The organism is Entomohabitans teleogrylli, from assembly GCF_001484765.1.
In the GTDB taxonomy this organism is placed as follows: domain Bacteria; phylum Pseudomonadota; class Gammaproteobacteria; order Enterobacterales; family Enterobacteriaceae; genus Entomohabitans; species Entomohabitans teleogrylli.
Genome location: NZ_LLXO01000025.1, coordinates 1 through 57,671 on the forward strand (window position 1 = coordinate 1; position 57,671 = coordinate 57,671).

A 57,671-nucleotide genomic window follows, 5' to 3' on the forward strand; every position below is an offset into this window, starting at 1 on the left:
CAACCTTTCAAGGTCATATGTCAGATCAAGTCGCGACTAATACAGCTAAAGATGTAGGCGCTCATGTGCTCTCAATGCCTTCAATAAAGCCGCTATGCGCGAACCGGCACATCTGGTAGACTGTTCTCAGTGAGTCAAGCAAACTGCCTACTTTTCTAACTTTTAATCATGAATAACCAGCGCCTTGAGTATAGCTGGTTCGAATATACTCGTTGATTCACATCAGATAATGAGTGTATAATTCGGTAGATAGCTTGGGTTCGGGAACAGTGAATGCCTTAAGTTTCAAAAGGTTAGATTAACCTCTTGACTGTGGCCCCCGCAACCAATCTCAGAGTCATCTCTTTTTTCCCCTGAAAACTTCTGTGTCTTAATTCCCTGTATTTTTATTTTCCCCACTATACTCGTTCTACCCTCTACTGACCCTCAACATCTCTCTATGCTTCGTTCTGCTGCCCTGCTGACGCTGGCATTGACTGCCGCGCACTCTGCCGTCGCCTTTGATGACACCACCCCGTTACTGTGGAACCAGCCTGCCAGCCAGGCCGCTTGTCCCGTCGGGGATGAGGCCCTGTGGGTCACCTGGTCCGGCGGCGAAGCCTGTATTCGCTATTTCTCCGCCGGGAAAATTTCCCAGGCAGACCCGGTGCTGCTGGTATTCCGCGGCGATCGCGCCTACCGCAAGGATCGCGATCCGCAGACCATTCCGGGCAATACCGTCAGCGAGCAGCGCGACTACGCCAGCAAAATTGCCCGCATTGCCGGGATACCGGTAATTGTTGTCGCGCGCCCCGGTACCTGGGGATCCAGCGGTAATCACCTGCAGCGCCGACAGCAGGCGGAGTTTATGGCGCTGAATGCCGCCGCCGACGGGCTGAAAGTGCGCTACGGGATTCACCACTTTATCCTCAGCGGCACCAGCGGCGGAGCGACGGCGGGCGCCGCGCTGTTGGCGCTGGGCAGAAAAGATATCTCCTGCGCAATACTGGCCTCCGGAGCCTATGGCCTGGTGGAAAGAGCGCAAATGCTGCGCGCCGCCCACGGCTGGCCATCGCGTCCGGGCCGGGATACAACCGGATTACTCAATCCCTGGGATCCGCTGGACCACGTCGACGGTGTCGCCGCCGATCCTCAGCGACTGATCATTATTGTTGGTAATGAAAAAGACCAGGTGACCCCCTTCATCCTGCAGAAAAAATTCGCCATGGCGCTGAAAGCCCGGGGGCACCGGGTACAACTGGAAACCGCATCAGCCGACCCGTCTGCCTATCACTCGCTAAAAAATAATATCAGCTACCGGCTGGTCGCCGACTGCCCCTCATCCGGTTAAATCCAAATATATCAACGATATATCCTGAACCTCGGATATTATTGATCTACCGGAATAATTATCAGGCGTCGGACACCATCAGGTGTATTTCAGCACCGGCGACGCGTCGGAGGCGTTATGGCAAATTACCCGCAAACAACCGTCGGAGAGGCTATCTGGCATGCCGAAGAACTGGCCGGCGTCACCGGAGGACAATGGAGACAACCGCCGCCCGCCGGCTGGTCCGCCACCGGGCTGTCTATCTGGGCGCCGGCGATGCAGCCAGGCAATATTGTGGTGGTGCGCACCCAGGATGACAATTCCGGTATCCCGCCCACTTCGATTCCGCGTCTGAAATCGCCACCTGCGGCAATAATAGCCACCGCCGGGCGGCTGGAGCCTATCGCCGGTATCCCCCTGCTGGAGGTGCAAAGCAGCGAAGAGGCGATTCTCGCCCTCGGACGCTATGCCCGGGATCGTATGACGGGCAACATCATCGGTATTACCGGCAGCGCCGGAAAAACCACCTGCGTCGCCATGCTGGCCGCCGCCCTTGCGCCGTGGGGCCCGGTATGTAAAAGCGCCCACAATGCCAACCTGCCGCGGGGTGTGGCGTGGAATCTGGCGTCAATGCCCTGGAATACGCCGCAAATCGTTCTTGAAATGGCCATCGGCCGCATGAAAACCAGTACGCTGATGGCGCGGCCGCAAATCGCCATTTTTACCAATATTCAACCCGCCCATCTTGGGGAACGCAGCACGCTGAATGATATCGCGCGCGCCAAGAGCCTGATTTTCGTGGGGATGACGCCGGGCAGTACCGCCATTCTCAACCGCGATATGCAGGAGTGGCAAACCGTCCACGATGCCGCCCGGCAGCGCCAGTTGAACATCGTCCACTATGGCGCCAGCCCGGAATGCGATATCCGCCTCATCGACTACGACCCCGGCGAACGGCAGGTGACAGCCCGTATCGGCGATCGGGAAATTCGCTATCGCTGCGGCGCTGACGGCAGACATATGGCCCTTAACAGCCTTGCGGTACTGGCGACGGTGCTGACGCTGGGCTATCCGCTGGAGCCAGCGATTGAACAACTGGCCCGTTTTTCAGCCCTGTCCGGGCGTGGAGAAGAGCTGGAGCTAACCCTCAATGGGCAGCAACTCACCATTATTGATGACGCCTATAACGCCAATCCGGGCTCCATGAAGGCGGCGCTGGAAAAGCTCAGCGATAAGCGCACCCATCAGCGGCGTATCGCCGTACTGGGTGAAATGGCGGATCTCGGCCCCGGCGCCCTGAGCTACCACACCGATCTCGCGGAACTGATTAACCACAGCGCTATCGATCGGGTTTATCTGGCGGGAGAACTTTATGAGCAGTGCTGGCAGTCGCTGGCCGACGATCGGCGGGGAGATTTTGTCGCGACCCCCGGTCAATTACGGGCGGTACTCGAAAACCAGTTGCAACAGGGGGATGTGGTGCTGTTTAAAGGTTCCAACAGTACCCGGGTTTATGAACTGGTGAGCTGGGTTAAATCCCACGGCGGCACAGGCTAAGCGCGCCGCGCCAGGGTGCTACTGTCGGCAAAGTAGGCTTTGATGCCGGCCAGAATCGACTCCGCCACCTGCTGCTGGAATGCCGCGGTTTTCAGTTTACGCTCCTCTTCAACGTTACTGATAAACGCGGTTTCCACCAGAATGGACGGAATTTCCGGCGCTTTCAATACCGCAAAGCCGGCCTGATCGACGCGGTTTTTATGCAGTTTGTTGATATTCCCGAGGCGATTAAGCACCTCTTTGCCGAATTTCAGGCTGTCGTTGATGGTCAGGGACTGCACCATGTCCAGCATCGTATGGTCGAGATAGCGATCGCCGCTCTTGCTGACCCCGCCGATCAAGTCCGCGGCGTTCTGGGTTTCCGCGAGATATTTCGCCGCGGCGCTGGTCGCGCCTTTGGTCGACAGCGCAAACACCGAAGAGCCGCGCGCCGAGCGATTGGTAAACGCATCAGCATGAATCGATACGAACAGATCGGCGCGCTGTTTCTGAGCCTTCGCCACCCGCACCTTCAGCGGTATGAAGATATCTTCATTGCGCGTCATGTACACCTTCATATTCGGCTCTTTCTGAATCAGCGTTCTCAGGCGACGGGCAATTTGCAGCACCACGTCTTTCTCACGAGTTTTATATTTACCGATGGCGCCAGGATCTTCGCCGCCATGACCGGGATCCAACATGATAACGATCGGCCGATCGCGTCCGGCTTTACCCGGCTGCGGCCCGGCCGGCGGCACTTTTTTATCCAGCTGGCCGTTATTGTAATCCTCCAGTAACGCCAGCAGCGGATCCTGTTCGCTGTTGGTGTTGGCCGGGTACAGATCCATCACCGTACGCTCTTTAAATTCCGCTACCGGCGCCAGAGCAAACAGATGCGGCGTGACATTCTGCTTCAGTTCAAACACCAGACGCACCGTCTTTGGATCGAACTGCCCCACCCGGGCCGATTTAATAAACGGATCGTCACCGCGGATCTGACCGGACAGCCCTTTAAGAATCGAATTCAGCTGTACCCCTTCCAGGTCCACCACTACACGTTCCGGATTGCTCAGCGCAAACTGGCGGTACTTCAGCATGCGGTTGGATTCCAGAGTCACGCGCGTATAGGTAGAGGACGGCCAGACGCGCACGGCGATAACCTGGCTTGCGCCCGCGGCCAACCCGACCTGACTGACGCTCAGTAACCACATGGCGCCCGCGCCCTGTAACAAACGGCGGCGGCTGATAGCAGAACTGGATCCTGACATGCTTCTCCCGGACAAATTACGCGTACTCCGGCGTGACAATATAAAAATGTGGACCAAAAACTTTAGCGAAACATGCCGTTACTGTCATCTATAAAAGGGTAAACATTCGCATAGAGACGTCATTTTGCCGCTTATCTCCCGTTTAGTTTGCCGGCAAGAGCATCATCCATGAAACAAACCTTTGTCATACTGCCTGATACCTTATGAATAATTCTGGGTGCGGATCGGCGAAAAGTAAAAATGCCCACGATAAAAATTGCGCTTGCGCCGCCGTCGATAAAAGAATAAAAATACAATAATTTCGAATAATCATGCATTGAGAGGTAGTGCCGTGGTGAAGGAACGTAAGACTGAACTGGTTCAGGGATTCCGCCATTCTGTTCCTTATATTAATGCCCACCGGGGCAAAACCTTCGTCATCATGCTGGGTGGAGAAGCAATTGAAGATGAAAATTTCTCCAGTATTGTCAATGATATAGGACTACTACACAGTCTGGGTATTCGCCTGGTGGTGGTCTATGGCGCTCGCCCGCAGATTGACGCTAACCTTGCCTTACACCACTGCGAGCCGGTTTATCACAAACACACCCGGGTCACTGACGCCCGCGCCCTGGAACTGGTTAAACAGGCGGCCGGGCTGCTGCAACTGGATATTACCGCACGGCTTTCCATGAGCCTGAATAATACTCCTCTGCAGGGCGCCCATATCAATGTCGTGAGCGGTAATTTCATTATCGCCCAGCCGCTGGGGGTAGACGATGGCGTGGACTACTGCCACAGCGGGCGCATCCGCCGTATCGATGAAGAGGCGATCCACCGCCAGCTCGACAGCGGGGCTATCGTGCTGTTGGGCCCGGTTGCGGTGTCGGTCACCGGCGAAAGCTTTAACCTGACCTCTGAAGAGCTGGCTACCCAACTGGCGGTCAAGCTGAAGGCAGAGAAAATGATTGGCTTCTGCTCTTCCCAGGGGGTCACCGACGCTGAAGGAAATATTGTTTCCGAGCTGTTCCCCAACGAAGCGCAGGCCAGAGTGGAAGCCCTGGAGGAAACCGGCGATTACCACTCCGGCACCGTGCGCTTTCTGCGCGGGGCGGTCAAAGCCTGCCGCAGCGGGGTTCGCCGCTGCCACCTGATCAGCTACCGGGAAGACGGTACGCTGCTGCAGGAGCTGTTCTCGCGCGATGGCATCGGTACCCAGATAGTGATGGAAAGCGCCGAGCAGATCCGCCGGGCGACCATTAATGACATTGGCGGGATCCTGGAGCTCATCCGCCCGCTCGAACAGCAGGGCATCCTGGTGCGCCGTTCCCGCGAACAACTGGAAATGGAGATCGACAAGTTCACCATCGTCGAGCGGGATAATCTGACCATCGCCTGCGCGGCGCTTTATCCGTTCCCGGAAGAGAAAATCGGTGAAATGGCCTGTGTCGCGGTCCACCCCGACTACCGCAGCTCTTCGCGCGGCGAAATACTGTTGCAGCGCATCGCCGCCCAGGCCCGGCAAATAGGGCTTGAGAAGCTGTTCGTGCTGACCACTCGCAGCATCCACTGGTTCCAGGAGCGCGGCTTTACCCCAGTGGATATTGAACAACTGCCGGAAAGCAAAAAGCAGATGTATAACTACCAGCGGCGCTCCAAAGTCCTGATGGCCGATCTCGGCTAATCACAGGCGTTCCGGCATAAGCCGCAACGCTTTATTGACTGAACAGCGCCAGTAATCCGCTGCGCCGCTCGGTACGCGCGCCAATCGCTTTCGCCAGAACCCGCTCATCCGCATACAGCGACAGCCGCTGGCGGGCGCGGGTAATGGCGGTATAGACCAGTTCACGGGTCACCACCGGCGTTATCTGATCCGGCAATACCAGCGCGGCATGATCAAATTCCGACCCCTGAGATTTGTGTACCGTCATCGCCCAGGCCGTTTCATGGGCCGGCAGACGACCCGGAATCACCGATTTCACCGTTCCATCCGGCATCGAAAACCACACCCGCAGCCCGTGGCCAAAATCCAGCGCCACGCCAATATCCCCATTAAACAACCCCAGCGCGCTGTCGTTACGCGCAATCATCACCGGTCGGCCATGATACCAGCGCAGCGATTGCGATACCGGCCGCCGAATTCGCCGCTGACGCGCCAGCGCCTGTTCAATGCGCTCATTCAGACCGCGTACGCCGAAAGGCCCTTCACGCAGCGCGCACAGCAACTGAAACTCGCTGAATGCGGTAAGGATCGATTCCGGCGTCCCTCCCGCCAGTAGCTCCAGATAGCGCCGGTACCCCTGCACACACTGGTCAATCATCATCTGGTAATCCGCCGCCTGGCTCAGCGGATAGCTGACGATATCCTCATAACCGGCCGCCAGCGTGGCCCGGACCGCGCGAATATCGCTGGCGTTAACCGCCAGCGCCAGTTGACCGATCCCGGATTCGCGGCCAAAGCGATAGCTTTTCTGCAGCAGACACAGGCAATCGCGCAACGCCTGCGCCGTATCCCCCTCCCCGGCGGGAAGCGCGTAACCGGTAATCACGCTCAGTTCCTGCGCCCGTTCGGCGCTATAGCCGCGGTTTACAAAGTGACAGATATCCCCCAGTACCGCCCCCGCTTCCACCGAAGCCAGTTGGTCGCGATCCCCGAGGAAAATAACCCGGGCATTAGCCGGCAGCGCGGCGATCAATCGCGCCATCATCGGTAAATCCACCATTGAGGCTTCATCCACCACCAGCACGTCGAGATGTAGCGGGTTACCGGCATGATATTTCAGCCGCTGACTGTTGGGCTGAGCCCCCAGCAAGCGGTGCAGGGTGCAGGCTTCATCGGGCAACATCGCTTTTTGCTGCGCGCTGAGCGGCAAACACTGTAGCGCGGCGCCCAGGGATTCGGTGAGACGGGCCGCCGCCTTACCGGTTGGCGCCGCCAGTTGAATGCGCTGAGCGCCGGGAGACATCTGCACCAGCGCCGCCAGAAGCTTCGCCACCGTTGTTGTTTTGCCGGTGCCCGGCCCCCCGGAAATCACCGCGATACGCCGGGTCAGCGCGACGGCCGCCGCGACTTTCTGCCAGTCCGTCTCCTGCGTCGGGCTAAACAATTCGCCCAGCACCTCGCGCAGACGCGCGCTGTCCAGCGGCATTGGATGGTTTCCTTCCAGGAAGAAATGCGCCACATCCTGCTCGTAACACCACATGCGATTAAGATACAGACTGTCGTTATCCAGTTTCAGAGGCGTCGCCGCGTTCTCACTACTGACGGCAGGCGACGCCTGCAAATGCCGGCGCCAGGCCTCAGGTTCCCCCACCCGGGCAAACAGCGCGTCCACCAGCGCATTCTGGCGATGGGCAAAACAGCGCTGCGGATCGAGATTTTCCAGCGGCAGACAGACGTGGCCTTCTCCGGCATCCCGGCTGACCAGCGCCGCCGCCAGCATCACGATCGGCTCATCGTTAGCGGCCACCATCAGGGCGAACTGAACGTCCAGGGCGCGAAATAGCTTCTGCTCAACGGCCTGTAGCAGCAGCGTTTCCATCTTCGTCATGCGACATCGTCCTCCTGCCAGATTCCGGCAAACAGCGCATCCATGGCGTCAATCAGCGCCGGCTCTGGACAGGTGGAGAAAATCCCCTGACGGGAACCTCCCTCCTCGACGCCGCGCAGAAATAAATAGATAACCCCGCCGAAATGTTGCCGGTAGTCATAGCCGGCGATCCGCTGTCGCAGATAGCGGTGCAGCGCCAGAGTATATAACTGATACTGGAGGTCGTAACGATGCTCGCGCATCGCCTGCGCCATCGCCTCCTGGGTGTAGGCGTCGCTGCTATCCCCCAGCCAGTTGGATTTATAATCCAGCAGGTAATAACGCCCCTGCCAGCGGAACACCAGATCGATAAAACCTTTCAGCATTCCGCGTAGCTGGCGAAAATCGAGCGGCGGACAGTCGGCAGACAGCGGGTCGTAGCGGCGGATTAATGCATCCAGTTGCGTCGCCTGTAGCGGCCCGGCCACGGGCAGATAAAATTCCAGTTCGCTCTGGCGATCCCTGGCCGACAGTTGATGCAGCGACACCGCGCTGTCATTAAGCGGCGCCGCCAGGATTGACGCCAGCCAGCCGCTAACCACCGGCTGCCACTGCGCATCATACCCGGCCTGCGCCAGTTGCTCCGCCACCCACGCCTGATCCACCGGCTGGGTGAAATCCAGCGTTTCCAGCAGGCTATGTAAAAACGTCCCGGGCGACGCGCCGCGCGGGAACTGATGCGGCGTCAACGCCGATTGCGACGCCTCCTGCGCCTCGCCGGCAGCGTCGACGTCAAGACGCGGCACCCACTCCGGCGCCGCGCTGCTGCCATGCTGTTGTAGCCCGGAATAGCTGGTGACGCGCCAGTCATCGCCGACATCGCGTGTCAGATAACGCGCCTGCAACGCCGGCGCCGCTGGCGCCAGCGGCTGCCACGGCGCTTCATCCGGCGCCTGGACGGTTTCCAGGGCAATCGCCTCGCCACACAGGGACGCCAGCGCCTGTTGCAACTCTGCGGCCTCCAGCGCTTCTCCCTTCTGGATCAAAAAACCGATAGCGCTGAGGTGAAAATCGGAGACCCCTTTTTTCGCCCGGTTGCCGCGAAACAGCGGCGCGATCCCCAGACTGGCGTGCCATACCGAACGGGTAACAGCCACATACAGCAGGCGCAGATCTTCCGCCAGTCGCTCCTCCTCCGCCAGACCGAGGCTTTCCGCATCATTGCCGAGATCGAGAAAGGTTTCAAAGGTTTGCCGGTCATGGTACAGCGCCTGAGACTGGGCGCGATAGCTGGCGATAAACGGCAGCCAGACCAGCGGATACTCCAGCCCCTTCGATTTGTGGATAGTCACCACCTGCACCAGGTGTTTATCGCTCTCCAGCCGCAGTTGCTGGCTGGCGGCATTGCTGTCCGGTTCGGCGATGTTCTGCGCCAGCCAGCGCACCAGCGCATGCTCGCTGTCAATCTGGCCCGCCGCCTCCTGCAATAGCTCGCTGAGGTGCAAAATATCCGTCAGACGCCGCTCCCCCCCCGGCGTGGCGAGAATATTCTCCGCCACCTGACGACGCGCCATCAGGGCGCTGAACATCGGCATTACCCCGCGCCGCACCCACAATTCCCGATAACCGTCAAACTCTTCCACCAGGCTATCCCAGGCGGATTCTTGCTGGCTCAGGGCATCCAGCGCCGCAGCGTCCAGCCCGATAATCCCGGTAGCCATTGCGCTGCGCAGGGTGCTCTCCTTTTCCGGCGCCAGCACGGCCTGTAGCAGCCAGAGCATCTCCCGGGCTTCCAGGGTAGCAAAAACGCTGTCGCGGTTGGAAAGGTATACCGACTGAATATTCAGCGCTCCAAGCGCATCGCGCACGATCGCCGCTTCATTGCGGCTGCGTACCAGCACAGTGATATCCGATGCCTGGACGGCGCGAGACTGTTCTCCACGCCACAGCAGCGCTTCGCCGCGCTGGCCGGCGGCCAGCCAGTCGCAGATTTGCGCCGCGCACTGGCGCGCCATCACCTGTTGGTAATCGCTTACACCGACACCTTCCCCCGGCATGTTCCACAGCGTCATCGCCGCCTGGGCCTTCCCCTGCAGGGTGAAACACAGGCCGCTATTGCTGGCCGCCGACTTCACCACTAAAAAGGGGATCTGGCGGAACAGGAAAGCATTTTCCTGCTGGCTGAACAGCCGATTAACACAGTGAATCATCTCCGGTGAAGAGCGCCAGTTGGTATCGAGGGTGTAGTGAGCGCTCACCTCGCGACGCGCTTTCATGTAAGTAAAAATATCCGCGCCGCGAAAAGCATAAATAGCCTGCTTGGGATCGCCGATCAGCAGCAGCGCGGTTTGCGGCTGATTGAGCCACACGCGGCGAAAAATACGGTACTGCTGTGGGTCAGTATCCTGAAACTCATCAATCATCGCCGCCGGAAAACGCCGCCGGATCGCCGCCGCCAGCGCTTCGCCGCCGGGCTGGCGCAGCGCGGCGTCGAGGCGGCTGAGCATATCATCAAACCCCATTTCGCCGCGGCGGCGCTTTTCCGTCTCCACCGTATAGCGGATTTCAGAAATCGCCCGCGCCAACACCAGATCGCGCAGGGTCAGCGGCTCGCTAAGTAAGGCGTCAATGGCGCTGAACAAGGGATGGCGAGGCGGCGGCCCTTTTTTGGTCTTTTCATCAAGGAATGACTGGGCAAACTTGCCCAACGGATCGGGCAACTGATAGCTGGTAGTAGGCTGCCCCGCCCACTCACCGATTTTGTCCAGCCATGTGGGCAGGTTGCGGCTGCTGAAGCTACGCTTGTCAACCCCGGAATCGCTGATAAGCGCGGCAAGCTCTCCCGCCGCCGCCCGCCACTGCGTTTTTACCTCATCAATGGCGGCAACAATCTTTTCATGGCGGCTCAGCAGTGTCTCTTCCTGCGGCGGCTGGCGTTTGAGAAGCGGCTGCTCCCCCTGCAGGTAACTGTATATATCGCGCAGTAACGCCTCCGGGCCAGTCCAGATTTCACTGACCGCCTGCGCCACCGGCTTCGGCAGAGGATAACAGTGGCGTCGCCAGAAATCAGCGCAGGCCTGGCGGCGCAGATGGGTTTCATCTTCCAGCAGTTGCTGTTCAAACAGCATGCCCGACTCAAAGGCATTCAGGTTCAGCATGCGCTGGCAAAAGCCGTGAATGGTAAAGATTGCCGCCTCATCCATCTGCCGCTCGGCCAGCAGCAGAACCTGCGCAGCCCGGGCCAGGTCGTCAATCTCTTCCAGCAGGCGCTGAAACAGCGGATTGTCAGTCTGACCGCGCACGCAGGCGATGCGCAGCGCGTGGATGTTGGAACGAATACGACCTCGTAATTCTTCGGTCGCCGCTTCAGTGAAGGTCACCACCAGTAGCTCTTCCACCCCCAGCGGACGTGGGAACGCGGCGGCGCCGCCCAGACCAAGCAGTAGCCGCAGGTAGAGCGCCGCAATAGTGAAGGTTTTTCCGGTACCGGCAGAGGCCTCTATCAGCCTCGCCCCCTGAAGCGGTAAAGTTAACGAATCAAGGGGCTGCGCGGTCTCGTCAGTCATGGTTTTTCACTCATCAGGGGTAAAGATTGCTGTAGCTCGCTGGCATTATCCCAGACCTTCCAGCCCTGCGGATGCGCATATTCCGCTTTACCGCTGTGGCTGCCGGAAATTTGCGACAGAATCGCCATTCCCTGTCGCTCAATCACTGCCTGGCGGAAGAAATCCGCCAGCTTCGCCGGGGTCAGTTGCCTGATTTCGGCAATCACCTTAGCGCGCGAATCGAAGCGCATATTTGCGCGATCGAAATCTTTACTGAACCGGGACGCCTCTTCACCCAGCGTCTGAGGGGCCTGCTGCATCTGGTTAATCACCGCCTGCTGGATCTGGGCGAAGGTCTGCGGGTCCAGCTTACGCAGCCGCGCTTCCGTTGGCGGGAAAAACGCCTGATAGCGCTGCCACAAAAACGCCGGTTGCTTGTCGCTGCTCTGCAGCAGAAAACCGATACCCCACTGGCGGCCTACCGCCATCGGGAAGGCAAATACCGCGTAGCCCAGTTGCTCATTGGTACGCAACTGGTTATAGAACCACGGCTGGATGATTTGCCCGAGCAGCGCCCCATAAGCGGCGCTCTGCGCCTCGCTATATCCCGGCGGGACAAAAAGCGCCGCCAGCGCCGAATCGGTGCTGCTGCCGGCTTTTTCCATCACCGCGAGATGCTGTTTATCCACCAGCACGTCGCGATTGCGGCACCATTCGGTACCCTGAGCCGCCAGATCCTGCTGAACTTTGCGCGCCAGATCGATGGACTGCTGCGGCGTCAGATTGCCGACAATCAAAAATTCCGGCTTCGCATTGCGCCGCAAATTGTCGCGGTAGGCAACCAGATCGTTCACCGTCAGAGAAGGCAGCAGCGCGCGCCGCACATCGCGAGTAAAGTACGGCACCTGAGAAATCATCTGTACCGGCATAATAGCCTGGTCGTACGCTTTGCCCTTCTCAGCGGAATCAAGCATCTGCTGATACCAGGACTTCGCCTGTTCCAGTTGCGCCTGAGTCGGCGTAAAGCTGAAATACCCTTCCAGCAGCGCGCTGAACAGCGCCGGCAGATGCTGAGTGTAACCATTGGCGCTGACCATCAGACCACTGTTGGCGTTGGATGAGAAGCTGATACCGCCTACCGCCGCCTGGTTGCTGAGTTCATCCAGCGCCAGCCCGGCCATATAATCGTTGAGGGCAAACAACACCTGATTTCTGGCGCTATCCATCGCCCGGGGATTACGCAGCACTACCGTCACATCCGCCTTTGGCTCGCTGGCGAAGGCTTTACTCGGCATATACAGCACCCTCAGCCCCGGCTCCTGTACAAGAAGCTCAGGATGGGACAGGCTCTTTTCAGGCTTGATCAGCGTGAAATCATCAGGAATGTAAGGATTAAGCTGCGGCAAACTGAGGTTAATCGCGCGGCCTTCCCGTTGCCATGTTTCCAGCGTCTGGGGAGTGATTTTATTGACCTGATAGGGCGCCTCCACGAAGTAGGCGACTTTGTTGTGCGGCTCCTTCGGGCTGATATACCAGATACGCGCATTTTGCGGCGTCATCATGGCCAGACGCGCCTCGACCGCCTGGGGATCGTAACGGTCGGCAATGTTTACCGCATCCAGAGTGTGGGCGACCGGTACCCGCAGCATGGTGTCAGCCAGCCACTCCACATAGTCCATATTGCGGTTAATGGACGGATAGCGAAAATCCAGATCCAGCACATGGGCCAGCTCATCAAAATAGCGTTTATCTATCCCGTCCTGACGCAACAGGTTGATATAACTGAAAATCGCCGCCACGACCCGATCGCGTTCCGCCAGCCCTTTATCGGTCAGGGATACCGAGATGGCAAACACCCCGCCATTACCGGTGACCACCGGATCGGAGTTGGCGCGGATACTGTCAGCCAGCCCCTGTTTTTGCAGCAAGTCGGACAGGGTATTACTGCTGCGGTTGCCAATCATGTAGCCGATCAGTTCATCGGTCTTACTGCGAAACTTATCGCTGTTATTTTCAATCCGGAATTCAACGCGCAGCACCTTGCGAGGCTGGGCGGGGACATAGTGAATGATGATGCCCTTCCCGGCATCGGTCACCACCGGTACGGTTATCTGCGGCTCGGTGATATTTTTATTTTTAATACGCCCGTAGGTTTGAGTGGCGATACGCGCCAGCTCCGGCAACGATTGATTACTGTAGATAACCGCCTTCATCAGGTTGGCGGAATAATATTTATCCCGGAACGCCACCAGCGCGTCATGCAGCTTACTGCCGGGCTTATCGCGCAGGGTTTCAAGGTTGCCGCCGGAAAAACGCGCCCCCGGATGGGCGGGGTTAAGGGTTTCGGCGCTGACCTGGGCCATCCGCATACCGTCGCGGGAACGGGCCATAGTCAGTTCCGCATTTACCGCATTGCGCTCCCGTTCAGCGTATTCAGGGGAAAGGTTCGGTTGCGCGATGGCGTCCGCCAGCCGGTCCACCGCCGGCTCAAGGGCGTCGTTTTCCACTTCCAGATAATAAGCGGTACGGTAGGGCGCGGTGCTGGCGTTATGACTGCCGCCGTGCAGTTTCAGGAATTCGGCAAGACTGTCCGGCTCGGGATACTTTTTCGATCCCATCAGGATCATATGTTCCAGGTAGTGAGCCAGCCCCAGATGATCGTCGGGATCTTCCAGCGACCCCACCGGCAGCACCAGCGCCGAAAGCGATTTGACCGCCTGAAGGTCGCTGACCAGTAACACAACCATACCGTTATCGAGGCGCACGGCCTGATACTGACGGTTATCTTTGTCACTCTTACGAATTGTTTCCTGAACAGGTTGCCACCCTGTATCAGCCTGACTTACCGGTGTCCAGAGGGCAGCAAGTAAAACAAGCAACTTCAACCAGATGCTGCATTTAGGCATCGCAAACCTCATTATTTCGCCCTCGCCGGGCCTCATCATTAACGTTGTGATACTGCGCCGCTGAAGCGGCTTTTGTTATTTTCATCACCCGCGATATCCGCGGGCGGCAGGCGAAAGAATCCGTTCAGATTGCCGTTACGGCTGGTTATACCTGAATAATGGCAGCAGAAAGCGCTGCGCTTCGCGGATGATGGCGTCGTAATATTCACGATCCAGAGTCCGCCACAGGCGCTGGAGCCAGATATCCGCTCCCTCGCCCTCTACCATCTGATTACCTTCCCAACTTTGCAATAGTTTTACACGCGCTTTTTGCTGCGTCTCATCATCCCACAGAATGCTCTGACTCTCAGGAGAGTAGCAGGCGCTCAGCCAGGCGCCGCCGCTACGCGGCAACAGAATCAGCGGCTGCGACATGCCGCTGAGATAGCCTTCCAGCCATTGTTCGAGATAAGCTTCGGCCTCCTGAACCGGTAGCGCCGGGAAACGCCACACTGACGCATTGCGCCCCATCAAGCGACTGCTGCCGTTACCGCCACAGGCACAGTAGACAAGGTGCTCCAGCCAAAGTTGCATTCCGTGGCCAACATTAAGCACAGAGGGGCGCCATCTGAGAAGGCCGTCACTTTGTACATCGTGCAGCCAACCGGTTACCCGAACGCCGGCGATGTTCAGATCCACTTCGCGGCTTTCACCCGGCAGCTTTTCCGCCACCACGCTATCCGCCAGTTGCTGCATTTCATTTAACTGCGACTCCCAGGCGATTTCCCCCCAGGGCCCATAGGGCAGCGCCCCCGATGCCCGATAGCGGCGAAACAACAAACTGGCGTCGTCTCCTTCCACCAGCGCATTGAGCAAATGCTGGTTTATCTGATAACGCTCCAGACTGTCGAGATAAAAAGGTTCCTCATCCGGGAGATCGGTCTCTTCAGTGCGAAAGTTCACCCCAAGACGCATCTGGAAAAACGCCCGCACCGGATGCCGCCAGAAACGCTGCAGTTGTTCCAGCGTCACCTCCTCTGCGCTGTACGGCGTCAGGGACTGCATAAACGCCGGCTGCGCCTGACCGGCTTCGCTGGCGGCCGGCAGCCACTCGCGGGCATAGCTCTGCCGCTCATCGCCGGGGAGAAAATTACGGGCATCGAACGGCGTACGGGTATGTTGATGCACCAGATGCTCCCGCACCCGGCGGGCGCTCTCATCGCAGGTTAGATGCTCATCGCCGGGCAGATAGTGACTCTGGGCGAGATATTCGAGCAGTTCCTGCACCAGCACCGACGGATAACGTTCGCTGTTATCGACAATCGAGCGGCCGATATAGCTGATATACAGGCACTGCTGGGCGGAGATCAGCGCCTCCAGGAACAGATAACGATCGTCATCGCGTCGGCTGCGATCGCCGCGTTCCGGCTTCTGACTCATCAGATCAAATCCCAGCGGCGCCAGAGTGCGTGGATAGACGCCATCGTTCATCCCCAGCAGGCAAACTACTTTGAAAGGAATCGAGCGCATCGGCATCAGGGTACAGAAGTTGACCGGGCCAGCGAGAAAACGCTGGCTGATACGTTCGTGATCCAGCCGCCGGGTCAGCTCATCGCGCAGTATCGTCAGCGGCACCTCTTCGCCATAGCGGGACTCAATGCCCTGGGCGATAGCCGACTGCCACTGCTGTTCAATTAACGCCAGCGCGCTTTCGGTTTCCGGCTCCGGCAGGAAGAAATCGTTGAGGAGATCGCGGCACACCGGCAACCAGCCATCGAGGGTGCGGGGTTGTACCAGCGCTCTGCGCCAGCGGTTTAGCTGCATCAGCAGTTCCGCCAGTTGCCCCGCCAGCCCGGCGATCAGCCCGCTGGACTCATCATAAGGCAGCACATCGCGCCATTCGCCGCGCTGGCTTTCCATGGCATAGCCGAGCAGCATGCGCGTCAGGCCAAAACGCCAGGTATGCCGCCCCCCGGTCGGTAGCCCAAACTCCTCGACATTATCGTCATCCATCCCCCAGCGAATGCCAGATTCGCCAACCCACTGGCGCAGGTAGCCCAACCCTTCTTCATCGATAGCGAACTTACTGGCCAGCGCGGGAACCTCGAGCAGCGCCAGCACATCCTCCGCGGTAAAGCGGCTCTCCGCCAGGCTCAGCAGGGTAATGAATGCCTGCAACGCCGGATGCGCCTGGCGCGCGCGACGGTCCGAAATAGCAAACGGTAGACGGCGTTCCGCCGGCGCGCTGCCGAACACCGCCTGGATATACGGACTGTAGCTGTCGATATCCGCCACCATCACAATGATGTCCCGGGGCGTTAGCGACGGATCCGCTTCCATCATCTGTAACAGCCGATCCTGCAACACTTCCACTTCCCGCTGGGGGCTGTGGCAGGCGTGTAACGTCAGGCTGCGATCCTCCGGCCGGAGCGGCTGTTTTTCGCCGCTGTGGCGGTATTGCTCCTCGGTCAGCCCAAGGATCTGGCTATCGCGCAGTTCCAGCAGATCGTGCTGAACCCGATGCAGTAAATTATCCGGCTGCAGATCGACGAACACGTCCAGCTCTTCAAAACGCGCCAGCCCGGAAAGCAGAAAAGTGTAGTCCCTGCCGAGCTTCCCCCAGGAAGCCAGCAGAGGGTTGCCGATATTCTGTTGGCCGTCATCGTTAAACAGCGTCGATGCCTGTTGCGGATCGCGGAATAACGCCAGTTCCTGCGGCTGATTATGTTTGCGGCGGCGGCGACTTATCAGTCGCGCCAGGAACGCCGGGTCCTGAATATCCCCCCAATACCAGCGGCACGGGTTGGTGAACAGCAGGTGCACATCAATATGCTTGCCCAATGCCTGAAGCGCCTGCAGATAGACCGGCGGCAGCGCGGAGATGCCGCAGATAAAAACCCGGGAAGGCAGGCCTGGCGGGCAACTGTCGCTGTTTTCCAGGGTGCTGATAAATCGCTGATAAAGATTAGCGCGATGCCACTCCGGCTGCGCCAGGCGGCGGGTATGTTCCACCAGCGCCTTCCATAACGGAGCCTGCCAGCTTTGCGCCTCGTCCAGCCCCTCTACCTGCTGATCCTGCTCCCAACTGGTTAGCCAGCGGGGGCGGTACACCAGATACTGGTCAAATAAATCGGCAATCCGCGCGCATAGCTGGAACAGTTTACGCCGGTCGTCATCGTTCTCCAGATAGTGACGCAGCATGGTGAATTCCGGGCGTTCAAGCATCTCCGGCAGCAACGCCATCAGTTTCCAGCTCATGCTGGTTTTACTGAAAGCGCTCTCCTGCGGCACGCCGGGAAGCACCCGCACAAACATGTCCCAGATAAAACTGGCGGGCAGCGGGAAATCAATATTGGCGGCAATGCCGAATTTTTGCGCCAGCGTCATCTGCAGCCACTGGGCCATACCGGTACTTTGCACCAGCACCACTTCTGGCTCGAAGGGATCGTCCAGCGGCTGGCGCTCGACAATGAACTCCATGATCTCTTCCAGCACGTCCAGACGATTGGAGTGGTAAACCCGCAGCATAAAAACTCCTGACTATGGTGTATCCGCACAGTGTAACCGATATGCCTGGCCCTGCCTGCCATCCGGCGCAATAACCTGCACGCTGACAGCGCGGCAGTCCCCCTGCGCGCTCTGGATCCGGCTGACCGACCAGCCCTCCGGCAGCGGCGGCGGCGAAAGCGCCGTTTGCTGGCTGACATAACGCCAGAGCAATTGCGCCTGCCGCTGGCTGGCCGCGCCGCGTTGTAACCCGCTGAGATAGCCCGCCAGCGCGCTGGCGACCAGCACCAGCAGTACCAGCGAAACCAACGCCTCCGGCAGGCTGAACCCGCGCTGGCGCTTCACGGCAACCGGCACCGCTCGTCGCTGAGCGGGCAAAAATCCGCCCAGCCGCGGGGAGTAAATATCACTTTAGCGCCGCGCAGTTCCCCAAGGCGCCAGAAAATCAGCGGCGCTTCAGTGCCGGAGGCATCATGGGCCGCCAGCAGCAACCGGTTATTATCCAACAGACGCAGACAGGCGCGCCAGTGGTGGACCGGCTGTTCCCGGCAACGCCACTGCGCCTCTGGCGCCCATGGCAGACGCGTCCCCCACGCCAGCGCAGACAGCCCGCGCAGTTCGCCGCGCAATGCCGACTGTTCCCCGACCAATGTGTAACGCCGCGCCGCCATCTGACTATCAACGCCTTTCAGCATCAGGGTACCGATCATCAGCAGCAAAACCGGCATCATTATCCCGATAGCCCCCCGTTCCCGGCACCGAATCATAAATTAAACCCGGTGATCAGATGGGTGACGGCAACCGGCGCCACGCCCGCCCGTGATGCCCGACCAGCGAGACGCACCGCCACCAGCGGCGGTCCGAATGGCTGCTCGTGGCGGGTAACGGAAAATGCCTCGATGCTCAGCATCGCCGGGTCGTTCATTTTCTCCCACCCTTTACCGCTACAGTGCGCCACGCCGCGGCGGGTCTCCAGGCTCCCGGCATTCAGCCGCCAGGCGGTCTGTTCAGTGGCGGGTTCCCGGATGCCGTTGCTGTTTTCATCCCACTGCACGATAACGCAGCCAGGCGCCAGCTTCAGCCCCGCCGTATCACCGGCGCATTCCCCCGCGCAGTAGCCGGCGCGACGCAGTTGTTTCGCCAGCGTAAACGTCAGTTGCCACAACTCCTCTTCGAGCATTTGCCGGGCGCTGGTTTTCAGCGTTTCCTGCTGAATGACCGCCAGCAGGCGCATAGCTCCCATCGCCACCAGACTGCCGATGGCCATTGCGATTAACGTTTCCAGCAGCGTGAACCCTTTAGCGGTTACCGACACAGGTTCTCCTCCTCACGACACAGGCGCACGCGCCCCCATACGGAAATCACCACCCGCCATGCGCCGCCGGCGCTGCGCAGCGTGATATGCCCGGGCCAGGCGGTATTGCGTAATCCGAAAAAGCCGATACCGTCAGTCAGCTCACTACAGGTAATCCCCTGATAAGGAGGGTGAAACTGCCAGCGATTAGCGACAGAGCAGCTTTCCGCCCCGCTCCCCCGGGGCGCCAGGCACCAACCCTGTGGGCCGGAAATCAGTTGCACCACCCAATCGCGGTTATAACCGTTGGCGTCGGTTCGCAGACGATGCAGATAATCGCGCAGCAACAGCGCGCTGTGGCGCAATTGTTGTTTTTGCTGCCAGCTGCGCCAGCCGCTAATTCCCGCGGCGCTCAGCATGACAACAATACTCAGTACGATCATGATTTCAGGCAGGCTGAAACCGTGTTGTTTTCTGTTCATAGCGCAGCAGTGTGCCAGCAGAAAACGCACATTCCAGCGTCAGTTACGCTCTTTACGTGATACCTTGCAGTGAAAAGGCGGCTGTTGCTTATTGTTGGCAGGGAAATGGAAGGGGTGTCGAGAAATTGTTGGCAATCGACAAAGAGATCATCATCAGGATACTCCTGCCGCATCCCGCCACGCGCAGCCTTCCCGGCGTCTGGCCGATGGTTTATCAGGAGCGTACTTTATGAATTCACATCCCCTGCGACAGATTATTGAAGCCTGCGACAGAGCCATTTCGGCGCGCGACTTTGATGCGCTGATGGCGTATTACGCCCCGGACGCCGCGCTGGTGGTAAGACCCGACCTGGTGGTCACCGGCCAGGCGGCAATCCGCAAAGCCTTTACGGCGATTTCTGACTATTTTCAGGACCAACTGGTGGTGGAACAGGGGGAGTTGCAGGTGATAGAAGGCGCGGATAATGCGCTGGTAATCATGGAAACCGTACTTCACTACCCGGACGACGCCGGGGGCACCGTGACCGCCACCCGCCGGGCGACCTATGTGTTTCAGCGCCAGAGCGACGGGCGCTGGCTATGCGCGATCGACAACTCATACGGCACTGCGCTTCTGGATGGCTGATCGCTGGCGACCACGCCGCGCCAGCGATCAGCGTTCCCGAATCAGTAGCGGAATCACGCGCAGATAAATAAGCTCGCTCACTAGTTCTACCAGCGTTTGCGTCACGATAATCGCCGGCAGTAGCGGGGCCGTGCCGGGGATCGCCAGGGCAAGAGGCAGTACCACCAGTGAATTACGAGTACTGGCGCTGAATGCCAGCGCCCTGGCGGCGCCGGTCTCAAGGCGGAATAAGCGGGCCGCGCTCCAGCCCACCAGCGGCGCCGCAACGGCAAAGATCAGGTAACAGGGAATCACCCACAGCGCCATACCCGGCGCTGCGCCCAGTTGCGGCACCATCGCCATTACCACAATGAACAGCACCAGCGCGGTCGCCGGAACCGGCAGCAGACCAAACACCGCCGCCACGCGGGCGCCGCTGCGATGCCTGCTGGCCCATAACTGCACCAGCGCCGCCAGTAAAAAGGGCGTCGCGATCAACCACAGAAAAGCGTCGATGAAGGGGCCGGGGTGAATCAGATGCGCCGCCGTATCGCCGATAAACACCCTTAAATAAACCGGTAACAGCGCCATCTGCGCCACCAGCAGAAGCGGGGTCGCCGCCAGCATTAACCTGGCATCGCCGCAACCCAGATGAGTAAAGGTCACCACATAGTCGATGCAGGGCATCAACAGCACCAGCAGAACCCCGAATCGCAGCAGAGGATCCAGCGGGATTACCGAGACCAGCGCCGCCGCCAGCAGCGGGATAGCAATAAAATTGGTCGCCAGTAGCGCAAACAGAAAGCGCATCCGGGTCAGCGCCTGGCGAACTTCCGTCACCGGCACCTGCAGGAAAGTCACAAACAGCATCAGCGCCAGCGCCGGATTGACGGCCCATTCCAGCCCGCTGGCGTCGCGGATTATCCCCGCCACCAGCGCCGCGCTTACCACGCAGGCGAAATAAATCACTACCTGGTGCAGTTCCAGCGCTGCGCGTAATTTATTCAATGCGGGTCCTTTTGGCGGGTGATTCGACCACAGGGAGGACGGGATGATCGACAGACCGGCACCCTGGTGGTATGCCGGTGGTATGTCAGGCTATCAGATAGCGACCGGCGCTTTGATTGCCGGGTGCGGATCGTAGCCTTCAATTTCAAAGTCTTCAAAGCGATAGTCGAACAGCGAGTCCGGCTTGCGCTTGATCACCAGCTTCGGCAGCGGGCGCGGTTCACGGCTCAGTTGCAGGCGCGTCTGTTCCAGATGGTTGCTGTACAGATGTGTATCGCCGCCGGTCCAGACAAAATCACCGACTTCCAGGCCACACTGCTGAGCCATCATATGCACCAGCAGGGCGTAGCTGGCGATATTAAACGGTAGCCCAAGGAAAATATCGCAGGAGCGCTGGTACAGTTGGCAGGAAAGTTTGCCGTCGGCGACATAGAACTGGAAAAAGGCATGGCACGGGGCCAGCGCCATCTTGTCCAGTTCCCCGACGTTCCACGCCGACACAATAATACGCCGCGAATCCGGATCGCTTTTCAGTTGCTTAAGCACCGTCGAGATCTGATCAATATGGCGGCCATCCGGGGTCGCCCACGAACGCCACTGCTTGCCGTAAACCGGGCCGAGATCGCCGTTCTCATCCGCCCATTCGTCCCAGATAGTGACGTTGTTGTCGCGCAGATAAGCGATATTGGTGTCCCCTTTCAGGAACCACAGCAGCTCATGAATAATGGAGCGCAAATGGCAGCGTTTGGTGGTCACCAGCGGAAAACCGTCCTGCAGGTTAAAACGCATCTGGTGGCCAAAAATCGACAGCGTTCCGGTGCCGGTGCGGTCGTCTTTCGGCGTCCCTTCTTCCAGCACTTTTTTCATTAAATCCAGGTATTGTTTCATGTCCCCTCACGACGCCGGCTGTGAACGATGACGGTAAGCCCATACCATCATCAGCGCGCCGGCAATAATCATTGGAATCGAAAGAATTTGTCCCATGCTGATGTACTGTACCCAGGTGCCGGTAAACTGCGCGTCAGGCTGGCGGAAAAACTCGACGATAATACGGAAAGCGCCATAGCCAATCAGGAACAGCCCGGAGACGGCGCCCATCGGGCGCGGCTTGCGGATGTACAGGTTGAGGATGATAAACAGCACTATCCCTTCCAGCACCATCTCATACAGTTGCGAAGGATGGCGCGGCAGCACGCCGTACGTATCAAACAGCGACTGCCATTCGGGATGGCTGGCCAGCAGGCCGATATCTTCGCTGCGCGAGCCGGGAAACAACATCGCAAACGGGAAGCCGGGATCGACGCGGCCCCACAATTCGCCATTGATAAAGTTCCCCAGCCGCCCGGCCCCGAGACCAAACGGAATCAGCGGCGCGATAAAATCGGATACCTGGAAAAAGGTGCGTTTCGTGCGCCGGGCGAAAATGATCATCACGACGATCACGCCGATCAGACCGCCGTGGAAAGACATACCGCCGTCCCACACCCGGAACAGGTACAGCGGGTTTTCCAGAAACAGCGGCAGGTTATAAAACAGGACGTAACCAATACGCCCGCCGAGGAAGACCCCGAGGAACCCGGCATAGAGCAGATTTTCCACTTCATTTTTCGTCCAGCCGCTGCCCGGACGATTAGCGCGCCGGATGGCCAGCCACATCGCAAAGACGAAACCGACCAGGTACATCATGCCGTACCAGTGCAGTGAGAGGGGCCCGATGGAAAAAATTACCGGATCAATATCGGGAAAATGCAGATAGCCACTGTTCATCTTTCACCATAAGACATTGTTATTTCGAAATAAATCGCGATATAAATCGCTACGGAACACACATTCTGTCTGCCCCCGGGGCTGCGGATCATAGCACAAGGGCTGGCGTGATGCCGGGGGGAAGATGTAAAAGATATGTATACACGGGCGCGGGTTCAGCACAGACCCACGGCCCGGCTCCGATCGCCACGCCACAGGGCGCTGGCTACAGGCCGCCGCGGATAAGCCCGCCCATACCGCGCCGCTCCATAAACGCCGCGACCTGATGACGGATTTCAGTCGCCATCTGCGCTTCCAGGCTACGGCGCGCCAGATTTTCAGCCTCTTCGAGGCTGATATGGCGCAGCAAATATTTCACTCTGGCGACCGAACGGCCGTTCATCGACAAATGGCGATAGCCCATCCCCACCAACAGCGCGACACACATCGGATCGCCAGCCATTTCACCGCACAGGCAGAGATCGATATTCTGGCGCGCCGATTCCCGGGCTATCATATCCAGCGCCTGTAGCAGCGCCGGATGCAGACTGTCGTACAGGCTGGCGACCCGGGTATTGTTGCGATCCACCGCCAGCAGGTACTGGGTCAGATCGTTGGTGCCGACAGAAATAAAATCGATCCTTCCGGCCAGATGCGACAACATAAACATCATTGAAGGCACTTCCACCATGATGCCTATCCGCGGCTTCGGCAGCGGGTAACCGAGCATCTCTTCCACTTCGCGACCGGCGCGATCGATCAGGCGCCGCGCTTCGTCGACTTCGTCAATATTGGTGATCATCGGCAGCAGAATACTGAGGTTACCGGTGGCGGCGTTGGCGCGCATCATCGCCCGCACCTGGACCAGAAAGATCTCCGGCTGATCGAGGGTAATACGGATCCCCCGCCAGCCGAGGCAGGGGTTTTCTTCGCTGATCGGCATGTAGGGCAGTTGTTTGTCCGCTCCCACATCAAGGGTACGCAACGTCACCGGTTTACCGTTAAACATTTGCAGCATCCCCTGATACTGCGCCACCTGTTCCTCTTCCGAAGGGAAGCCGCTTTGCAGCATAAAAGGAATTTCGGTGCGGTACAGCCCGATGCCGTCAATGCGGCTGCCGAGCTTTTGCTCATGGTCGGGGCTCAGACCGGCGTTGAGCATCACCTGCACCCGCTCGCCGCTTTTCAACTGCGCCGGCTGGTCGACGTCATCTTCGGTCAGGCGGCTGAGTTCAGACTCTTCGCTGACCAGACGCTGGTATTCCTGCAACAGTACCGGTTCCGGATCAATGAGCACTTCGCCGCGATAACCGTCCAGCACCAGATTGCGGTTATGCAGCAGCGTCGGCTGCATATCCGCCCCCATCACCGTCGGGATCCCCAGCGCGCGCACCATGATCGCCGCATGGGAGTTCGCCGCGCCGTCGCGCACCACCACCCCCACCAGCCGATCCTGGGGCAACTCCGCCAGGGTGGCGGCGGATAGTTCATCCGCTACCAGTACAAAACGTTCCGGCCAGGTATTCGGCCCCTGAATAGTGTCATCAAGATGGAACAGCAGGCGCTGGCCGAGAGTACGTAAATCGCCGGCGCGCTCCTTAAGGTAGCTGTCGGTCAAAGCGGCGAACTGCTCGGCAAACCTTTCGATGATTTTTTTTACCGCCCACTCCGCCACCGACCCTTTATCCACCGCGCTGTACAATTCGCGGCGCAGGCGGGTGTCGGAAAGCAGGTGCAGATACAGATCGAAAATCGCCGCCGTCTCTTTCTGCGCACTGGCGGAAAAACGCTTACTGTAGCGGCGAAACTCCCCTTCGGCCGCTTCAAGGGCGGCGGTCAGGCGCTCCCTTTCCAGAGCCGGATTGAGGGTGGAGGCTTCAGAAACCTGCTCCATCAGCGGCAGGGTGGAATCCATCCAGCCGGGAGCGATCGCCACGCCAGGGGAAGCGGCAATAGCGCGGATACGGGTTTGCCGGTACTGGCCGAACAGCGCATTAAGCTGCGACTGAGAAAGGATCGCCGCCATCTGGGTGGCGAGAGTGACCAGAAAAGATTCTTCACTTTCATCAAACTGGCGCAGCTCGCGCTGCTGTACCACCAGCACGCCCAGCAACTGGCGGCGCTGGATAATAGGCACCCCAAGAAACGCCCGGAAGCGCTCCTCTTTTACCGAGGGAATATATTTGAAGCTGGGATGTTTCTGGGCATCCGCGAGGTTGATAGGCTCCGCCAGCCGCCCGACCAGGCCGACAATGCCTTCATCGAAGGCCAGCGCCACGGTGCGCCCGCGCGGCTTTTTTAACCCCCGGGTCGCCATCAGATAGAAACAGCGCCGGTCGTGGTCCGCCAGATAGACCGAGCACACCTCAGTCTCCATCGCCACGCAGACATCGTTGACCAGAATATCCAGCGCCTCATTGAGGCGCGGGGCGCTGGCTACCTTCTCAACAATTTCTCGTAATGGGGTGAGCATATTACGCGTGGCTTAACCTCTTCTGCGACGGTAGGCGGGGGGATGATTACGCTGCGACGATTCCTGCAGCGCCATCACGGTACTGGCAAACTCCTTCATCACCCGGCGGTACACATCCCGCTTAAAAGAGACCACCTGGCGTACCGGATACCAGTAACTTACCCAACGCCAGCCATCGAACTCCGGCGTACTGCTGGTTTGCATATTGATATCCGCGTCGTTGCTCAACAACTGCAGAAGGAACCACTTTTGCTTCTGGCCGATACACACCGGCTTTGTATCCCAACGCACCAAACGTTTCGGTAATTTGTAACGCAACCAGTTTCGGGTGGAGGCAAGAATACGCACGTCCTTGCGCTGCAGGCCGACCTCTTCGAACAATTCCCGATACATTGCTTGTTCCGCGGATTCATCGGGGTTAATTCCCCCCTGCGGAAATTGCCAGGAGTGTTGCCCAAAGCGTCTGGCCCACATGACCTGGCCCTGCCGATTACAGATCACAATACCCACATTCGGGCGGTAGCCATCATCATCGATCACCGGACTACCTCAACATAAAACTGAATAAGGGTGATTGTTTCATACTCCCGTAAGGCGGTAAACCACTCCTTTACGTTGCTTTTGCCGGAATAATCATTGAATAACCCACAAAACAGGGCAAGGTTATGAACAGGTAACGGGATCAACCAGGGTTTTTATTCACGTTTTCTGTGGATATCACTGTGTAGAACTGCCGTATTACGCCGGGAAAACTTTTCCGCGCCCCGGGCTTTATTCCGATCCTCATGGTGGTAATGCATTACAATTCATACCATTAAGGAGGTTATCCCTGTTTGCGGGCCGCCGGATCTTGTGGAAATCACAGTGCGGATCTCCGGCATGGCGAAAGATCGACCAGCGTCGTTTTTATCCACAGATTGTGCAAATAAGTTAGTCACAAAACCTGCGAAACCTTGATTTATGTCGCACGTCAAGGCTGTAAATCGAACCAGTAGTGGCGAGTTTTCCCAGTTATCCCAATTTTCTGTGGATAAACAGGTGTAAGATCCTGTTCATTGTCAGTGACCAGATTTGGAAAACCGCGCCGTACTCTGACAAATCTGCGGAGATTAAAAATAAAAAACATTATAAATCATTGCGTTGTGGTTCACTGTGTGAACAAGGTAAACTCTGTACCCAGGGCGCCAGAACACTGGCTGTTTTTTAGCCGTATTACCGAGTAGACATGCAACCACTGCGACCACTGTCACATCCTCCGGAAAATGAAGCCCGGTTACTGGAGCAGGCCGGCAGGCTGGCCGGCTATTCACTGGGCGAACTTGCCGCACTCTCCGGGCTGGCGATCCCCCGGGATCTCCGCCGCGATAAAGGCTGGATCGGCGTCCTGCTGGAGTTATGGCTGGGTGCCAGCGCCGGCAGTAAACCGGAACAGGATTTCGCCGCTATCGGCGTTGAGCTAAAAACCATTCCCATCGACCGGGCGGGAAAGCCGCTGGAAACCACCTTTGTCTGCGTCGCGCCGCTGACCGGCAATACCGGCGTGGTCTGGGAGACCAGTCACGTGCGCCATAAACTGCGCCGGGTATTGTGGATCCCCGTGGAAGGGGAACGCGCCATTCCGCTGGCCGAACGCCGGGTCGGCAGCCCGCTGTTGTGGAGCCCGTCGCCGGAAGAGGAAGATCAACTGCGCCGGGACTGGGAAGAGCTGATGGATCTCATTGTCCTCGGCCAGGTGGAGCGTATCACCGCCCGCCACGGCGAAGTCCTGCAGTTGCGTCCCAAAGCGGCGAACAGCAAAGCGCTCACTGATGCTATCGGCGCCGAAGGCCAGCCGATACTGACGCTGCCCCGCGGTTTTTATCTGAAAAAGAATTTCACCCGCGCCCTGCTGGATCGCCACTTCTTACAGGCGCCATAGCGCATATGCCGCGCCGGGATTGCGCGGCTCCCTTCACGGCGCCAGATAGTGCTTTTTACCGCCCGCGCCGCCGGGTTTACTGCGCAGGCCCTTTGTGGGAGCGGGGCATTCCGGCATATAATTAGCGCTTTATTCTTTTGGCAGGTTTTGTCATGTTGTTTGCATGGATTTCCGATCCTAACGCCTGGCTGGCATTGGGAACGCTGACATTGCTCGAGATTGTTCTCGGCATCGATAACATTATTTTCCTCTCCCTGGTGGTCGCCAAACTCCCGAAAGCGCAGCAGAGCAGCGCCCGGCGGGTGGGGCTGGGAGCGGCGATGATCATGCGCCTGGCGCTGCTGGCTTCCATTTCATGGGTGACCCGGCTGACCAACCCGCTGTTCACCGTCTTTGACGAAGAGATTTCGATTCGCGATTTAATACTGCTGCTCGGGGGACTGTTCCTGATCTGGAAAGCCAGTAAGGAGATCCACGAGTCGATTGAAGGCGAAGCGGAAGGGCTAAAAACCCACGTCCACTCGTTTCTGGGCGCCATTGTCCAGATCATGCTGCTGGATATCATTTTCAGCCTCGATTCGGTGATCACCGCCGTCGGGCTGTCGGATCATCTGTTCATCATGATGGCGGCAGTGGTGATCGCGGTAGCAGTCATGATGTTCGCCGCGCGCCCTATCGGCGATTTTGTCGAACGTCACCCGTCGGTAAAAATGCTGGCGCTCTCTTTCCTGATTCTGGTGGGCTTTACCCTGATTCTGGAAAGTTTCGATGTCCACGTGCCGAAAGGTTACATCTACTTCGCGATGTTCTTCTCAATCGCCGTGGAAAGCCTGAATCTGATCCGTAACAAGAAAAATCCGCTGTAATCCTTTTAGCCGCCCCGCCAGGGGCGGCGATATTGCCGGCCCGGGCTCTACGCAGGACGGTGATTATCCGGCAAAATCAATTTCCCCGGCAACTGGTCAGCGATAAATCGCGTCGCGCCGGCCACAGCATCACCCGGCAATTCCGTCGTCCCGTTTGGGCGTTTTTTTTACTTTTTGTCACCGATTTTAAGATTCTCCTCCTTTTTCGCTCCTGAATTCCCTGCTATTGCTAGAATTACCCTAATTAATCCGATCCCTGCGAGGTAATAACGATGAAAAAATGGGCAGTTGCAATTTCCGCTATGGGTCTGGTGTTTTCACTTTCCGGATGCAGCAGCGACTACGTGATGGCAACCAAAGATGGCCGAATGATCCTCACCGACGGCAAACCGCAAATTGATGATGAAACCGGGCTGGTCAGCTATCGCGATCAGCAGGGAAATAACATGCAGATCAATCGCGACGACGTATCACAAATCATCGAGCGCTGAGTAACGCGCTCTTTTTTACCGCTTTTTTGCGTCAACAGCGGTACTTTTTTCGCTCCCGCCCTTCCCCTTTGGCTTCCCCTCTGCCATATATAACTTTCCTCTTTCAGACAGCCGCCATCCTGGCTGCGTGCGCGACCCGGGCACAGCTGAAAGTTTTTTGTCGGGCAAGCCTGACACAACAACAAAAACATCAGGGAGCAGGCGATGCATTACCATCGTATTCCTCATAGTTCACTTGAGGTAAGCACACTGGGGCTGGGCACCATGACGTTTGGCGAACAAAACAGTGAAGCCGAAGCCCATCAACAACTGGACTACGCCGTAGCCCAGGGCATCAACCTTATCGACGTCGCGGAGATGTATCCTGTCCCGCCGCGTCCCGAAACCCAGGGGTTGACCGAAACCTACGTCGGCAACTGGCTGCACCAACGCGGCAGCCGCGAAAAACTGATAATCGCCTCTAAAGTCAGCGGCCCGGCGCGCAACAGCGATAGCGCGATTCGCCCGGGGCAGGCGCTGGATCGCAAAAACATTCGCGAAGCGCTGGACGCCAGCCTGAAGCGGCTGCAAACCGACTATCTGGATCTCTACCAGGTTCACTGGCCGCAGCGGGCCACCAACTGCTTCGGTACCCTCGGCTATCGCTGGACCGACAGCGCCCCGCCCGTCACGCTGCTGGAAACCCTGGAAGCGTTAACCGAGTTTCAGCGCGCCGGGAAAATCCGCTATATCGGGGTATCCAACGAGACCCCATGGGGGGTGATGCGCTACCTGCATATGGCGGAAAAACACGATCTGCCGCGCATTGTCACTATTCAGAATCCCTATAGCCTGCTGAACCGCAGCTTTGAGGTGGGGCTGGCGGAAGTGAGCCAGCACGAAGGGGTTGAACTGCTGGCTTACTCCTGCCTGGCTTTCGGAACACTGACCGGCAAATACCTCAACGGCGCCCGGCCCGCCGGCGCGCGCAATACGCTGTTCAGCCGCTTTACCCGCTACAGCGGCGAGCAGTCGCAGCAGGCGGTGGCGGCGTATGTCGGGATAGCCAGGCGTCACGGTCTCGATCCGGCGCAGATGGCGCTGGCCTTCGTGCGCCAGCAGCCGTTTGTCGCCAGCACGCTGCTGGGGGCCACCAGCCTCGCCCAGTTGCAAACCAATGTGGAAAGTCTGAACCTGACGCTGTCAGAAGAGGTGCTGGCGGAGCTGGAAGCGGTGCATCAGCTGTATACCTACCCGGCGCCCTGACCGGTAAAAACAACGCGGGGAAAATCCGCTGATTTTCCCCGCTTATCGTCACAGCGCCATGGGGCGCCCATTCAGCGCGGCTGACGCCGCTGCCATATCCACAGCCAGGCGATCGCCAGCGCAAACAGTACCCCGAAGCCCATCCCGATACCCACCACCGGAATCGCCATTTTCACGGCCAGCGAGTACAGTCCCAGCATCAGCAACATAGCGGCGTTTTCACCGAGGTTCTGCACCGCAATCGCATTACCGGCGCCCACCGAACGCTTACCGCGTTCCTGTAGCAGGGCATTCAGCGGCACCACAAAGAACCCGCCGAGCATGCCGATGATCACCAGTAACAGATAGGAGGGCAATAACCCGGTCTGCACAGAGAAGAGGGTCACCACCACGCCGATCAAAATCCCGGCCGGCATACAGCGCGCCACGCGTTCGAGGGTCACCAGCTTCGCCGCCAGCCCGGCGCCGGCGACAATCCCCACCGCCACCATGGCGTTCAGATAAGTCGGCGTGGCATTATCGGTGATACCGAGCGCCACCGGCACCCACAGCACCAACAGGAAACGCAGCGTCACGCCGGCGCCCCAGAACAGACTGGTGCCCACCAGCGAAAAGCGGGTTTCTCCGTTGCGCCACAGGGTACGGCAGGCGCTGAAGAAGCTGCCCGCCATCGCTCCCGGACGCCAGGTCTGGCCGGGACGCGCCGCCGCCAGGCGCGGGATCAGCAGATTCGCCACCACCGCCCCGGCATACACCAGCACGCAAATCCCCAGCGCGGCCAGCAGGCTCCAGTCCGCCAGTACGCCGCCGGCCATTGAACCCAGCAGAATAGCGGCAATAGTGGAGGATTCCATCAGGCCGTTGGCTTTCACCAGCTTATCGCCGGTAGTCAGTTCGCCGAGAATGCCGTATTTGGCCGGCGAGTAGGCCGCCGCGCCAATCCCCACCAGGGTATAGCCGATAAACGGGTTGTAACCGAAGCAAATCTCCGCCGCCCCCAGTAGTTTCAGGGCGTTAGCGCCCATCATCACCCGCCCTTTCGGGAAACTGTCCGCCACCTGGCCGACAAACGGCGCAAACAGGATATAGGCGCCGACAAAGACCATTTGCAGGACCGGCTGGCTCCATTCCGGGTAGCTTTGCTGCTTGAGCACCGCCAGGGTGGCGAACAACAGCGCGTTGTCGCCAAAAGCAGAAAGAAACTGAGCGGAAATGACCGCCTTCATCCCCCGGGACCACAGCGAGGTCCCGGCCTCGGCGCCATTAGCCATGCTGCGCGTCCTCCTGGTCCATCATCCCTTTCAGGGTGACGAAGTCCGGCTTGCCGCTGCCGAGCAGCGGTAACTGCTTCAGGAAACGGATATCACGCGGCACCGCCAGTTCCGGCACGCCGTGCGCGCGGGCATACTGCAGCAACCGATCGCGGCTCAATTCATGGTCAGTGGTATACAGCACCAGGGCCTCTCCCTTACCAGGGTCGCTCTTAATCACGGTAGCATGGAGTTTATCAGGGGAGACGCCAAGCGCCACTTGTTCAACGCTTTCCAGGGAGACCATCTCGCCGGCGATTTTCGCAAAACGCTTCGCCCGCCCCTGAATCACGCAGAAACCCTGCTCGTCGAAAGCGACAATATCGCCGGTATCATACCAGCCGGCCTCCAGCGCGCCGTTGGCGTCTTCCGCCTGCGGGGCTTCCAGCACCCCCGGGTTTTCCACCCGCAGGTAACCTTTCATCACATTCGGTCCGCGCACCTGCAGACGCCCCCCCTGTTCAATACCCGGCACCGCCAGCAGACGGGCGTCCATCGCCGGCAGGATGCGCCCGACCGTGCCCGGCTTCGCCGCCATCGGCACGTTAATGGAGATAACCGGCGCGCATTCGGTCACGCCATAGCCTTCCAGGATGCGCAGGCCGAATTTGTCCTGCCAGATCTGGCGGGTGCTTTGCTGGAGTTTTTCCGCGCCGGCCACCACGTAGCGCACCCGGTAGAAATCATAAGGATTGGCAAAACGCGCATAGTGACCGAGGAAAGTGGAGGTACCGAAGATCACGGTACAGTTGCGATCGTAGGTCAGTTCCGGCACCACCCGGTAGTGCAGCGGGCTGGGGTAAAGAAAGACTTCCGCGCCGGTCAGTAGCGGCGTAAACAGCCCGACGGTCAGCCCAAAGGAGTGAAACAGCGGCAGCGCCGACATAAAGCGGTCATCGGTGGTGAAATCGGCGATAGCGCGGATCTGTTCAACGTTGGCCAGCAGACTCTTATGGCTGTGCACCACCCCTTTCGGATTCCCTTCCGAGCCGGAGGTAAACAGCACCATCGCCGCGTCTTCCGGGCTCTGGCGGGTCTGAGCCAGGCGGGGGAACAGGACATGGAAGAAGATCCACGCTTTGTCCGCTGCCGTCACATCCCCTTTCAGGTCTTCCAGAAACACCCAGCGCACCTGGGTAAGCTGCTCCGGCAGATGCCACAGCTTGCCTTTTTCCAGAAACTGGCGGGAGGTGAAGATGGTTTCAATTTGCGCCGCGGTGATGGCGCTGGATAACCCTTTGACGCCGGCGGTGTAGTTCATCATCGCCGGAATACGCCGCCGGCAGACGGCGCCGAAAATCACCGCCGCGCTGATCGCCGCATTCGGCAACATCAGACCGATGGTTTCCCCGGGCTTGCTGTATCTTTCCAGCAGACGGGCGACAAACAGCGATTTGGTCAGCAATCCGCGGTAATTGTCAGGGGTGAAATTGACATCCTCAATGCAGGGTTTGCCGGCGCCATAACGGTATTTCGCGCTCAGCAGGGCATCGAACAGGGTTTCCCGCGGGCGTACCGCCATCTGCGCTTCCATCATCACCTGATGCAGCCGCTCCCCGGCCATGCGCCGCCGGTCACGGGCGCGGGGCGCCTCCGGCATCGCAATCGTGGTGGGCGGCAGCACGTGCAGCGTAATCGTCGGAAAGCAGCGCTGTTTCACTCGCCCTTTCAGGCGGCTGAACTTGCTCAGTTCCGCCCCCTGAATACGCACCGGCACCACGGTGGCGCCCGATTTCGCCGCCACAAAGCCGGCGCCGTCATAAATTTTCATCAGAGAGCCGGTAACGCTGATACGCCCTTCCGGGAAGATAACCACCGGGCGCCCCTGCTCCACCAGCCGCACCAGATGTTTGATAGACATCGGTTTGGTGGGGTCGAGCGGGACAAAATCAATAATCGGCTTTAGCCAGCGCATAAACCAGCGGGTGCTGATCGACGAATAGACCGCGAATACCGGGCGAACCGGCAGGAACAGCGCCAGCAGCACGCCATCAAGAAATGAGACGTGATTGGGGGTGATCAGTACCCGGGTTTGCTGAAGGGCTTCCATATTGCCGGAAACGCGCACCCTGAATATCAGTCTGAACAGTAAACGGAAAAAACCAAATAACATGTCAACTCCCTTTGTGAGGTCATGATACTGACACTAAGCCAGGCTCTTAGTGTAGCGGTAAATGACACCACATAACTACAGGCAGACATCGTGAATTCGGCGCAAAAAAAAACCTGCGCATCCGCGCAGGTTGGTGTAACTGTTGTCATCGACGCAAGGCGCCGATACCACCTATCAATACCTCTGGGACAGTTACTGTATCAACCGCGGCTCACTGACCGCCATGACTCAATCGCAACAGCATGGCGCAAAATGTAACGAAAGATTTACCCTGAAATCATTACGGTTAGCGGTCGTGACAGAAAACCGGCGCCGCAGTCAGCGCCCGGAGGAAATCCCCCGCCTGGCTGGCGGGGAAAGGACATCAGAACATCTTGAATTTGTATTCGATGATCACCTCAGAGGACAGTGTGTGCGTCCGGGTATAGCGGCCATCTGTCAGCACCGGCGTTTTACCGTTCATCTTATAGGACCAGCCGGGGCCGAACATTGCCCACAGAGTGAGGTTTTTCAGCTTCGGATGTGAAGGCACCCAGCGGCTGTAGGCGTTAATCTCCCCTGTGCGCACGTGATTGCCTTTATAGTTGAGCTGGCCAATGTTGCCGGCCAGCCCCACCGTCAGCTCCGGCGTCAGGTTATAATCGGTCATGGTGGCGAGCATCAGTTCCCCGTCGCGCATATAGTCATCGCCGGCATAGGCCATGGAGGCGAAGGTCCCGCGTGAGTTTTTACTCATATGGCGCGGGTAGAAGCCCACGGCGTTGGCTTTTTCCGCATCGGTATAGCCCAGACCCCATTTGGTGCTCCAGTTATCCGCCTGCCATTTGACGTCCACTGCGAAGTGCCAGGCGTTGTTGTCGAAGTCACGCTTGCCCGCCGCCATCGATTTATACTCGTCCAGCGCGTGGGTGCCGTAAATCTGGGTACCGATATTCAGTTGTTTTACCGGCTTCAGGTTGGCGAACAGAATATGGCGGCGCAGATAATTATCGCTTTCGCCATAGCCGTACTGCAGATTCAGCATGTCGCCTTTCCACAGCGCATCTCCGCTGGCGATATGGTTGATATACTTGCCCTCATTGGTCTGGAAGCGCATTTTATCCGGCGAATTACGCTCCATAGAGCTTTCCACATAAGCGCCGCGCAGCGTCAGGGCATCGTAATTCACCGAGCCGGTCCAGCCCAAATAGGTGGTGGGAGAGAGGCGGGTGGAGTTGGAAATCACCCCCATATTTTTCATGGTTTGCCAGCCCCAACGGGCGTCGAAATTAAAATCCGCCAGTTGATACTTCAGCTTAACGTTGCGCTGGCCGAATTTGGAAAAGCCGTCGGCATTGCTTTTGCTGTTGCCGCTACCGTTATTGTACAGCACGCCGCGCGAGTTAAAGTAATCGCTGGCCCCCAGCTTCACCGCCCCATAATAGGTGGCGTCGAAACCGATAATATCAGCGAAATAGCCGGATTTATAATCTACCGATACCCCCTGCCCCCAGGCATTATGGACCTCTTTCGGGTTGGCGTTTTCTTCCTTGAGATATTTCCAGTAATTTTTAAATGACAGTTCCATGTGCGACTGGCTGAAAAAAGGATCGGCCAGTATCGTATCGATCATATCCCGCTGCTCAATATCCGGTTTGACATCGGCGGACCAGCCGCTGGCCGGAATCGCCAGCATCATCAAAGCGACTGTAATAGCATTATATTTCATTGTTAACCCCAGAAAATAGTCGCACGCCTGCCGGCGAAAGATAATTTCGCCCGTCCCTGCGACGTTTAGCTAATAATTAAAAAACGCGTATTTTATTTTTTCTCGAGCGCCAGCTTACCTGCTTCGACATATTTCATGGTGCCGATTTCCGGAACCGTATATTTACCGTCCTTATAGACAATTTTGACTACGGCGGCATTGGCCAGCGGTTTATTTTTGGCGGTATCATCGGTTAAATCAGCAATCATAATCTGCATTGCGGTGCCGGAAGAAATCGCCAGCACGTTTTTATCACCGCGCGCCCGGGCATTTTCGACAATGGTCTGCAGCGCCGCGTGAGTGCGCGCCTTCACCTGCTGGTAATTTTCCGCCAGGCCTTTGGGATCGGCTGCGGCCAGCGCGTTCTGGTTATCGCTGACCGGCAGCGTTCCCGCCTTCATTTTGCTGAACAGTTCCCGGCCATCCTGCAGCCCGAGCTGCTTTGCGCCGGCATCGGCCATCTCCTTATTGAACCCGCCCTCAAAGCCGCCAAAGAAGGCTTCGCGCAAGCCGCTCAGTTCCGTCAGTTGATAATTTTCCACCCCGGCCTGCCTGAGAATTACGCTCATGGTTTCGCGCTGGCGCCCGGCGTCGCTGGAGTAGTAGCTGTCAAACGGAATGCCTTTGAGCCCCTCGCCCAGGTAACGCGCGACGCGAATGCCATCCTCAGTCAGCGGTGAATCCGCCCATCCCTGTACCCGGTCAAAGGTATTAAACAGCGTTTTTCCGTGGCGTGCGAACCAGATATTTACCTCATCGTCAGCGGCAATTTGCGCTGCCGAACAGGTTGCCGCACTGGCCATCACCATCAATGCTATCAACCATTTTTTCATATTATATCCCGCCATTGCGTTGCTTTTCGGTAGCCCGAAAACAAAAAAACCCACGCCGTCTACCGGGGCACGCTGTGTTAATCACAATATGCTGCACCGCGGTATTCGACGTAGGTTTTGCCTGTATTAAACAGTAACAATCCAACGCTGCCCACGTTATCACCAAAAAATCAAAATGGCATCCCCATACTCATTCAATTTATCAATAAATGTGATCCCACTCATAATCATGGACGGAGGAAAAACCTCTCGCAACGGAAAATAAAATAAGAAATAACTCAACATCATAATTATTATTCACCCCGTCCCGCTTCGTTCCGCGATGTAATATTCAGTGGTCATCTCTGCGGCCAAATTAAGATAAACCACACATTCCCGGATAGCCGGAAATACCCCGTCAACGCCTCCGGCAACAGATAAGGTTTATTGATCGTGGTCACATAATAAAACATCCACCTCTGGACTCTTTGCGCGACTGACGTTATTTTGCCTGCATCCTGGGATTGTTACTGAACACAGGCAAAACCTAAGATACTTGTCGCAAGCCACATTTGCGCGCAGGTGTCTTAGGTTTTTTTTTGCGCCTCAGAAAGGCCTCTGATACTCACAAGGAGTCACCATGAGAACGAAAATCCTCACCGCTGCGCTACTGTCCGTACTGGCCGTTTCAGTACAGGCCGCTGAAAAACCAATGAAAATCCTCATCGTCAACGACGATGGCTGCGAGTCCATCGGCACCACCTCCCTGCAGGATAAGCTGGCGGCGAAAGGTTATGATGTCTGGATGGTGGCGCCGGCCACTAACCAGAGCGGTATTGGCTCCGCGATTACGTTCCGCCCGGGTAAAGTGTTCGACACCAAAAAGATTGCCGATAAGCGTTACTGCTTCCCGGGCACGCCGGCAGACGCGCTGGACTTTGGCCTGTGGGGCGTGCTGAAAGACGCGCCGCCGGATCTGGTCATCTCCGGCGTCAATGACGGCCCGAATACCGGCATGGCGCAGGTGAACTCCGGCACCGTCAGCGCCGCTGCCCGCGCGCTGCGCTACGGCTTCCCGGCCATCGCCGCCAGTATCGGCTACCGCTTTACCGAAGAAGAGATCAAAAACAAATGGCCGAGCACTCATAAATACTGGCCCGATTCCGTGGACTATGTGGTAACGCTGGTCGATAAGCTCAACACCTCCTGGAAAGCGGGCGCGGACGTGCTGCCGAAGGGTTCCGGTCTGAGCATCAACTATCCGCCGCTGCCGGTGTCGGAGATCAAAGGAGTGCACTATATCGACAACGAACAGTTCCCGGCGCCGCAGATCGGTTATGACCTGCTGGCGGACGGCAGCGCGAAGCAGACCATGAACCCGTCGGCGCTGGAGCCCGGCGAAGGGGACAATGATACCGGCTGGCTGAACAAGGGCTATATCACTTACACCCTTTTCGATGGCTCATGGAACGCACCGCAGTTCCAGGCGCAGTATGAAGCGCTGCTGGGCAAGTAATCGGCGTTATCCTTCCGGGCGCCGCAGCGGCGCCCGAAGCAAAAAAGATTTCTGGATCAAGGATTGTTACTGCGTCTGCAGGCAAAACCTGACGCGCCATCCTGCAAACCGGAACTGGCGCTCAGGTTTTTTTGCGCCTCAGCGCTGGCTATGGGTTAAGTAACGGGAATTATTATGAAATATCAGGCGTTGGCCAGCGACATTCTCAGTCATGTCGGCGGGCGGGAAAATATCAACAGCCTTGTGCACTGCGCAACCCGGCTGCGGTTCAAACTCAACGACAGCAGCAAAGCGGACGCCGAAGGGCTGAAGAGCAATCCCGGCGTGATCATGGTGGTAGAAAGCGGCGGCCAGTTTCAGGTGGTTATCGGCAACCATGTCAGCGACGTCTACCGCGCAGTGTGTAGCGCCGCTGGGCTCAATGAAGATAGCGCGGCCAGCGCGCAGAAAAGCACGGAGAAATCCGGGGCGCTGGCAAAATTCATCGATGTGGTTTCCGGAATCTTTACCCCGTTCCTCGGCGTGCTGGCGGCCTCGGGTATTCTGAAAGGTTTCCTCGCCCTGAGTCTGGTCGGCGGATGGCTGGCGGAAAGCGACGGCACTTACCGAATCCTGCAATCCACCAGCGATGCGCTGTTCTATTTTCTGCCGATTGTCCTTGGCTATACCGCCGGTAAAAAATTCGGCGGCAATCCGTTCCTGACCATGGTAATCGGCGGCGCGCTGGTTCACCCGCTGATGATCCAGGCCTTCGAAGCCACCGCCAACGGCACTACAGAGTACTTTCTCGGTATCCCGGTAGTGTTCATCAATTACACCTCGTCGGTGATTCCGGTTATCTGTGCCGCCTGGTTCTGCTGCTGGCTGGAACGCCAGTGCAATAAAGTGATGCCGGCGGCGGTGAAAAACTTCTTCACCCCGCTTCTCTGCCTGGTGATCACAGTCCCGCTCACCTTTCTGGCTATCGGCCCGCTGGCCACCGGGCTGGGCGAACTGCTGGCCTCCGGCTTTCAGATTATTTATAAATTCGCGCCGTGGCTGGCGGGAGCGGTACTTGGCGCCCTGTGGCAGGTGTGTGTGATCTTCGGCCTGCACTGGGGGCTGATCCCGCTGATGATGAATAACATGGCGGTGCTGAGCCACGATGCCATGATGCCCATTCTGCTGCCCGCGGTCTTCGGCCAGGTCGGCGCTACCGTTGGGGTGTTCCTGAAAACCCGCGATGTACGCCTGAAGGCGCTGGCCGGCTCCGGCGCGGTCGCCGGGGTCTTCGGTATCACCGAACCGGCAGTGTATGGCGTGACCTTACCCAATCACCGGCCGTTTATCTTTGGCTGCGTGGGCGGCGCGATTGGCGGCGCGATTGTTGGCTTCAGCCAGAGCATGGTCTACTCGTTCGGGCTGGCGAGTATCTTTACCCTGGCGCAGATAATCCCGCCGACCGGGATCGACGCCTCTGTGTGGGGTGCCATTATCGGCGTCGCCGTCTCCTTCACCCTGGCCTGCCTGCTGACCATCATCGCCGGCCTGCCGCAGCAGAACAGCGCGCAGCCGGAGCTGCCCCCGGCGCCTGTAGCCGAAGCCAGCGCGGACGACATTCTGGCGCCGCTGACCGGCGTGGCGATTGCCCTCAATGAGGTGCCGGATCAAACCTTCGCCAGCGGCCTGCTGGGCCAGGGAGCGGCGATCATCCCGTCAGAGGGCCGGGTCATCGCCCCATTCCACGGCGAAGTGGCATCGCTGTTCACCACTAAACACGCCATTGGCCTGCTCAGCGACAGCGGTATTGAAGTGTTGATTCACGTCGGTATCGACACCGTCAAACTCAACGGCCAGCACTTCACCGCCTTTATTCAGGAAGGCGACAGGATTAAGCCCGGCGATGTACTGGTGGAATTTGACCGCCAGGCGATTCTTGACGCCGGCTACGACCTGAGTACCCCCATTATTATCAGTAACAGCGACGACTACGCCGGGCTGGAAAATGTTAACCCGACGCCTTCTGTCTATGCCGGCTCACCGTTCCTGCATGTGACACGCTGAATTTAAAGGAGAAAGAGATGAGTAACAGATTTCCGGACGGTTTTTTATGGGGCGGCGCGCTGGCGGCAAACCAGGTGGAAGGGGCGTATCAGGAAGACGGTAAAGGGCTATCGACCTCCGATATGCAGCCCAACGGTATTTTTGGGCCTGTGACCGCACGCCAGCCCGGCGATTTCAGTATTAAAGATGTCGCCATTGATTTCTATCACCGCTATCCGCAGGACATCGCGCTGTTTTCGGAAATGGGCTTTACCTGCCTGCGGGTCTCCATTGCCTGGACGCGAATTTTCCCCAACGGCGACGATGCACAACCCAACGAGGCGGGGCTGGCCTGGTACGACAAACTGTTTGATGAACTGGCGCGCCATAACATCCAGCCGCTGGTCACCCTGTCGCACTATGAAATGCCGTGGGCGCTGGTGGAAAACTATGGCGGCTGGGGCAACCGTAAGCTGATCGCTTTCTTTGAGCGCTATGCCCGCACCGTGTTTGAGCGCTACCGCGATAAGGTCAAATTGTGGTTAACCTTCAATGAAATCAATATGTCGCTGCATGCGCCGCTCACCGGCGTCGGCCTGCTGGGGGACTGTACCACGACAGAGATCTACCAGGCGATTCACCACCAGCTGGTGGCCAGCGGTCTGGCGGTAAAAGCCTGCCACGAGATTATCCCGGACGCGCGCATCGGCAACATGCTGCTCGGCGGTCTGATGTATCCGCTGTCCTGCAAACCAGCGGATATCTTCGCCACCCTGCAGGAGAACCACAGCTGGCAGTTCTTTGGCGATATTCAGTGCCGCGGCGCTTACCCGGGCTATATGACGCGTTATTTCCGCGATAACGGTATCACGCTGAATATTGAACCCGCCGACCTGGAGGCGCTGCGTCACACCGTCGACTTCATCTCATTCAGCTACTATATGACCGGCTGCGTTACCGCCGATGCGGATCTCGGGGAGAAGCTGCGCGGCAACATCCTCGACATGGTGCCAAATCCGCATCTGGAAAGTTCAGAGTGGGGCTGGCAGATAGACCCGCTGGGCCTGCGCACGCTGCTCAACGTCCTCTGGGATCGTTATCAGAAACCGTTATTCATTGTCGAAAACGGTCTCGGCGCTAACGACCAGCCCGCCGCCGATGGGCGCATCCATGACGATTACCGCATCAGCTATATGAACGATCACCTGGTCCAGGTGCGGGAAGCTATCGACGATGGCGTCGAGGTGCTGGGCTATACCAGTTGGGGCCCCATCGACATCATTAGCGCCTCGAAGGCGGAAGTGGCCAAGCGCTATGGCTTTATCTATGTCGATCTCCAGCAGGACGGTTCCGGCACCCTCAATCGCAGCCGCAAGGACAGCTTCTGGTGGTATCAGCAGGTGATTAAAACCCACGGCGCGGCCCTGAAGCCGTAATCCCCACGCCAGCCCGCCGTCCGGCGGGCTGCATTTCTTTCCCTTTCGGATATCGTCTGCGCGCTTTTATGACCTGGATCCCGGCAGGCGCTTGAACTGACGGCGCTTTTCCGTGACACTGATAAGGTGTAAACGTTTACCCAACGAGGTGGTGTCCAATGGCGACAATAAAGGATGTAGCGCGACTGGCGGGGGTATCCGTTGCCACCGTTTCCCGCGTGATCAACGGCTCCCCAAAGGCCAGCGATGCCTCGCGGGCCGCTGTCAACAGCGCCATGGAACAACTGAATTACCATCCGAACGCCAACGCCCGGGCGCTGGCCCAACAGAATACCGAAACCATTGGACTGGTGGTGAGCGACGTTTCCGACCCGTTCTTCGGCGCGATGGCCAAAGCCGTGGAACAAGTGGCTTACCGCACCGGCAATTTCCTGCTGATCGGCAACGGTTATCATAACGAGCAGAAAGAGCGCCAGGCCATTGAGCAGTTGATCCGCCACCGCTGCGCGGCGCTGGTGGTGCACGCCAAAATGATCCCCGACGCCGATATCGCCGCGCTGATGGCGCAGTTCCCGGGGATGGTGCTGATCAACCGTATTGTTCCCGGCTATGAAAAACGCTGTGTGGCCCTCGACGATCGCTACGGCGCCTGGCTGGCGACCCGCCATCTGATCCAGCAGGGCCACCGGCAGATAGGCTTTATCTGCTCCAACCATCCCATTTCCGACGCCGAAGACCGATTACAGGGCTACTATGACGCCCTGACGGAACATGGCCTGCCGGCCAGCGATCGGCTGGTGACATTCGGGGAACCGGATGAGAGCGGCGGCGAACAGGCAATGACTGAACTGCTCGGACGCGGCAAAGCGGTGACCGCCGTCGCCTGTTATAACGATTCGATGGCGGCCGGGGCGATGGGGGTATTAAGCGATAACGGTATTGACGTACCGCGGCAGATATCGCTGATCGGCTTCGACGATATTCTGGTTTCGCGCTATGTGCGCCCGCGGCTGACCACCATCCGCTACCCGCTGGTGACCATGGCCACTCAGGCCGCAGAGCTGGCGCTGGCGCTGGCCGACAACCGTCCGCTGCCGGAGGTGACCCACCTGTTCAGTCCGACGCTGGTGCGCCGCCACTCGGTAGTTCCCCCCGCCGAATAACCCGCCCTGCCCCCGCGGGCGCGAGGCGCAAGGCGCAAAAGCGCAGTACATGCAGAAGCCGTGACGCTTTAATCTGCGCCCCACGATTGTGGGGCGCAAAACCGGTCACCAGAGCGCCAGCCGCGAAATTACAGCAGTTCCAGCGCCAGCAGCTCCGCCACCGTCTGGCGGCGGCGAATCAGGCGCGGCGCGCCGTTATCGAACAACACTTCCGGCAGCAGCGGGCGGCTATTGTAGTTGGAGGACATTGAAGCCCCGTAAGCGCCGGTATCGTGGAATACCAGGTAATCGCCGATCTGGACCGGCGGCAGCGCCCGGGTTTCCACTTTACCCCCTTCCTGCTGGGTGAAGACATCGCCGGATTCGCACAGCGGACCGGCCACCACGGTTTCCGTCAGCGCGCCGGACAGCGCCCGGCCATCGCGCGGCAGCACAGAAATATGGTGGTAGCTACCGTACATCGCCGGACGCATCAGGTCGTTAAACCCGGCGTCGACCAGCACGAAATGGCGGCTTCCCATCTGTTTTACGCTGCGCACCTGCGCAATTAGCACCCCGGATTCAGCGACCAGGAAGCGTCCCGGCTCAATCTCCAGAGTCACCGGGTGGCCCAGGTGGGCGGCGATTCTCTCGCGGGCGGCGTTCCACAGACCATAGTAGTGGTCGGTATCGATAGTCTCTTCGCCGGCGCGGTAGGGGATCGACAGCCCGCCGCCGGCGGAAATCGCCTGCAAATCCTGACCAAAGGCGATCACATGCTCCACCATGGCGCCGCACACCTGCTCAAGATGGCCGTAATCGACGCCGGATCCGATATGCATGTGCAGGCCCACCAGTTGCAGATCGTACTGGCGCATCACCGCCAGCGCCCGGGGCAGATCGCTGTACCAGATACCGTGCTTACTGTTTTCGCCGCCGGTATTGGTTTTCTGGCTGTGGCCGTGGCCAAATCCGGGGTTGATACGCAACCACACCCGGTGGCCGGGCGACACGGCGCCAAGCTGGGAGAGCATATCCACCGAACCGGCGTTCACCGGGATCCCCAACTCATGGACCCGCGCCAGAGTGGCGTCGTCGAGCACATCAGCGGTAAAGACGATGTCGTGGGGATTTTGCTGTGGGTCATAGCCCGCGGCCAGCGCCCGCTCGATCTCCCCCAGCGATACCGAATCCACTTTTACTCCCTGTTCGCGCATCAGGCGCAGAATATGGACATTGGAACAGGCTTTCTGGGCAAAGCGAATCACATCAAACTGGCGCAACTGGCTAATCTGACGGCGAATAATCTGCGCGTCATAGACCCACACCGGGCAGCCGAATTGCGGCGGCAGGGCGCGCAGATTAGCGGCGCTCAGCGCGCTTTGGGTGGTATCGAGAGGTTGCGGCATGGAGAACTCCTTTCATTTTGTATGGCGTTTATTACGCCACAGTCGCCAGTGAATAAAAAATATCGTTTTCTACACAGTCTATGCAAAAATGATATGGACTAACGAGGAATCGCGCCATGCCCGCCATTAACCTGCGCCATATCGAAATCTTCCATGCGGTGATGACCGCCGGCAACCTGACCGAGGCCGCCGCCCTGCTGCACACCTCGCAGCCGACCGTCAGCCGGGAGCTGGCGCGCTTTGAAAAAGTGATCGGTCTGCAACTGTTTGAACGCAGCCGCGGCCGGCTACACCCGACGGTGCAGGGACTGCGGCTGTTCGAAGAGGTGCAGCGATCCTGGTATGGTCTGGATCGCATCGTGGCGGCGGCGGAAAGCCTGCGCGAATTCCGCCAGGGGGAGCTGTCTATCGCCTGCCTGCCGGTATTCTCCCAGTCGTTTCTGCCAGCGCTGGTGACGCCGTTCCTCGCCCGCTACCCGGAATTGAGCCTGAACATCGTGCCTCAGGAATCGCCGCTGCTGGAAGAGTGGCTCTCCGCCCAGCGCCACGACCTGGGGCTGACGGAAACCGTCACCACGCCGGCCGGTACGGCGCGCGAAAGTCTGCTGACCCTCAATGAAGTGTGCGTGCTGCCCGCCGACCATCCGCTGGCGCGAAAGCGCAGCCTCGGCCCCGCCGATTTCAGCGGCGAAAACTATATCAGCCTGTCGCGCAGCGACAGCTATCGCCAGTTGCTCGACCAGCTGTTTCACGAACATGGGGTGAAAAGGCGGATGGTGGTGGAAACCCACAGCGCCGCCTCCGTCTGCGCCATGGTGCGCGCCGGGGCGGGTATTTCGGTGGTCAATCCGCTGACAGCGCTGGACTATGCGGCCAGCGGCGTAGCGGTGCGGCGCTTCCGGATTGCCGTTCCTTTCACGGTCAGCCTGATTCGTCCGCTTCACCGCCCGGCGTCGGCGCTGGTCAACGCTTTCAGCGAACATTTACGCGCCGCGATGCCGCGCTTTACCACCCTGCTGACGCAGATGCTGGAGGATTAGTCCTCCAGCATAAAGCGTACCGCATCAGCCGCGTGGAGAGCCGCGGTATCAAACACCGGCACCGGACACTGCTGCTGATTGATCAACAGGCCTATCTCGGTACAGCCAAAAATCACCCCCTCGGCCCCCTGGCTGACCAGTTGCGCAATCACCTGCTGATAGCAGGCCCGGGAGCTGTCGAGCCAGCGCCCGAGACACAGCTCTTCAAAAATGATGCGGTTTATTTCCGCCCGCTGGTCGGCGCCGGGGATCAGACATTCGATAGCGAATTCACGCTCCAGCCGCCCGCGGTAAAAATCCTGCTCCATGGTATAGCGCGTGCCGAGCAGCGCCACCCGGCGCAGCCCCTGCGCGGCGATCGCCCGCCCGGTGGCGTCGGCGATATGCAAAAACGGCAGCGCACACTGCGCTTCAATGACATCCGCCACTTTGTGCATGGTGTTGGTACACAGCACAATACCGTGGGCGCCCGCTCTCTGTAACCCCAGCGCGGCATCGGCCAGCATCTGCCCGGCCTGATCCCACTCCCCGCGGCTCTGACACAGCTCGATGTCATGAAAATCCACGCTGTGCAGCACAATTTGCGCGGAATGCAGCCCGCCCAGCCGTGCTTTGATCCCTTCATTTATCAGCCGGTAATAAGGAATGGTGGACTCCCAGCTCATTCCGCCCAGTAATCCGATGGTTTTCATGATCTCTCCTGTGATGACAGCGCTTCGCGAATTGATGATGCCGGGATTGCGGGACAATGCCAATCCGATCGTACCGCCAGTTTTATCATACAGGCTATCGCCATTGCCTGAATCCGCTTACCGTGGTAAAAATGAAACAACGTTTCAATCAAAGGAAAGCCGCCAATGTTTACTTTTATTAAAGACACCGAACTCGAAGACCTCGGCGCCGGCGTCACCCGCCGGATTCTGGCCCACGATGGCAACATGATGGCCGTACAGGTGAATTTCGCCACCGGCGCCGTTGGCCCCTTGCATAACCACCCGCACGAACAGTTGACCTACGTCCTGTCCGGCGAATTTGAGTTCACCATCGGCGATGAAACCCATCGGGTAAGCGCCGGTGATACATTGTACAAACAGCCGAATATCATGCACGGCTGCGTCTGTTTGCAGGCCGGCACGCTGCTTGATACGTTCACCCCAATCCGCGAAGACTTCCTGAAGTAACGTCCCACTCCGTCCCCCGTACAGGAGCGGCCAGCCCGCTCCCCTGCGCCACGCTGGCCGAACTATCCCCATCCGGCGCAAAAAATCGCCGCTCCGAAATAAATTGAAACAGCGTTTCGACTTCGATCACATTTCCGACAAGAATCGCATGACGGGTTTTTAAATCCCATTAGAATTAAATAAAACATCGTTTCATAAATTTAAAACGACATTTTTATAAACCAGACGATGCACAGCGGATAAGCCATTTTATCCACCCCAGGGTACGGATAACGCATTAATTCAACGGTAACGATCAGGGACACGATATGCCAGCCACCAGCAACGATTAACGCCACACGCCAGCGCAGATGCTCCCGGCATCGGCAGGCGGATGGCTAACGCCTCTTAATTTCAACCTCTGACAGCCAGGTAGGTAAGTATGAATGAAAACAGACTGTTAGGACTGGCATGGATATCGCCCTATATCATTGGGTTGATAGTCTTTACCGCCTTTCCTTTCGTTTCGTCGTTCTTTCTCAGTTTCACTGAGTATGACCTGATGAACCCGCCGGAATTTACCGGCCTTGAGAACTATCGCTACATGTTTACCGAAGACGCGCTCTTCTGGAAATCGATGGGCGTGACCTTTGCCTACGTATTTTTGACTATCCCGCTCAAGCTGGCTTTTGCGCTGGGAATTGCTTTCGTCCTGAACTTTAAACTGCGCGGTATCGGCTTCTTTCGCACCGCCTACTATATTCCATCGATTCTCGGCAGCTCAGTGGCGATCGCGGTACTGTGGCGCGCCCTGTTCGCCATCGACGGGTTGCTGAACAGCTTTATCAGCGTGTTCGGGTTCGATCCGGTGAACTGGCTGGGGGAACCCTCGCTGGCGCTGATGTCCGTGACCCTGCTGCGCGTCTGGCAGTTCGGATCAGCGATGGTTATCTTCCTGGCGGCGCTGCAAAACGTCCCGCAGTCCCAGTATGAAGCGGCGATGATCGACGGCGCCTCAAAATGGCAGATGTTCCTGAAGGTCACGGTGCCGCTGATTACCCCGGTGATTTTCTTCAACTTTATTATGCAGACTACTCAGGCGTTCCAGGAGTTTACCGCGCCGTACATCATCACCGGCGGCGGTCCGACCCACTACACCTATCTGTTCTCGCTGTATATCTACGACACGGCGTTCAAATATTTCGAAATGGGCTACGGCGCGGCGCTGGCTTGGGTACTGTTCCTGGTGGTGGCGGTATTCGCCTCCATTGCCTTCAAATCATCAAAATACTGGGTCTTCTACTCCGCTGATAAAGGAGGCAAAAATGGCTGATATTCAACAGAGTCACACCCCCACCCGGCAGACGCCTGGTGAAGCGGAACTGGAAGTGCAGCGCACGCTGCGCCGGGAAAAAATCAACGCCGGCATTCGCTATGTGGTGTTGCTGGCGGTCGGTCTGCTGATGCTCTATCCGCTGGTGTGGATGTTTTCGGCGGCCTTTAAACCTAACCATGAGATCTTCACCACGCTGGGCCTGATCCCGGAAAACCCGACCATGGACGGGTTCGCCAACGGCTGGAAAACCGGTACCGAATATACTTTCGGCCATTACATGCTCAATACCTTCCAGTATGTGATCCCGAAAGTTATCCTGACCATTATCTCTTCCACCGTGGTGGCCTACGGCTTCGCGCGGTTTGAGATCCCGTGGAAGAATTTCTGGTTCGCGACGCTTATCGCCACCATGCTGCTGCCCAGCACCGTACTGCTGATCCCGCAGTACCTGATGTTCCGTGAAATGGGCATGCTGAACAGCTATCTGCCGCTGTACCTGCCGCTGGCCTTCGCCACCCAGGGGTTCTTCGTCTTTATGCTGATTCAGTTCCTGCGCGGCGTCCCCCGCGACATGGAAGAAGCGGCGCAAATCGACGGCTGTAACTCCTTTCAGGTGCTGTGGTACGTGGTCGTACCGATCCTCAAGCCGGCGATTATCTCCGTGGCGCTGTTCCAGTTTATGTGGTCAATGAACGACTTTATCGGCCCGCTGATTTACGTCTACAGCGTGGATAAATACCCGATCGCCCTGGCGCTGAAAATGTCTATCGACGTGACCGAAGGGGCGCCGTGGAACGAAATTCTGGCAATGGCGAGTATCTCCATCCTGCCGTCCATCATCATCTTCTTCCTGGCGCAGCGCTACTTTGTGCAGGGCGTGTCCAGCAGCGGAATCAAAGGTTAAGAGGGAATATCATGGCTGAAGTCATTTTCAACAAACTGGAAAAAGTCTACTCCAACGGATTTAAAGCGGTGCATGGTATCGACCTGACAATCGCCGACGGCGAGTTTATGGTCATCGTCGGCCCGTCCGGCTGCGCCAAATCCACCACCCTGCGCATGCTGGCCGGCCTGGAAACCATCAGCGGCGGCGAAGTGCGAATCGGCGAAAAAGTGGTTAACAACCTGGCGCCGAAAGAGCGCGGGATCGCCATGGTATTCCAGAACTACGCCCTGTATCCGCATATGACGGTGCGTGAAAACCTCGCCTTCGGCCTGAAGCTGAGCAGAATGCCGAAAGAGCAGATCGACATGCAGGTGGATGAGGCGGCGAAGATCCTTGAACTGGAAGAGTTGATGGACCGCCTGCCGCGCCAGCTTTCCGGCGGCCAGGCCCAGCGTGTGGCGGTCGGTCGCGCCATCGTTAAAAAACCGGATGTATTCCTGTTCGATGAACCGCTCTCCAACCTTGACGCCAAGCTGCGCGCCTCAATGCGCATCCGGATTTCAGATCTACATAAGCAGCTCAAAAAATCCGGCAAACCGGCCACCAGCGTTTACGTTACCCACGACCAGACCGAAGCGATGACCATGGGCGACCGCATTTGCGTGATGAAGCTCGGCCATATCATGCAGGTGGATACCCCGGACAACCTCTACCACCACCCGAAGAATATGTTTGTGGCGGGTTTTATCGGCGCGCCGGAAATGAATATCAAACCAACGCGCCTTGCCGAACACAATGGCCGCCTGCACATCACTGTCGGCAACAATATGCTGCCGCTCACCGACCATCAGCAGCAAAAACTGGCTGCTTATAAGGACCAGCAGGTATTTTTCGGCGTGCGTCCGGAGTTTGTTTCGGTAGCGGATGAACCCTTTGCCGACGGCTGCGCCAGCGGTGAGATGGTGCGGGTGGAAAACATGGGTCACGAATTCTTTATCTACCTGAAAGTGGGCGACTACGAACTGACCGGCCGCATCCCGTCCGATGAGGCCAAACCGATGATTAACAAGGGGCTCAATCGCAAAGTCTGGTTCCGTTTCGATATGCATAAGTGCCACATTTTCGATGCCAAAACAGAACAAAATATCTCTCTCTGACAGGAGTCTATAGCAATGAAAACCATGCTGTTGAGTACCCTGATTGCCTCTACTCTGGCGCTGACGGCCAGCCAGGCCTTCGCCGCCGATGACGTTAACCTGCGTATGTCCTGGTGGGGCGGCAATGGCCGCCATCAGGTCACCCTGAAAGCGCTGGAAGCGTTCCACAAGCAGTATCCGCACATTAATGTGAAGGCGGAATACACCGGCTGGGACGGGCATCTGTCGCGTCTGACCACCCAGATAGCCGGCGGTACCGAACCGGACCTGATGCAAACCAACTGGAACTGGCTGCCAATTTTCTCGAAAACCGGTAACGGCTTTTACGATCTCAACCAACTGGGCGAGGTACTCGATCTCAGCCAGTTCGATCCCAAAGAGCTACAGTCCACCACGGTCGACGGCAAACTGAACGGTATCCCCATCTCGGTCACCGCGCGGGTGTTCTATTACAACAATGAGACCTGGAAAAAAGCTGGCATCGACTATCCGAAAACCTGGGACGAACTGATGGCGGCGGGCGTGGCCTTTAATAACCAACTGGGCAAGCAGTTTTACCCGGTGGTACTGGAACACCAGGACGTGCTGGCGCTGCTCAACTCTTACATGGTGCAAAAGTACAATATTCCGGCGGTAGATGAAAAAACCAAAAAGTTCTCCTGGAGTAAAGAGCAGTGGGTGGAGTTCTTCCAGGTCTACAAAAAACTGATCGACAGCCACGTCATGCCGGACACCAAATATTATGCCTCCTTCGGCAAGAGCAATATGTATGAAATGAAACCGTGGATCGAAGGAGAATGGGCCGGGACCTATATGTGGAACTCCACCATTACCAAGTATTCGGACAACCTGAAACCGCCGGCCAGACTTGAGTTGGGTAGTTACCCGATGCTGCCGGAGGCCCGGGACGCGGGGCTGTTCTTCAAACCGGCGCAGATGTTCTCGGTCAGCAAAACCACTAAACATCCCAAAGAAGCGGCGCTACTGCTTAACTTCCTGCTGAACAGCAAAGAAGGCGTGGAGGCGCTGGGGCTGGAGCGCGGCGTGCCGCTAAGCAAGGCGGCGGTACAGCAATTAAGCGCCGACGGTATTATTCAGGATGACGATCCGGCCGTCGCAGGTCTGAAACTGGCCCAGTCGCTGCCGACCACGCTGAGCGTTTCCCCTTACTTTGACGATCCGCAGATTGTCGCCCAGTTCGGTACTACGCTGCAGTATATCGACTATGGTCAGAAATCCGTGGAAGACGCCGCCGCTGACTTCCAGCGCCAGGCGGAGCGTATTCTGCGCCGCGCCATGCGCTAAAGCCCCCGCCGATTCCCCTTTACCCTGCCCGGGTTCCCCGGCAGGGTATTTTTATGCCGGCAGTTTATCGCCCCTGACGCCGGTAAATTCCAGCCATAAAAAAACCCTCTGCCCGATAAACAGACAGAGGGGTTCAGAAGAGCACGACGCGCCGGTCAGCGCGCCAGCCACCCGCCGTCTACCGCAACGGTATAGCCATTGATATAGTCAGATGCCGCAGACGCCAGGAACACCACCGGCCCCATCAGGTCGGACGGCAGTCCCCAGCGGCCCGCCGGGATACGCTCAAGAATTTCCGCGCTGCGCTGTTCATCGGCGCGCAGTTGCTGGGTGTTGTTAGTCGCCATATAACCCGGGGCAATAGCATTGACGTTAATATTGTATTTCGCCCATTCGTTGGCCATCAGACGCGTAATGCCCATTACGCCGCTTTTCGAAGCGGTATAGGACGGTACGCGAATCCCCCCCTGGAACGAGAGCATGGAGGCGATATTAATAATTTTTCCGCCGTTGCCCTGGGCGATAAACTGTTTCGCCGCCGCCTGGGACATGAAGAAGACGGTCTTGATGTTCAGATTCATGACATCGTCCCAGTCTTTTTCACTGAATGCGAGAGCGTCTTCGCGGCGGATCAGGCCGGCGTTATTAATCAGAATATCAATATGACCGAACTCGGCCACGGCGCGGTCCAGCAGCGCGGGAATCGCGTCAATCTGGCGCAGATCGGCGGTCAGACTCAGAAAACGGCGGCCCAGAGCGGTAACTTTGCTGATGGTTTCCGTCGGCTCAACGATATTGATACCCACGATATCGCAGCCGGCTTGCGCCAGCCCCAGCGCCATACCCTGGCCCAGACCAGTATCGCAGCCGGTAACGACAGCGACTTTGCCCTGAAGAGAGAATGAATCGAGAATCATCTTTATTTCCTTTTTATCAGGCCTGTTGCAGGCCGCTATTTACCGGTCACAGATCGCCCAGGACGTCTGTTCTGTCGACCTCCATTCTGAATGAAACGTTGTTCCATTACCGAATCTGATGACATAGTAAGCTGAACAAAACCTGCTTTCAATTAAATTTGAAACGATGTTTCAGTTTATATGCCATTCATGTGAAAATTTGACGCCAGGATCACATCTGATCAGGAAACATGCGGGTTGTTATCGACTGCTGAAGCGCCGTAGATCGAGTTCTCACTGCCGCAAACGGGGCGCATATACCCGGTAAATCTCTGCGCGCCGACGACGCAATATGGAAAATGCGTGAATCATCACATAAAATGAAACGATGTTTCTATAAATTATCACCATGTTTTTAATTTAATAATCAGCACATCCGGCGGATGGCAAAAAGGAGAAGATTATGGCTAAAGGTATGCGGGTCAAACTTGAGTATCAGGTCAGCCATGACCCGGATACCGGGGCGCAAGTGACCCGTTTAACGCCCCCGGACGTCACCTGCCACCGGAACTATTTCTACCAGAAATGCTTCACCAACGATGGCAGCCGGCTGTTATTCGCCGGGGAGTTTGACGGCCACTGGAACTATTACTTGCTGGATCTGGCCGCCGGCGAGGCTGTCCAGCTCACCGAAGGACCAGGTGATAACACATTTGGTGGCTTCCTCTCCCCTGACGACAAATCCCTGTATTACGTGAAAAATGAACGTACCCTGCGGGAAGTCAATCTTGAAACCCTCGTCGAACGCGAAGTCTACCGGGTTCCCGATGACTGGGTGGGCTACGGCACCTGGGTGGCCAACAGCGACTGTAACAAACTGGTGGGTATCGAAATCGCCCGGCAGGATCATGAGCCGCTCAATGACTGGCAGGCGTTCCACGACTTCTTCCATAAAGGTCCGCTCTGCCGTCTGCTGCGCGTCAATCTGCAAACCGGCGCCAGCGCGGTGATCCTCCAGCAGAAAGTCTGGCTGGGGCACCCGATTTACCGCCCGTTTGATGACAACACCGTCGCCTTCTGCCATGAAGGCCCGCACGATCTGGTGGATGCCCGTATGTGGCTGGTCAATGAGGATGGCAGTCAGGTACGTAAAGTGAAGGAGCACGCGCCAGGAGAAAGCTGCACCCACGAATTCTGGGTGCCGGACGGCTCCGCGCTGATCTACGTCTCTTATCTGAAAGGTCAGCAGCAGCGCACCATCTACCGTTATCACCCGCAAAGCGGAGTAAATGAAGCGCTGATGCACATGCCTCCCTGCTCGCATCTGATGAGCAACGTTGACGGCACACTGCTGGTCGGCGACGGCTCCGGCACGCCGGTCGATGTGAAAGACAGCGGCGGATACAGCATTGAAAACGATCCTTATCTGTACGGCTTCGATGTAGCGCAAAAAGCGTGGTTCCGCATTGCGCGTCACGATACCTCATGGGCGACCTTTGCCAATAGCCGTCAGGTCACCCATCCGCACCCGTCGTTTACCCCGGACGATAGCGCCGTACTGTTCACGTCTGATAAAGACGGCAAGCCGGCGCTGTATATTGCACAACTCCCGGAAAAACGCGTCATGGTGAAAGCCTGAGCGTTAAGAGGCAATTAACGTCGCTTTTTGTTGTTGTTTCCTGTAACTGGCCCTTGCCCCCTCAGCTGTTGCGGGGGCTTTTTTTATTCGTAATAACGCTTCGCTTACCGGCCATCAATAAAGTTAACTACGAATAATTTCTTCGCGGTAGATTTATCACGGTGGTGATTATTATTTACGCCCCGACATCTTCCCTGTAAACGAATGCCGAGTCTGACAGCAATATTGAATAATAGCGCTATCGAGAAACTGAAATAATAAATCGGGTAATAAGATATAACGGCGATAAAAAAACCTCCGCGCAATGGGAGGTTTTCAGTATCACGAAATGATTCAGGTTAGCGGACTGAATCATACATCGGGTCCGGCAAATGCGTTTCCGGTTTCCGGAAAGATAAGCGGATATCAGAAAGAATAGGCCACACCGACCCGATAGCGAGTCTGGCGTTCATCGGTGGTTTTGCTACCGCTGACATTACCCAGTTCGGCATACGGCGCCCAGTTTTGATCCCACTTGTAGGCCACTTTCACGTTATACTCATCGTCGCCTTTTTTGTTATTGGCTTTCACCTGGTGCTCGCTACGCTTGTACAGGTAGTTCAGCTCCACGCGCCAGTCGCCAAACACATACCCGGCCCACGCCTCGCCGCGGTTGGTCTTATCGTCTTCATTCTTGGTATTATCATTAGGAAAACGGGTATATTCAAAACGATAGCGCGCAGCTACATAGAAACCGTTGTCGAAACTATACTGCGCGTGCAGATAAGGTTTCCAGATGGTTTTGCTGTCGTTACTTTCTACCGTCAGCCCCGGCGTCAGCGCAATATTACGGGTCGCGGCCCAGCGCCAGTTGATGGATTCCTCATGACCATTACCGATAACATCGCTGAAAGGCCTGTCGTGGTTAGTACCGCCGGAGCGCCATTTTGCCTCAACGCTAAACCCGAGGCCATTTGCAAAACGGTGAGATACCGCCACGCGATCTTTATTGACCCGATCGTCCACATACTCGTGGCGCAAATCTACCGTTACCGCCTGCGCAGCAAAACTCGCGCCGCACAGCACTGCCATTCCCAGAGCCTTTTTCAACATAATCAATCCTCGATTGAAATAATATTTCATTTTTATGAAACTGAATTTTATTTTTAAAGAAATATTATTTTAGTGATCAGGATCGTAAATATTCACCGTTGCCAAATCCGCTGTCAGGAACGTGATACAGCTCAAAAATAAAACAGCACTTCAAAAACAAAAAAGAGGTTTTCTGGTCAGCAGGATCCTTTTTACGTTTCATTTTTTATGAAAAAACAACAAACCCAATAATCACTATGGAAATATTTTTAATATGGCGGGAATTAACCTTTTGTCGCCAGCCAGACAAGGCAAGTATTTAAGAGCCTGTCCTGTCAGGGCTATTTGGCTTGCCATTCTGAACCTCGGCAGCGCTCAAACTGGCTGCGCCAGGAACGCCTTCCGGGAGAGGCTCTAAGTGGGAAAAATCACTGGGGGAGATAAAAAACTACCGCCGTTATTTTCCGGCGCAGGACGCGCCGGAAGAGAGCGTCAATCGCGTTCAATGGCCAGCGCCACCCCCTGCCCGCCGCCGATGCACAGCGTCGCCAGCCCTTTGCGGGCATCACGCTTCACCATTTCATGCACCAGCGAGACCAGGATCCGGCAACCGGAGGCGCCGATAGGATGTCCGAGCGCCAGCGCGCCGCCGTTCACGTTCACCCGGCGCTCATCCCATTCCAGCAGCTTATTCACCGACAGCGCCTGGGCGGCAAATGCTTCGTTGGCCTCGATCAGATCCAGCTCATCCAGTTGCCAGCCGGCGCGCTCCAGACAGCGGCGCGTGGCATACACCGGCGCAATGCCCATCAGCGCCGGATCGACCCCTACGCTGGCGAAGGCGCGGATGCGCGCCATCGGCTCCAGCCCCAGCGCTTCAGCCTTACTGGCGCTCATCATCAACACCGCCGCGGCGCCATCGTTAAGGGATGACGCATTGCCCGCCGTGACGCTGCCGGACCGCTCGAATACCGGCAGCAGCGTCGCCAGCCCTTCGGCACAGGGATCGCGGCGCGGCTGTTCATCGGTATCAATGCCCGGCTCCCCCCGCCCGGCGACCGGAACAATCTCGTCGCGAAAACGCCCGGCGTCAATCGCCGCCCGAGCCTTCTGGTGGGAAGCCAGCGCGTAGGCGTCCTGCTGCTCGCGGCTGATGCCATACTCCCTGGCCAGATTTTCAGCCGTTACGCCGATATGGTAATCATTGAACGCATCCCACAGGCCGTCGTGCACCAGGCTGTCTATCAACTGAACATCGCCAGGACGCGCGCCGTGCCGCCCGTTGGCCAACACATGCGGCGCGCGGCTCATATTCTCCTGGCCGCCGGCAATCACCACATCGGCCTCGCCGCACTGAATCGCCTGAGTCGCCAGATGGAGCGCCTTGAGCCCCGAACCGCAGACGTCATTAATCGTAATTGCCGAAACCGAACTCGGCAGACCGCTGTTGAGCGCGGTTTGCCGGGCAGGGTTTTGCCCGGCGCCGGCGGTCAGCACCTGGCCAAGAATAACTTCATCGACATCTACGGGGTTGATGCCGCTGCGCGCCAGCAGCGCCCGAACCACCACACTACCCAGCTCCGTTGCGCAATAGCGTGCCAGACTCCCCTGAAAACAGCCGATGGGGGTGCGCGCCGCGCCAACGATAACGACATCTTTCATGCAGGCTCTCCTGTTCGGGAAGCGGACATATTAAATGATTGTTATCAACTCTTTTTGAAAAGTTTAAAAATAAGTGAAATAAGTCACAACTCTGCATCGCCGCCGCCCACAACTGATGGTGGGGTGATTTGTGAAAAGGCAGCGGCGGCGATACTCTGATTAATAAGCAAGGCCGAGGTTGCGGGTATTGTCAAACCTGTGGATAGCCTCCACAATCAGCGCGCAACTTTGCTATTGAATAACCCGGGTAATGCCGACTGGCATTACCTTATTTATGTTGAGATGACGATCATGACGCAAGATCCCGGCACCGCTGAGGTTATCTATCACAACGGTACGATTTACACCGCCGACGAGCAGAATACGTTCTGTAGCGCGCTGGCTATTCGCCAGGGTTACATTCTCGCCACTGGCAGTGATGAACAGATGCTGCGCCTTGCCGACAGCGGCACGGAACTTATCGATCTACAGGGAAAAGTGATGCTGCCGGGTCTGATCGACAGCCATATGCACCCGTTCTGGGGCGGTAAACAACTGCGCGGCTGTAATCTCAACTACGCCGCCCTCACCGTTGAGCAAACCCTCGCCCATATTCAACAGCATCTGGATAACGATCCGGTCAGCGGCGAAGATGACTGGCTGACCGTGCGCGCCTGGCAGCGCCAGGGAATGGTGCCGGTGGGCGCCGACATGAGCCGCGACGCCCTCGATACGCTGCGTACCCGCCGCCCGATAGCGCTGTTTTCCAATGACTGCCACACCCTTGCCGCCAACAGTCGCGCCCTGGAGATGCTGGGTATTGATGAAACGACCCCAGTGCCGACCGACGGTAAAATCGCCCGCGACCACCTGGGGCGCCTGACCGGTATTCTCGAAGACGCCCCGGCGATGCGCGCCTTTGACTCCATCCCCTCAGGTACTGCGGAGCAAAACGTCCAGATTGCCGCTCACGTGCAGCAGGTGTTGAATGCCCAGGGCGTCACCACGGTGATGGACACCCGGGTATTCGCTGAACAACTGGAAGCTTTCGCCGCCCTGCGCGCCAGAGGCCAACTGTCGCTACGGGTGCTCGGCGCCCGGGAAATCACCCCGGATAGCGTTGACGGTCCACAGGACGCCGCCCGGGCGGTTAGCGAAGTCGTGGCGTTCGCCCGCCAGTGGGACGACGCGCAGTGGACGCCGGAACCCGGCTTTGGCCTGACGCACATGAAACTGTTTATTGACGGCGTATTGCAGCCCCCCACCATGACGGCGGCGCTGCTGGAGCCTTACCGGGAAAACCGCGGCAGCGACGAACAGCCGGACTGGCAGCCCAGCGGGCGCTATGGCGACCTGTACTTCACCGCGCCGGTAGTGGATGCCCTGATCCTCGAATCGGCGCGCGCCGGGTTACATCCCCATACCCACACGGTGGGCGATGGCGCTATCGAAATGGTGCTTAACGCCGTGGAGAAGATGCGCGACGCCCTGCCGGGTAAGGATATTCGCCCGGGGCTGGCCCACAACGAGCTGGCGGCTACCCACCACTATGCGCGTTTCGCACAGCTCGGCGCGACGGCGGTGCTCTCGTTCCAGTGGAGCGGTCTGCCGGCGGTGTTAATCCACGAAGAGCGGGAGATGCTCGGGGAAGCGCGCTTTCGCAATATGGAACCCATCGCCCACTTTATCGACGCCGGTGCGCGGGTGGCCTACGGTAGCGACTGGCCTATCGATCGCCTCGACGAATGGTATAACCTTCAGGTAGGCATGACCCGCCGCGCCTGGGACGCCGAAGGTCAGCCCGCCGGGCCGCGTCTGGACAACGACCGTGATCTGACACTCACCGAAGCTCTGCGCGCCGCCACGATTGACGCCGCCTGGATGGTCGGTAAAGAGCGCTATATCGGTTCGCTGGAGCCGGGCAAACTCGCTGATGCGATTGTGCTGCATAACAATATTTTTGCACAGCCGCCGGAAACCCTGTTCCGCACCCGTATCGCTCGTACCCTGGTTGGCGGTAAGGTGGTTTACCAGAGCCAGTGAGGCGGGTTACCGGCAGTGGATAATTTCCGCTGCCGGTAAATCAATAATCAGAATTTCCTCATAATGAAACCATTTATTTACATCACAAACCCTACATTGCTGATTATTTCGATTTTTAACATTCGCAAATTGAATTATATAGCCAGGATTAACCACTAATCCGGTCGCTTATTAATTTAACCACTTTCCAACCCCCCCTGGCTGTGTCAAAATTCGCGACTTTACTCAGACCGACATTATTTTCAGGCCGCCGGGGAGCTGACATCCGGTCACGTACTACGTACGCCGCCACCACAGCGCCGCG

The 57,671-nt window shown here is 57.8% G+C and carries 43 protein-coding genes; 20 read left to right on the forward strand and 23 right to left on the reverse strand.

Going from position 1 to position 57,671, the window contains the following annotated elements; all coding sequences use genetic code 11:
• Window positions 1–439 precede the first annotated feature (439 nt).
• Window positions 440–1,330 carry a hypothetical protein gene (locus AQ981_RS21035; RefSeq protein ID WP_058913726.1) on the forward strand — a complete coding sequence of 297 codons (891 nt, stop codon included), beginning with the start codon at window positions 440–442 and terminating at the stop codon, window positions 1,328–1,330.
• Window positions 1,331–1,447: 117 nt separating this feature from the next.
• The gene (locus AQ981_RS21040; RefSeq protein WP_058913727.1) at window positions 1,448–2,866 is read left to right on the forward strand and encodes a UDP-N-acetylmuramoyl-tripeptide--D-alanyl-D-alanine ligase; all 1,419 of its coding nucleotides are present in this window, start codon (window positions 1,448–1,450) and stop codon (window positions 2,864–2,866) included.
• Here the strand turns inward: AQ981_RS21040 and amiC are convergent.
• Window positions 2,863–4,113 (reverse strand): N-acetylmuramoyl-L-alanine amidase AmiC, encoded by a 1,251-nt coding sequence (gene amiC, locus AQ981_RS21045; RefSeq protein WP_058913728.1) that lies wholly within the window; start codon window positions 4,111–4,113, stop codon window positions 2,863–2,865. The two genes, AQ981_RS21040 and amiC, sit on opposite strands and share 4 nt — an antisense overlap.
• A 331-nt stretch (window positions 4,114–4,444) precedes the next feature.
• On the opposite strand from amiC, the gene argA reads away from it, so the two are divergent.
• Window positions 4,445–5,776 carry an amino-acid N-acetyltransferase gene (argA, locus tag AQ981_RS21050; RefSeq protein WP_058913729.1) on the forward strand — a complete coding sequence of 444 codons (1,332 nt, stop codon included), beginning with the start codon at window positions 4,445–4,447 and terminating at the stop codon, window positions 5,774–5,776.
• Window positions 5,777–5,807: 31 nt separating this feature from the next.
• Here argA and recD read toward each other — a convergent pair whose 3' ends face one another.
• From recD to AQ981_RS21090, 8 genes are all read right to left on the reverse strand, one after another.
• Window positions 5,808–7,643 carry an exodeoxyribonuclease V subunit alpha gene (recD, locus tag AQ981_RS21055; protein ID WP_058913730.1) on the reverse strand — a complete coding sequence of 612 codons (1,836 nt, stop codon included), beginning with the start codon at window positions 7,641–7,643 and terminating at the stop codon, window positions 5,808–5,810.
• Window positions 7,640–11,188, reverse strand: coding sequence for an exodeoxyribonuclease V subunit beta (gene recB / locus AQ981_RS21060; protein ID WP_058913731.1), 3,549 nt, complete (start codon window positions 11,186–11,188; stop codon window positions 7,640–7,642). Before recB ends, recD begins: the two co-directional genes overlap by 4 nt.
• The gene (gene ptrA, locus AQ981_RS21065) at window positions 11,185–14,073 is read right to left on the reverse strand and encodes a pitrilysin (protein WP_058913732.1); all 2,889 of its coding nucleotides are present in this window, start codon (window positions 14,071–14,073) and stop codon (window positions 11,185–11,187) included. The genes recB and ptrA overlap by 4 nt, the downstream gene beginning before the upstream one ends.
• Before the next feature lie 135 nt (window positions 14,074–14,208).
• Complete coding sequence (gene recC, locus AQ981_RS21070) at window positions 14,209–17,580, reverse strand: exodeoxyribonuclease V subunit gamma (RefSeq protein WP_058913733.1); 3,372 nt, start codon at window positions 17,578–17,580, stop codon at window positions 14,209–14,211.
• Window positions 17,581–17,592: 12 nt separating this feature from the next.
• The gene (locus AQ981_RS21075) at window positions 17,593–17,904 is read right to left on the reverse strand and encodes a prepilin-type N-terminal cleavage/methylation domain-containing protein (RefSeq protein WP_249226362.1); all 312 of its coding nucleotides are present in this window, start codon (window positions 17,902–17,904) and stop codon (window positions 17,593–17,595) included.
• Window positions 17,901–18,290 (reverse strand): DUF2509 family protein, encoded by a 390-nt coding sequence (locus AQ981_RS21080; protein WP_058913735.1) that lies wholly within the window; start codon window positions 18,288–18,290, stop codon window positions 17,901–17,903. The genes AQ981_RS21075 and AQ981_RS21080 overlap by 4 nt, the downstream gene beginning before the upstream one ends.
• 32 nt (window positions 18,291–18,322) lie before the next feature.
• Complete coding sequence (locus AQ981_RS21085; protein ID WP_058913736.1) at window positions 18,323–18,874, reverse strand: prepilin peptidase-dependent protein; 552 nt, start codon at window positions 18,872–18,874, stop codon at window positions 18,323–18,325.
• Window positions 18,865–19,335, reverse strand: a complete 471-nt coding sequence (locus AQ981_RS21090; RefSeq protein WP_058913737.1) for a prepilin peptidase-dependent protein — start codon at window positions 19,333–19,335, stop codon at window positions 18,865–18,867. The genes AQ981_RS21085 and AQ981_RS21090 overlap by 10 nt, the downstream gene beginning before the upstream one ends.
• A 229-nt stretch (window positions 19,336–19,564) precedes the next feature.
• Here AQ981_RS21090 and AQ981_RS21095 point away from each other — a divergent pair, with 229 nt between their 5' ends.
• Window positions 19,565–19,960: a YybH family protein gene (locus AQ981_RS21095; RefSeq protein ID WP_058913738.1), complete on the forward strand. Its 396-nt coding sequence runs from the start codon at window positions 19,565–19,567 to the stop codon at window positions 19,958–19,960.
• A gap of 27 nt (window positions 19,961–19,987) precedes the next feature.
• Here the strand turns inward: AQ981_RS21095 and AQ981_RS21100 are convergent, their stop codons facing one another.
• The 5 genes from AQ981_RS21100 to rppH all read right to left on the reverse strand — a co-directional run bounded on the left by AQ981_RS21100 (window position 19,988) and on the right by rppH (window position 25,706).
• The gene (locus AQ981_RS21100; RefSeq protein WP_058913739.1) at window positions 19,988–20,947 is read right to left on the reverse strand and encodes an arsenic resistance protein; all 960 of its coding nucleotides are present in this window, start codon (window positions 20,945–20,947) and stop codon (window positions 19,988–19,990) included.
• Window positions 20,948–21,040: 93 nt separating this feature from the next.
• Complete coding sequence (gene thyA / locus AQ981_RS21105; protein ID WP_058913740.1) at window positions 21,041–21,835, reverse strand: thymidylate synthase; 795 nt, start codon at window positions 21,833–21,835, stop codon at window positions 21,041–21,043.
• A 6-nt stretch (window positions 21,836–21,841) separates the two neighbouring features.
• Entirely contained in the window at window positions 21,842–22,714 is an 873-nt protein-coding gene (lgt, locus tag AQ981_RS21110; RefSeq protein ID WP_058913741.1) for a prolipoprotein diacylglyceryl transferase, read from the reverse strand.
• A gap of 205 nt (window positions 22,715–22,919) precedes the next feature.
• A complete protein-coding gene (gene ptsP, locus AQ981_RS21115; RefSeq protein ID WP_058913742.1) occupies window positions 22,920–25,166 on the reverse strand; it encodes a phosphoenolpyruvate--protein phosphotransferase in 2,247 nt (748 codons plus the stop codon).
• Window positions 25,167–25,178: 12 nt separating this feature from the next.
• Entirely contained in the window at window positions 25,179–25,706 is a 528-nt protein-coding gene (gene rppH / locus AQ981_RS21120) for an RNA pyrophosphohydrolase (RefSeq protein WP_058913743.1), read from the reverse strand.
• A 685-nt stretch (window positions 25,707–26,391) separates the two neighbouring features.
• On the opposite strand from rppH, the gene mutH reads away from it, so the two are divergent.
• The 4 genes from mutH (at window position 26,392) to AQ981_RS21145 (ending at window position 29,686) form a co-directional block, all read left to right on the forward strand.
• Window positions 26,392–27,084, forward strand: a complete 693-nt coding sequence (gene mutH / locus AQ981_RS21125; RefSeq protein ID WP_058913744.1) for a DNA mismatch repair endonuclease MutH — start codon at window positions 26,392–26,394, stop codon at window positions 27,082–27,084.
• A gap of 152 nt (window positions 27,085–27,236) precedes the next feature.
• Window positions 27,237–27,950 carry a TerC family protein gene (locus AQ981_RS21130; RefSeq protein WP_058913745.1) on the forward strand — a complete coding sequence of 238 codons (714 nt, stop codon included), beginning with the start codon at window positions 27,237–27,239 and terminating at the stop codon, window positions 27,948–27,950.
• Between the two features lie 272 nt (window positions 27,951–28,222).
• Entirely contained in the window at window positions 28,223–28,441 is a 219-nt protein-coding gene (locus AQ981_RS21135) for a YgdI/YgdR family lipoprotein (RefSeq protein WP_058913746.1), read from the forward strand.
• Between the two features lie 204 nt (window positions 28,442–28,645).
• The gene (locus AQ981_RS21145; protein ID WP_058913748.1) at window positions 28,646–29,686 is read left to right on the forward strand and encodes an NADP(H)-dependent aldo-keto reductase; all 1,041 of its coding nucleotides are present in this window, start codon (window positions 28,646–28,648) and stop codon (window positions 29,684–29,686) included.
• Window positions 29,687–29,757: 71 nt separating this feature from the next.
• Here the strand turns inward: AQ981_RS21145 and lplT are convergent, their stop codons facing one another.
• The 4 genes from lplT to AQ981_RS21165 form a co-directional block, all read right to left on the reverse strand.
• Window positions 29,758–30,957, reverse strand: coding sequence for a lysophospholipid transporter LplT (gene lplT / locus AQ981_RS21150; RefSeq protein WP_058913749.1), 1,200 nt, complete (start codon window positions 30,955–30,957; stop codon window positions 29,758–29,760).
• A complete protein-coding gene (gene aas / locus AQ981_RS21155) occupies window positions 30,950–33,109 on the reverse strand; it encodes a bifunctional acyl-ACP--phospholipid O-acyltransferase/long-chain-fatty-acid--ACP ligase (RefSeq protein WP_058913750.1) in 2,160 nt (719 codons plus the stop codon). Before aas ends, lplT begins: the two co-directional genes overlap by 8 nt.
• 364 nt (window positions 33,110–33,473) lie before the next feature.
• Window positions 33,474–34,817, reverse strand: coding sequence for an OprD family outer membrane porin (locus tag AQ981_RS21160; protein ID WP_058913751.1), 1,344 nt, complete (start codon window positions 34,815–34,817; stop codon window positions 33,474–33,476).
• Window positions 34,818–34,909: 92 nt separating this feature from the next.
• Entirely contained in the window at window positions 34,910–35,689 is a 780-nt protein-coding gene (locus AQ981_RS21165) for a histidine phosphatase family protein (protein ID WP_058913792.1), read from the reverse strand.
• 619 nt (window positions 35,690–36,308) lie between these two features.
• On the opposite strand from AQ981_RS21165, the gene surE reads away from it, so the two are divergent.
• From surE to galR, 4 genes are all read left to right on the forward strand, one after another.
• Entirely contained in the window at window positions 36,309–37,184 is an 876-nt protein-coding gene (gene surE / locus AQ981_RS21170; RefSeq protein ID WP_058913752.1) for a 5'/3'-nucleotidase SurE, read from the forward strand.
• 174 nt (window positions 37,185–37,358) lie between these two features.
• Window positions 37,359–39,227, forward strand: coding sequence for a PTS beta-glucoside transporter subunit IIABC (gene bglF, locus AQ981_RS21175; protein WP_058913753.1), 1,869 nt, complete (start codon window positions 37,359–37,361; stop codon window positions 39,225–39,227).
• 17 nt (window positions 39,228–39,244) lie between these two features.
• Complete coding sequence (locus AQ981_RS21180; protein WP_058913754.1) at window positions 39,245–40,642, forward strand: glycoside hydrolase family 1 protein; 1,398 nt, start codon at window positions 39,245–39,247, stop codon at window positions 40,640–40,642.
• A gap of 158 nt (window positions 40,643–40,800) precedes the next feature.
• Window positions 40,801–41,805 (forward strand): HTH-type transcriptional regulator GalR, encoded by a 1,005-nt coding sequence (galR, locus tag AQ981_RS21185; RefSeq protein ID WP_058913755.1) that lies wholly within the window; start codon window positions 40,801–40,803, stop codon window positions 41,803–41,805.
• A 128-nt stretch (window positions 41,806–41,933) separates the two neighbouring features.
• Here galR and lysA read toward each other — a convergent pair whose 3' ends face one another.
• Window positions 41,934–43,193, reverse strand: coding sequence for a diaminopimelate decarboxylase (gene lysA / locus AQ981_RS21190; RefSeq protein ID WP_058913756.1), 1,260 nt, complete (start codon window positions 43,191–43,193; stop codon window positions 41,934–41,936).
• Window positions 43,194–43,309: 116 nt separating this feature from the next.
• On the opposite strand from lysA, the gene AQ981_RS21195 reads away from it, so the two are divergent.
• Complete coding sequence (locus AQ981_RS21195; protein WP_058913757.1) at window positions 43,310–44,233, forward strand: LysR family transcriptional regulator; 924 nt, start codon at window positions 43,310–43,312, stop codon at window positions 44,231–44,233.
• Here the strand turns inward: AQ981_RS21195 and AQ981_RS21200 are convergent.
• Window positions 44,230–44,925 carry an aspartate/glutamate racemase gene (locus AQ981_RS21200; RefSeq protein WP_058913758.1) on the reverse strand — a complete coding sequence of 232 codons (696 nt, stop codon included), beginning with the start codon at window positions 44,923–44,925 and terminating at the stop codon, window positions 44,230–44,232. The genes AQ981_RS21195 and AQ981_RS21200 overlap by 4 nt on opposite strands.
• 165 nt (window positions 44,926–45,090) lie before the next feature.
• Here AQ981_RS21200 and AQ981_RS21205 point away from each other — a divergent pair, with 165 nt between their 5' ends.
• From AQ981_RS21205 to AQ981_RS21225, 5 genes are all read left to right on the forward strand, one after another.
• A complete protein-coding gene (locus AQ981_RS21205) occupies window positions 45,091–45,414 on the forward strand; it encodes a cupin domain-containing protein (RefSeq protein WP_058913759.1) in 324 nt (107 codons plus the stop codon).
• Window positions 45,415–45,835: 421 nt separating this feature from the next.
• Window positions 45,836–46,726, forward strand: a complete 891-nt coding sequence (locus AQ981_RS21210; RefSeq protein ID WP_058913760.1) for a carbohydrate ABC transporter permease — start codon at window positions 45,836–45,838, stop codon at window positions 46,724–46,726.
• Window positions 46,719–47,633, forward strand: coding sequence for a carbohydrate ABC transporter permease (locus tag AQ981_RS21215; protein ID WP_058913761.1), 915 nt, complete (start codon window positions 46,719–46,721; stop codon window positions 47,631–47,633). The genes AQ981_RS21210 and AQ981_RS21215 overlap by 8 nt, the downstream gene beginning before the upstream one ends.
• A gap of 11 nt (window positions 47,634–47,644) precedes the next feature.
• Entirely contained in the window at window positions 47,645–48,772 is a 1,128-nt protein-coding gene (locus tag AQ981_RS21220) for an ABC transporter ATP-binding protein (protein ID WP_058913762.1), read from the forward strand.
• Between the two features lie 15 nt (window positions 48,773–48,787).
• Window positions 48,788–50,077 (forward strand): ABC transporter substrate-binding protein, encoded by a 1,290-nt coding sequence (locus AQ981_RS21225; protein ID WP_058913763.1) that lies wholly within the window; start codon window positions 48,788–48,790, stop codon window positions 50,075–50,077.
• 155 nt (window positions 50,078–50,232) lie between these two features.
• Here the strand turns inward: AQ981_RS21225 and kduD are convergent, their stop codons facing one another.
• The gene (gene kduD / locus AQ981_RS21230; RefSeq protein ID WP_058913764.1) at window positions 50,233–50,994 is read right to left on the reverse strand and encodes a 2-dehydro-3-deoxy-D-gluconate 5-dehydrogenase KduD; all 762 of its coding nucleotides are present in this window, start codon (window positions 50,992–50,994) and stop codon (window positions 50,233–50,235) included.
• 442 nt (window positions 50,995–51,436) lie between these two features.
• On the opposite strand from kduD, the gene AQ981_RS21235 reads away from it, so the two are divergent.
• On the forward strand, window positions 51,437–52,612 hold the full coding sequence (locus AQ981_RS21235; RefSeq protein WP_058913765.1) for an oligogalacturonate lyase family protein: 1,176 nt from the start codon (window positions 51,437–51,439) through the stop codon (window positions 52,610–52,612).
• A 405-nt stretch (window positions 52,613–53,017) separates the two neighbouring features.
• Here the strand turns inward: AQ981_RS21235 and AQ981_RS21240 are convergent, their stop codons facing one another.
• Window positions 53,018–53,704, reverse strand: coding sequence for an oligogalacturonate-specific porin KdgM family protein (locus tag AQ981_RS21240; protein ID WP_058913766.1), 687 nt, complete (start codon window positions 53,702–53,704; stop codon window positions 53,018–53,020).
• A 471-nt stretch (window positions 53,705–54,175) separates the two neighbouring features.
• Window positions 54,176–55,345, reverse strand: a complete 1,170-nt coding sequence (locus AQ981_RS21245) for an acetyl-CoA C-acetyltransferase (protein ID WP_058913767.1) — start codon at window positions 55,343–55,345, stop codon at window positions 54,176–54,178.
• Window positions 55,346–55,636: 291 nt separating this feature from the next.
• Here AQ981_RS21245 and AQ981_RS21250 point away from each other — a divergent pair, with 291 nt between their 5' ends.
• Window positions 55,637–57,367, forward strand: coding sequence for an amidohydrolase (locus tag AQ981_RS21250; RefSeq protein ID WP_058913793.1), 1,731 nt, complete (start codon window positions 55,637–55,639; stop codon window positions 57,365–57,367).
• Window positions 57,368–57,671 lie beyond the last annotated feature (304 nt).

Coding starts and splice junctions, on each gene's coding strand:
- AQ981_RS21035 (WP_058913726.1), top strand. CDS start 440: ATGCTTCGTTCTGCTGCCCTGCTGACGCTGGCATTGACTGCCGCGCAC.
- AQ981_RS21040 (WP_058913727.1), top strand. CDS start 1,448: ATGGCAAATTACCCGCAAACAACCGTCGGAGAGGCTATCTGGCATGCC.
- amiC (WP_058913728.1), bottom strand. CDS start 4,113: ATGTCAGGATCCAGTTCTGCTATCAGCCGCCGCCGTTTGTTACAGGGC.
- recD (WP_058913730.1), bottom strand. CDS start 7,643: ATGACGAAGATGGAAACGCTGCTGCTACAGGCCGTTGAGCAGAAGCTA.
- recB (WP_058913731.1), bottom strand. CDS start 11,188: ATGACTGACGAGACCGCGCAGCCCCTTGATTCGTTAACTTTACCGCTT.
- ptrA (WP_058913732.1), bottom strand. CDS start 14,073: ATGCCTAAATGCAGCATCTGGTTGAAGTTGCTTGTTTTACTTGCTGCC.
- recC (WP_058913733.1), bottom strand. CDS start 17,580: ATGCTGCGGGTTTACCACTCCAATCGTCTGGACGTGCTGGAAGAGATC.
- AQ981_RS21080 (WP_058913735.1), bottom strand. CDS start 18,290: ATGATGCCGGTTTTGCTGCTGATGATCGGTACCCTGATGCTGAAAGGC.
- AQ981_RS21090 (WP_058913737.1), bottom strand. CDS start 19,335: ATGAACAGAAAACAACACGGTTTCAGCCTGCCTGAAATCATGATCGTA.
- AQ981_RS21095 (WP_058913738.1), top strand. CDS start 19,565: ATGAATTCACATCCCCTGCGACAGATTATTGAAGCCTGCGACAGAGCC.
- thyA (WP_058913740.1), bottom strand. CDS start 21,835: ATGAAACAATACCTGGATTTAATGAAAAAAGTGCTGGAAGAAGGGACG.
- lgt (WP_058913741.1), bottom strand. CDS start 22,714: ATGAACAGTGGCTATCTGCATTTTCCCGATATTGATCCGGTAATTTTT.
- ptsP (WP_058913742.1), bottom strand. CDS start 25,166: ATGCTCACCCCATTACGAGAAATTGTTGAGAAGGTAGCCAGCGCCCCG.
- mutH (WP_058913744.1), top strand. CDS start 26,392: ATGCAACCACTGCGACCACTGTCACATCCTCCGGAAAATGAAGCCCGG.
- AQ981_RS21130 (WP_058913745.1), top strand. CDS start 27,237: ATGTTGTTTGCATGGATTTCCGATCCTAACGCCTGGCTGGCATTGGGA.
- AQ981_RS21135 (WP_058913746.1), top strand. CDS start 28,223: ATGAAAAAATGGGCAGTTGCAATTTCCGCTATGGGTCTGGTGTTTTCA.
- AQ981_RS21145 (WP_058913748.1), top strand. CDS start 28,646: ATGCATTACCATCGTATTCCTCATAGTTCACTTGAGGTAAGCACACTG.
- lplT (WP_058913749.1), bottom strand. CDS start 30,957: ATGGCTAATGGCGCCGAGGCCGGGACCTCGCTGTGGTCCCGGGGGATG.
- aas (WP_058913750.1), bottom strand. CDS start 33,109: ATGTTATTTGGTTTTTTCCGTTTACTGTTCAGACTGATATTCAGGGTG.
- AQ981_RS21160 (WP_058913751.1), bottom strand. CDS start 34,817: ATGAAATATAATGCTATTACAGTCGCTTTGATGATGCTGGCGATTCCG.
- AQ981_RS21165 (WP_058913792.1), bottom strand. CDS start 35,689: ATGAAAAAATGGTTGATAGCATTGATGGTGATGGCCAGTGCGGCAACC.
- surE (WP_058913752.1), top strand. CDS start 36,309: ATGAGAACGAAAATCCTCACCGCTGCGCTACTGTCCGTACTGGCCGTT.
- bglF (WP_058913753.1), top strand. CDS start 37,359: ATGAAATATCAGGCGTTGGCCAGCGACATTCTCAGTCATGTCGGCGGG.
- AQ981_RS21180 (WP_058913754.1), top strand. CDS start 39,245: ATGAGTAACAGATTTCCGGACGGTTTTTTATGGGGCGGCGCGCTGGCG.
- galR (WP_058913755.1), top strand. CDS start 40,801: ATGGCGACAATAAAGGATGTAGCGCGACTGGCGGGGGTATCCGTTGCC.
- lysA (WP_058913756.1), bottom strand. CDS start 43,193: ATGCCGCAACCTCTCGATACCACCCAAAGCGCGCTGAGCGCCGCTAAT.
- AQ981_RS21195 (WP_058913757.1), top strand. CDS start 43,310: ATGCCCGCCATTAACCTGCGCCATATCGAAATCTTCCATGCGGTGATG.
- AQ981_RS21200 (WP_058913758.1), bottom strand. CDS start 44,925: ATGAAAACCATCGGATTACTGGGCGGAATGAGCTGGGAGTCCACCATT.
- AQ981_RS21205 (WP_058913759.1), top strand. CDS start 45,091: ATGTTTACTTTTATTAAAGACACCGAACTCGAAGACCTCGGCGCCGGC.
- AQ981_RS21210 (WP_058913760.1), top strand. CDS start 45,836: ATGAATGAAAACAGACTGTTAGGACTGGCATGGATATCGCCCTATATC.
- AQ981_RS21215 (WP_058913761.1), top strand. CDS start 46,719: ATGGCTGATATTCAACAGAGTCACACCCCCACCCGGCAGACGCCTGGT.
- AQ981_RS21220 (WP_058913762.1), top strand. CDS start 47,645: ATGGCTGAAGTCATTTTCAACAAACTGGAAAAAGTCTACTCCAACGGA.
- AQ981_RS21225 (WP_058913763.1), top strand. CDS start 48,788: ATGAAAACCATGCTGTTGAGTACCCTGATTGCCTCTACTCTGGCGCTG.
- kduD (WP_058913764.1), bottom strand. CDS start 50,994: ATGATTCTCGATTCATTCTCTCTTCAGGGCAAAGTCGCTGTCGTTACC.
- AQ981_RS21235 (WP_058913765.1), top strand. CDS start 51,437: ATGGCTAAAGGTATGCGGGTCAAACTTGAGTATCAGGTCAGCCATGAC.
- AQ981_RS21240 (WP_058913766.1), bottom strand. CDS start 53,704: ATGTTGAAAAAGGCTCTGGGAATGGCAGTGCTGTGCGGCGCGAGTTTT.
- AQ981_RS21245 (WP_058913767.1), bottom strand. CDS start 55,345: ATGAAAGATGTCGTTATCGTTGGCGCGGCGCGCACCCCCATCGGCTGT.
- AQ981_RS21250 (WP_058913793.1), top strand. CDS start 55,637: ATGACGCAAGATCCCGGCACCGCTGAGGTTATCTATCACAACGGTACG.